This is a genomic window from Nocardia bovistercoris (assembly GCF_015674855.1).
Classification (GTDB): domain Bacteria; phylum Actinomycetota; class Actinomycetes; order Mycobacteriales; family Mycobacteriaceae; genus Nocardia; species Nocardia bovistercoris.
Genome location: NZ_JADMLG010000026.1, coordinates 1 through 57,671, shown reverse-complemented (window position 1 = coordinate 57,671; position 57,671 = coordinate 1). Strand labels below are relative to the sequence as shown.

55 protein-coding genes are annotated in these 57,671 nt (G+C 64.4%); 28 read left to right on the top strand and 27 right to left on the bottom strand.

Translation table 11 applies throughout. From position 1 onward, the window contains the following. Nucleotides 1-4: 4 nt before the first annotated feature. The gene (locus tag IT779_RS35495; RefSeq protein ID WP_196153874.1) at nt 5-901 is read right to left on the bottom strand and encodes a hypothetical protein; all 897 of its coding nucleotides are present in this window, start codon (nt 899-901) and stop codon (nt 5-7) included. Between IT779_RS35495 and IT779_RS35490 the strand changes: the two genes are divergently transcribed. The 4 genes from IT779_RS35490 (at nt 873) to IT779_RS35475 (ending at nt 5,029) form a co-directional block, all read left to right on the top strand. Beyond that, nucleotides 873-1,199, top strand: coding sequence for a DUF4189 domain-containing protein (locus IT779_RS35490; protein WP_196153895.1), 327 nt, complete (start codon nt 873-875; stop codon nt 1,197-1,199). The genes IT779_RS35495 and IT779_RS35490 overlap by 29 nt on opposite strands. Nucleotides 1,200-1,477: 278 nt before the next feature. Further along, nucleotides 1,478-1,933, top strand: coding sequence for a hypothetical protein (locus IT779_RS35485; protein WP_196153873.1), 456 nt, complete (start codon nt 1,478-1,480; stop codon nt 1,931-1,933). Between the two features lie 314 nt (nt 1,934-2,247). Beyond that, the gene (locus tag IT779_RS35480; protein ID WP_196153872.1) at nt 2,248-4,290 is read left to right on the top strand and encodes a hypothetical protein; all 2,043 of its coding nucleotides are present in this window, start codon (nt 2,248-2,250) and stop codon (nt 4,288-4,290) included. A gap of 121 nt (nt 4,291-4,411) precedes the next feature. After that, nucleotides 4,412-5,029: an ester cyclase gene (locus tag IT779_RS35475; protein ID WP_196153871.1), complete on the top strand. Its 618-nt coding sequence runs from the start codon at nt 4,412-4,414 to the stop codon at nt 5,027-5,029. A gap of 40 nt (nt 5,030-5,069) precedes the next feature. On the opposite strand, the gene IT779_RS35470 is transcribed toward IT779_RS35475, so the two are convergent. Beyond that, nucleotides 5,070-5,579: a nuclear transport factor 2 family protein gene (locus tag IT779_RS35470; RefSeq protein ID WP_196153870.1), complete on the bottom strand. Its 510-nt coding sequence runs from the start codon at nt 5,577-5,579 to the stop codon at nt 5,070-5,072. Between the two features lie 1,004 nt (nt 5,580-6,583). Here IT779_RS35470 and IT779_RS35465 point away from each other — a divergent pair. From IT779_RS35465 to IT779_RS35395, 15 genes are all read left to right on the top strand, one after another. Beyond that, on the top strand, nt 6,584-7,297 hold the full coding sequence (locus tag IT779_RS35465) for an AfsR/SARP family transcriptional regulator (protein WP_196153869.1): 714 nt from the start codon (nt 6,584-6,586) through the stop codon (nt 7,295-7,297). Between the two features lie 179 nt (nt 7,298-7,476). Continuing rightward, complete coding sequence (locus tag IT779_RS35460; protein WP_332839108.1) at nt 7,477-8,091, top strand: TetR/AcrR family transcriptional regulator; 615 nt, start codon at nt 7,477-7,479, stop codon at nt 8,089-8,091. Nucleotides 8,092-8,282: 191 nt separating this feature from the next. Then, a complete protein-coding gene (locus IT779_RS35455; RefSeq protein WP_196153868.1) occupies nt 8,283-10,547 on the top strand; it encodes an MMPL family transporter in 2,265 nt (754 codons plus the stop codon). Nucleotides 10,548-10,566: 19 nt separating this feature from the next. Continuing rightward, on the top strand, nt 10,567-11,061 hold the full coding sequence (locus IT779_RS35450; RefSeq protein WP_196153867.1) for a hypothetical protein: 495 nt from the start codon (nt 10,567-10,569) through the stop codon (nt 11,059-11,061). Between the two features lie 38 nt (nt 11,062-11,099). Further along, nucleotides 11,100-12,983, top strand: a complete 1,884-nt coding sequence (locus tag IT779_RS35445; RefSeq protein ID WP_196153866.1) for a YhgE/Pip domain-containing protein — start codon at nt 11,100-11,102, stop codon at nt 12,981-12,983. A 181-nt stretch (nt 12,984-13,164) separates the two neighbouring features. Further along, a complete protein-coding gene (locus IT779_RS35440; RefSeq protein WP_332839107.1) occupies nt 13,165-14,787 on the top strand; it encodes an aldehyde dehydrogenase family protein in 1,623 nt (540 codons plus the stop codon). 15 nt (nt 14,788-14,802) lie between these two features. Further along, complete coding sequence (locus IT779_RS35435; protein WP_196153864.1) at nt 14,803-15,939, top strand: acyl-CoA dehydrogenase family protein; 1,137 nt, start codon at nt 14,803-14,805, stop codon at nt 15,937-15,939. Between the two features lie 10 nt (nt 15,940-15,949). Next, on the top strand, nt 15,950-17,209 hold the full coding sequence (locus tag IT779_RS35430) for an aspartate aminotransferase family protein (protein ID WP_196153863.1): 1,260 nt from the start codon (nt 15,950-15,952) through the stop codon (nt 17,207-17,209). A gap of 13 nt (nt 17,210-17,222) precedes the next feature. After that, entirely contained in the window at nt 17,223-17,738 is a 516-nt protein-coding gene (locus tag IT779_RS35425; RefSeq protein WP_196153862.1) for a type II toxin-antitoxin system RatA family toxin, read from the top strand. A 28-nt stretch (nt 17,739-17,766) separates the two neighbouring features. After that, complete coding sequence (locus tag IT779_RS35420) at nt 17,767-18,243, top strand: hypothetical protein (protein ID WP_196153861.1); 477 nt, start codon at nt 17,767-17,769, stop codon at nt 18,241-18,243. Next, nucleotides 18,243-18,746, top strand: coding sequence for a flavin reductase family protein (locus IT779_RS35415; protein WP_196153860.1), 504 nt, complete (start codon nt 18,243-18,245; stop codon nt 18,744-18,746). The genes IT779_RS35420 and IT779_RS35415 overlap by 1 nt, the downstream gene beginning before the upstream one ends. A 43-nt stretch (nt 18,747-18,789) precedes the next feature. Beyond that, nucleotides 18,790-19,848, top strand: coding sequence for a DUF2156 domain-containing protein (locus tag IT779_RS35410; RefSeq protein WP_196153859.1), 1,059 nt, complete (start codon nt 18,790-18,792; stop codon nt 19,846-19,848). A 7-nt stretch (nt 19,849-19,855) separates the two neighbouring features. Next, complete coding sequence (locus IT779_RS35405) at nt 19,856-21,202, top strand: NAD(P)/FAD-dependent oxidoreductase (protein ID WP_196153858.1); 1,347 nt, start codon at nt 19,856-19,858, stop codon at nt 21,200-21,202. A 6-nt stretch (nt 21,203-21,208) separates the two neighbouring features. After that, complete coding sequence (locus IT779_RS35400) at nt 21,209-22,978, top strand: NAD(P)/FAD-dependent oxidoreductase (protein ID WP_196153857.1); 1,770 nt, start codon at nt 21,209-21,211, stop codon at nt 22,976-22,978. 13 nt (nt 22,979-22,991) lie between these two features. Continuing rightward, nucleotides 22,992-24,338 carry a cation:proton antiporter gene (locus tag IT779_RS35395; RefSeq protein WP_332839106.1) on the top strand — a complete coding sequence of 449 codons (1,347 nt, stop codon included), beginning with the start codon at nt 22,992-22,994 and terminating at the stop codon, nt 24,336-24,338. Nucleotides 24,339-24,403: 65 nt separating this feature from the next. Here the strand turns inward: IT779_RS35395 and IT779_RS35390 are convergent, their stop codons facing one another. The 7 genes from IT779_RS35390 to IT779_RS35360 are packed head-to-tail and all read right to left on the bottom strand — an operon-like array spanning nt 24,404 to nt 30,290. Continuing rightward, nucleotides 24,404-24,883, bottom strand: a complete 480-nt coding sequence (locus tag IT779_RS35390) for a hypothetical protein (protein WP_196153856.1) — start codon at nt 24,881-24,883, stop codon at nt 24,404-24,406. Then, complete coding sequence (locus IT779_RS38990; RefSeq protein ID WP_196153855.1) at nt 24,880-26,142, bottom strand: DUF58 domain-containing protein; 1,263 nt, start codon at nt 26,140-26,142, stop codon at nt 24,880-24,882. The genes IT779_RS35390 and IT779_RS38990 overlap by 4 nt, the downstream gene beginning before the upstream one ends. Next, the gene (locus tag IT779_RS35380; RefSeq protein WP_196153854.1) at nt 26,139-26,639 is read right to left on the bottom strand and encodes a hypothetical protein; all 501 of its coding nucleotides are present in this window, start codon (nt 26,637-26,639) and stop codon (nt 26,139-26,141) included. Before IT779_RS35380 ends, IT779_RS38990 begins: the two co-directional genes overlap by 4 nt. Next, nucleotides 26,636-27,559 (bottom strand): DUF4129 domain-containing protein, encoded by a 924-nt coding sequence (locus IT779_RS35375; protein WP_196153853.1) that lies wholly within the window; start codon nt 27,557-27,559, stop codon nt 26,636-26,638. Before IT779_RS35375 ends, IT779_RS35380 begins: the two co-directional genes overlap by 4 nt. Then, the gene (locus IT779_RS35370; RefSeq protein ID WP_196153852.1) at nt 27,546-28,553 is read right to left on the bottom strand and encodes an AAA family ATPase; all 1,008 of its coding nucleotides are present in this window, start codon (nt 28,551-28,553) and stop codon (nt 27,546-27,548) included. Before IT779_RS35370 ends, IT779_RS35375 begins: the two co-directional genes overlap by 14 nt. 4 nt (nt 28,554-28,557) lie before the next feature. After that, a complete protein-coding gene (locus IT779_RS35365) occupies nt 28,558-29,412 on the bottom strand; it encodes an ABC transporter permease (RefSeq protein WP_196153851.1) in 855 nt (284 codons plus the stop codon). A gap of 5 nt (nt 29,413-29,417) precedes the next feature. Then, nucleotides 29,418-30,290 (bottom strand): MlaE family ABC transporter permease, encoded by an 873-nt coding sequence (locus IT779_RS35360; RefSeq protein ID WP_196153850.1) that lies wholly within the window; start codon nt 30,288-30,290, stop codon nt 29,418-29,420. Nucleotides 30,291-30,986: 696 nt separating this feature from the next. Between IT779_RS35360 and IT779_RS35355 the strand changes: the two genes are divergently transcribed. Further along, nucleotides 30,987-31,808 (top strand): lysophospholipid acyltransferase family protein, encoded by an 822-nt coding sequence (locus IT779_RS35355; protein WP_232542395.1) that lies wholly within the window; start codon nt 30,987-30,989, stop codon nt 31,806-31,808. A gap of 11 nt (nt 31,809-31,819) precedes the next feature. On the opposite strand, the gene IT779_RS35350 is transcribed toward IT779_RS35355, so the two are convergent. Beyond that, nucleotides 31,820-32,785, bottom strand: a complete 966-nt coding sequence (locus IT779_RS35350; RefSeq protein ID WP_196153848.1) for an alpha/beta hydrolase family esterase — start codon at nt 32,783-32,785, stop codon at nt 31,820-31,822. Nucleotides 32,786-32,985: 200 nt separating this feature from the next. Here IT779_RS35350 and IT779_RS35345 point away from each other — a divergent pair, with 200 nt between their 5' ends. From IT779_RS35345 to IT779_RS35335, 3 genes are all read left to right on the top strand, one after another. After that, nucleotides 32,986-34,377, top strand: coding sequence for an ATP-binding protein (locus IT779_RS35345; protein ID WP_198429296.1), 1,392 nt, complete (start codon nt 32,986-32,988; stop codon nt 34,375-34,377). A 548-nt stretch (nt 34,378-34,925) separates the two neighbouring features. Continuing rightward, nucleotides 34,926-35,900 (top strand): UDP-glucose 4-epimerase GalE, encoded by a 975-nt coding sequence (galE, locus tag IT779_RS35340; protein ID WP_196153891.1) that lies wholly within the window; start codon nt 34,926-34,928, stop codon nt 35,898-35,900. Nucleotides 35,901-36,077: 177 nt separating this feature from the next. Further along, entirely contained in the window at nt 36,078-36,476 is a 399-nt protein-coding gene (locus IT779_RS35335; RefSeq protein ID WP_196153847.1) for a HEAT repeat domain-containing protein, read from the top strand. A gap of 50 nt (nt 36,477-36,526) precedes the next feature. Here IT779_RS35335 and IT779_RS35330 read toward each other — a convergent pair whose 3' ends face one another. Further along, nucleotides 36,527-37,027: a DUF6301 family protein gene (locus tag IT779_RS35330; protein WP_196153846.1), complete on the bottom strand. Its 501-nt coding sequence runs from the start codon at nt 37,025-37,027 to the stop codon at nt 36,527-36,529. A gap of 209 nt (nt 37,028-37,236) precedes the next feature. Between IT779_RS35330 and IT779_RS35325 the strand changes: the two genes are divergently transcribed. Next, complete coding sequence (locus IT779_RS35325; protein WP_196153845.1) at nt 37,237-37,656, top strand: nuclear transport factor 2 family protein; 420 nt, start codon at nt 37,237-37,239, stop codon at nt 37,654-37,656. 119 nt (nt 37,657-37,775) lie between these two features. Here IT779_RS35325 and IT779_RS35320 read toward each other — a convergent pair whose 3' ends face one another. From IT779_RS35320 to IT779_RS35305, 4 genes are all read right to left on the bottom strand, one after another. After that, entirely contained in the window at nt 37,776-38,309 is a 534-nt protein-coding gene (locus IT779_RS35320) for a hypothetical protein (protein ID WP_196153844.1), read from the bottom strand. Between the two features lie 314 nt (nt 38,310-38,623). Continuing rightward, entirely contained in the window at nt 38,624-39,556 is a 933-nt protein-coding gene (locus tag IT779_RS35315) for a restriction endonuclease (protein WP_196153843.1), read from the bottom strand. A gap of 325 nt (nt 39,557-39,881) precedes the next feature. Next, nucleotides 39,882-40,064, bottom strand: a complete 183-nt coding sequence (locus IT779_RS35310) for a type II toxin-antitoxin system RelE family toxin (protein WP_196153842.1) — start codon at nt 40,062-40,064, stop codon at nt 39,882-39,884. Between the two features lie 84 nt (nt 40,065-40,148). After that, complete coding sequence (locus IT779_RS35305; protein ID WP_332839111.1) at nt 40,149-40,418, bottom strand: type II toxin-antitoxin system Phd/YefM family antitoxin; 270 nt, start codon at nt 40,416-40,418, stop codon at nt 40,149-40,151. Between the two features lie 542 nt (nt 40,419-40,960). Here IT779_RS35305 and IT779_RS35300 point away from each other — a divergent pair. Next, on the top strand, nt 40,961-41,485 hold the full coding sequence (locus tag IT779_RS35300; protein WP_196153841.1) for a DUF6301 family protein: 525 nt from the start codon (nt 40,961-40,963) through the stop codon (nt 41,483-41,485). Nucleotides 41,486-41,545: 60 nt separating this feature from the next. Here IT779_RS35300 and IT779_RS35295 read toward each other — a convergent pair whose 3' ends face one another. Then, on the bottom strand, nt 41,546-41,770 hold the full coding sequence (locus tag IT779_RS35295) for a hypothetical protein (protein ID WP_196153840.1): 225 nt from the start codon (nt 41,768-41,770) through the stop codon (nt 41,546-41,548). Between the two features lie 80 nt (nt 41,771-41,850). Here IT779_RS35295 and IT779_RS35290 point away from each other — a divergent pair, with 80 nt between their 5' ends. Both IT779_RS35290 and IT779_RS35285 read left to right on the top strand, forming a co-directional pair. Next, nucleotides 41,851-42,060: a hypothetical protein gene (locus IT779_RS35290; protein ID WP_196153839.1), complete on the top strand. Its 210-nt coding sequence runs from the start codon at nt 41,851-41,853 to the stop codon at nt 42,058-42,060. Beyond that, on the top strand, nt 42,057-42,434 hold the full coding sequence (locus IT779_RS35285) for a type II toxin-antitoxin system death-on-curing family toxin (protein ID WP_196153838.1): 378 nt from the start codon (nt 42,057-42,059) through the stop codon (nt 42,432-42,434). The genes IT779_RS35290 and IT779_RS35285 overlap by 4 nt, the downstream gene beginning before the upstream one ends. Nucleotides 42,435-42,795: 361 nt before the next feature. Here IT779_RS35285 and IT779_RS35280 read toward each other — a convergent pair whose 3' ends face one another. After that, the gene (locus IT779_RS35280) at nt 42,796-43,176 is read right to left on the bottom strand and encodes an effector-associated constant component EACC1 (RefSeq protein ID WP_196153837.1); all 381 of its coding nucleotides are present in this window, start codon (nt 43,174-43,176) and stop codon (nt 42,796-42,798) included. 119 nt (nt 43,177-43,295) lie between these two features. Here IT779_RS35280 and IT779_RS35275 point away from each other — a divergent pair, with 119 nt between their 5' ends. Then, entirely contained in the window at nt 43,296-43,577 is a 282-nt protein-coding gene (locus IT779_RS35275; RefSeq protein ID WP_196153836.1) for a tyrosine-type recombinase/integrase, read from the top strand. Nucleotides 43,578-43,940: 363 nt separating this feature from the next. Here IT779_RS35275 and IT779_RS35270 read toward each other — a convergent pair whose 3' ends face one another. The 10 genes from IT779_RS35270 to IT779_RS35225 form a co-directional block, all read right to left on the bottom strand. Next, on the bottom strand, nt 43,941-44,294 hold the full coding sequence (locus IT779_RS35270) for a YbaB/EbfC family nucleoid-associated protein (RefSeq protein WP_196153835.1): 354 nt from the start codon (nt 44,292-44,294) through the stop codon (nt 43,941-43,943). 54 nt (nt 44,295-44,348) lie between these two features. Further along, complete coding sequence (locus tag IT779_RS35265; RefSeq protein WP_196153834.1) at nt 44,349-44,720, bottom strand: DUF6188 family protein; 372 nt, start codon at nt 44,718-44,720, stop codon at nt 44,349-44,351. After that, complete coding sequence (locus IT779_RS35260; protein WP_196153833.1) at nt 44,720-45,970, bottom strand: WXG100-like domain-containing protein; 1,251 nt, start codon at nt 45,968-45,970, stop codon at nt 44,720-44,722. The genes IT779_RS35265 and IT779_RS35260 overlap by 1 nt, the downstream gene beginning before the upstream one ends. Further along, nucleotides 45,970-46,257, bottom strand: a complete 288-nt coding sequence (locus tag IT779_RS35255) for a WXG100 family type VII secretion target (RefSeq protein WP_196153832.1) — start codon at nt 46,255-46,257, stop codon at nt 45,970-45,972. Before IT779_RS35255 ends, IT779_RS35260 begins: the two co-directional genes overlap by 1 nt. Next, the gene (locus IT779_RS35250; RefSeq protein WP_196153831.1) at nt 46,257-46,565 is read right to left on the bottom strand and encodes a WXG100 family type VII secretion target; all 309 of its coding nucleotides are present in this window, start codon (nt 46,563-46,565) and stop codon (nt 46,257-46,259) included. The genes IT779_RS35255 and IT779_RS35250 overlap by 1 nt, the downstream gene beginning before the upstream one ends. Before the next feature lie 846 nt (nt 46,566-47,411). Then, complete coding sequence (locus tag IT779_RS35245) at nt 47,412-48,728, bottom strand: DGQHR domain-containing protein (protein ID WP_196153830.1); 1,317 nt, start codon at nt 48,726-48,728, stop codon at nt 47,412-47,414. Between the two features lie 898 nt (nt 48,729-49,626). Continuing rightward, the gene (locus IT779_RS35240; protein WP_196153829.1) at nt 49,627-50,451 is read right to left on the bottom strand and encodes a phosphoadenosine phosphosulfate reductase family protein; all 825 of its coding nucleotides are present in this window, start codon (nt 50,449-50,451) and stop codon (nt 49,627-49,629) included. Beyond that, entirely contained in the window at nt 50,448-53,918 is a 3,471-nt protein-coding gene (locus tag IT779_RS35235) for a hypothetical protein (RefSeq protein WP_198429295.1), read from the bottom strand. The genes IT779_RS35240 and IT779_RS35235 overlap by 4 nt, the downstream gene beginning before the upstream one ends. Before the next feature lie 71 nt (nt 53,919-53,989). Next, a complete protein-coding gene (locus IT779_RS35230; RefSeq protein ID WP_196153827.1) occupies nt 53,990-55,084 on the bottom strand; it encodes a DUF4007 family protein in 1,095 nt (364 codons plus the stop codon). A 63-nt stretch (nt 55,085-55,147) separates the two neighbouring features. Further along, a complete protein-coding gene (locus IT779_RS35225) occupies nt 55,148-56,329 on the bottom strand; it encodes a cysteine desulfurase family protein (RefSeq protein WP_198429294.1) in 1,182 nt (393 codons plus the stop codon). Between the last annotated feature and the right edge of the window lie 1,342 nt (nt 56,330-57,671).

Sequence of the window (57,671 nt, the reverse complement as noted above, 5' to 3'; positions counted from 1 at the left end):
CGCCCTACCGCCCGAGTAGTTTTCGCCACCGTGGCCGGACATCCCAGAGCCCGAGCACCACCAGCGGCCGTGCGGGATCGTGCGGTTCCCACGCCACCGACGCCGCCAGTCCCGGCGTGATCGACACCCACCATTCGGCCCGATCCTCGGCCGGCACATGATCCGGTTTGTGCCACGACAAGCGAGAGTCCTTGGCCAGCAAGCGAAACAGTCGCTGCTCGGCCGGTCCGCCCGGTGGAAACCGCAGAGGATCGGCCCGGCACCTCGTCCCGAGTTCGATACCCCGCAGCGCGAACAGATCCGCCGCGCGATGCATGAATGTCGTTGCGGTATATGGCCGCACACCGTCGCAGGCACGACACGGCAGGCACATCGAATCATCCTGCCCCGCAGACAAATAGAACTCCGCGGCAGTGGGCGAACGCCACCAGTCCGGCGCGGTCCGATCCGCACGGGCGCTCAGCGCGAGCACATCGACGAGCTGTCTGCGCGCCACCACCGGATCCGAATCTCCTCCTCCGTACCGCTGGAACCGCTCGACCGCCTGCACGGTCACTGCGATCTGCTCGATCAACTCGGCCCCCGTGAGCGCATACGGATCGATCACATGCTGCCTCGATGACCCGTAGCAATCTGTCGCGACCCACCGACGATGCCCGCCCCGATCCACCTCGGAAGCCAACGGCAGCGCCAGCAGATTCTCCGCGACCAGATACCACCCCGATTCATCGCGCTGCCCGAAGATCGGCGGCAACGCCTCGGCGACCTCACCCTCCTCGGCGACCACTCGCAGCACCCACTCCCGCGCCCGCTCCCGATCCCCGACCCCGAACACCTCGGCCGCCGCATCCGCACACGAGTCGGTCACCACGATCGCGAAACCGGGCAGGTCATCCGCCATCTCCGCCGGTGCGAGTGTCGATTGGCCGAGCTACGACGAAGCGCAAGCGGCGGCGATCGAAAACTGTGCTGTTGCCGACTGCACGGTAATGATCGCGTGGGCGAACGGCTGCGGCGCACTCGTCTACAGCGACGACGGTGTGGCCGCGGCGTCCGGCCCGAACCGGTCCGAGGCCGAGCGCGCCGCCTACCGGCGGCTGGCGGAGATCACCCCGACGGCGCCACTGGCGAGTTTCGGTTCCTCCGACCTGAGCGGCGCGAAGGTGTCCCAGGTCGTGTGCACGAGCAACGCCCGCTGATTCGGCGGTGCGGTCCGGGCCGGTTCCCCAGAAGGGAGCCCGGCCCGGTTGTGCTGCCGGTCGTGCCGCGTCAGGGGGAACTGTGTTCGCAGGGGTCGGCAAGCTCTATTTGCTTGTCGATTGCGGTCGCGGGATCACAAAGTCTGCGCGCGGTGTCGTAAGGACTTGATTCGGTAGCCGAAATCGGATAGAACTTGTCCCGTCGCAATTCGCGACGCGAAACATTATGCGCGCTAGGGGAGTTCGTGCGCGCCGGGGTCGGGAGGACAGGAATAATCATGCGTAGGACTATCGGAAAAATCGGTCGTAGGGCTCTCGTCGCCGCGTTGCCGCTGGCGGTCGCGGTCACCTTCGCGGGCGCGGGAGCGGCTTCCGCCGAGGCGGGATCCGTTGCCGCGCAATCGGTTGTCTCGCAGTCGGTGATCGCGGTAGAGCCAGCCGCGATTCAAGAGGTGGCAGCGCCCGTCGTCGCCGAGGCCGAGCAGTTCGTCGCGGCCACGGCCCCCGAGGACATCGCCACCAATCCCGATGCGGCAAACCATAATCCGATGGCGAACGGCGCCGTGGCGGGCGCGGCGGTCGGAGCCGTCGTCGGCGCTGTCATGTGCGCCGCCACCATCGTCGGCATCCCGCTCATCCCGCTCTGCATCCTCGGCCCCGCCCTCCAGGGCGCCCTGGTCGGCTTGCTCGTCGGCGCGGTCGCCCCGGATGTCGTTCCGCAGGTCCTGCCCTGACCTTTCAGCGGTCGTTACTTCCGTTGTCCGGTAGTCGAGTCGGGTTCGACTACCGGACAATCTATTTCGGCACGTCGATGCGGCCCGCCACGATCTCTGTCGAAATTACGAGCCGGGCGCTCGGCCGTCCAGAGGTTTGTTCCCCCCCGCGGGCCGACCAACTGCGGTCGAAGTCTCCGGCAGGCAACCAACGTACGCCGGTGACACAGCTCGCGACGACAACGGCCCAGTCGGCGCGACGCGCTTGCCATACCGCACGCGCCCCGCGGGGATAGCCTGTACGCGACTCCTATCAGCAAAGGACCGCGATATCCGTGCGCACTCACTTCGAGCCGGAAGACATCGACGCATTCGAGGCGGCGAAAGACCTGCTGATTCGGCGCTGCACGGCTTGGGCTGCCGAGCAGGGCCGATCGGTCGATCCTTTCGCGCTGGCCGCCGCGGTGGATTTCCGGCACGAGGGTGTCGATGGACGGCTGGGATATTGGACCGCCGCCCTGGCCGAGGAATTCCTGCTGTCGCATGCGCCGCGGGCGTTGTCGGTGAGCGCACCGGATGCGGTCGAGATCCCGGATTCGCTGCGCGTGCTGGTCGGCTACCTGCATTCGACCGGGCTGGCCGATCCGGGCGGCGACCCATTGCCCGAGGTCGACGCGGCGCTCACGAATTCCGCCGCGGATTTCGCCACGGCGATGGCCGATGAAAGCAATTTCGGTCCGGCCAAGTTCTGGTTGATGACGGCGATGCGAGGCGGCATCGACCCGACCGACGGCCCCGCCATGGCCGAATTCTTCGACGACGTGAACGCCGGTCGTGTCGACTACGACGAAAATGTGCTCGAACATATCGCCGAGCGGCAGGTCCGCGCGGGCGGTGGCCCGGGACGAATGCCGCTGCAACTGCCGGTGTCACTCGCGGGAGACGCCGAACTCGCGGCGACCGCGGACCTGACGCCGATCGTCGCCCGGTTGCGTGCCCTGGTCGAATGGGTCGGTGATGGCCGAGCGCTGACGACCACCGGAAATCTCCGCCTCGCCGATGCCCGCGAACTGGTCGTTCTGCTTGATACCGGTGACGGGGTCGACCAGCGCATCGGCGACCGGGTCTTCCGCACCAAGAGCAGTGCCGAACTGCCCGGTCTCACCTATCTGACGGAACTGGCCAAGAAGATCCGGCTGGTCCGGGTCGTCAAGAACAGATTGGTGCGCGTGGCGAAGGCCGCGCCGCTGCTGCGCGACGGCCTGGCGCTGTGGACGGCCGCGTTCGACGCCCAGCCCGCGCTCGGCCTGCTGATCCCGCCTGCTTCGTGGGCGGCCGATCACACCAGGATGCTCCACAGCATCCTCGATGACGTGCTGCCCGACGTGCTCAACACCCTGTACGGGCTGCCCGAGCCGATGCCGGTGGTCCGCCTGACCGAAAGCGTGTGGTCGGCGTGCGCGGCCTTCTATTACCTCGACGACCTCGATCCGGCGATCCTGGCCCGCTGGCGGCAGGGAATCGATACGGACCTGCGGCGGGTGCTCGACCGGCTGGCGGAAACCGGCGCGGTCGAACTGACCGTCGGCCGTCCCGACCCGATGTACCGGGCCGATCTGGACGCGGACTGGGATTCCGACGCGCTGCCGCCCGATGCCAGGGACCGGCTGCGTATCGCCCTCGCGCCCGAAGTGGCTGCCGTAGAACTGATTTCGCTGACCCCGTTGGCGACTCGCGCGGTGCGCGCCCGCCTGCTCGGCGAAGGCAGGCACGCGCCGTTGGTCGGTGAGCTTGTCGAAGCCGAACCCGCCCAACTGCTCGGCGTGGTCGCCGAACACTACAGTCAGGAAACCGCCGACGCGGAAATCGCGGGCTGGCTGGCCGCGCACGGTGGCCCCGAACGCGGTCTGTCCCTGCTGCTCGACGGGGTGCGCGGCTGCCCGTTCCGCACCCGCGCATATGTGATGCTCGACTTGCTGGCCGACGCCACGCCCGACCGATCCGCATTCCTGCGAGGGCTGCGCACCGATCGCCAGATCGGCCCGATCGCCGTGCAGTTGCTGATAAACGACGGCGAGATCGCCATGGACGAACTCGACCCGGACGAAGGACTGCGCGGAATGGCCGAGCAGTTCATCACCCTGCTGGAAGCGCACGGCCCCGACACCGTCACCGGCATGCTCGCCGACCTGCCGGACGATCAGGCGCCGGAGATAGTTGACGCCTTGGAGCAGTCCGGACACCCCGACCGCGTCGGTCTGAACGAATTGATCACCGTGGCAAGGGCGCACCTCGCCGAACGTCGCCCCACCGTACTGCCCTTCAGGGCAGCGTCACGTTCCAGTCGACCTCGCCGCCCGCGTGGACGCCGCAAGTAGGAGCGTGAGTCAGGTTGCGGAGTATTCGCCAATAGGTGAGAGCCCCTTACCTTCCGCGCGAAAAAGGCGCACAATATTTTGCGTACACCGGCTTGGAGGTTTGTGCTCGGTGAGCATTCGGATGCCCGCCGACACCATGCGGACGGGCATCTTTCGTGATGGCAGCGCCCGCTATCGGGCCGCGCGTACCGAGGTCACCGACGGCCTCACGGTCCGAACGCCAAACCGTACTCGACGCCGAGCTGCGCGGATGCCGCCTGCGGCGACAGCCAACACCGGTTCGGCACAACCAGTAGGAAATGCCATGTCAGAGCAGAACAAGGCCATCGCCAAGCGCGCCATCGACGCCTGGAACAGCAGAGATCTCGAGGTATTCGACGAGGTGGCCGCGGACGACTACATCGACCACGATCCGCAGAACCCGTACGCCGACGTACACGGCCCGGAAGGCATGAAGAAGCTCGTGCGGATGTATCTCGGAGCTTTCTCGGATCAACGCTTCCTGGTCAACGAGCAGATCGCCGAAGGCGACTTCGTGACCACCCGCTGGACGGCGACGGGCACCAACGACGGCGAAATGATGGGAATGCACGCGACGGGCAAACCGGCTGTCGTACAAGGCATCACCATCAACCGCCTCCGAGACGGCAAGCTGGTCGAGGGCTGGACATGTTGGGACGCGCTCGGAATGATGCAACAACTGGGCCTTGTCCGACCCGCCCACTCCGCCACAGCCTGAGCCCCAACCGCTCCTTCTCCACACCGGACTCGGTGGCAGTTCACCGTCGCTCGCGTGGTAGAAGGGCTGTGTAGTCGTCGATGTGGTGTCCGGTGTGCCATGGGCGGGCGGCGCCCGAACGCCACCACGACCACCACAGGCGGGGGTGGCGGACCACCTTGTGGAGCAGCGGGAGCGGGTCGAAGTAGTTCGTGCGTACGATGGCTTTGCCTTCGCGGAGCACGATGCGGTCGATGTTGGGCCATTCGATCAGTTCGTTTCCCGCGTGCGCGCGCAGCCGGAACTCGATGAACAGCAGGTCGGAATCGCCGCGCCAGCGGTCGACCTGTGCGCGCAGGTCCGGCAGCCACCGCCAGATCCGCTGAAATTCCTCCTGCGCGGCGGCGATTCCGCGCATGGGCGGCGAGAGTGGCTGCGTGAGTACGACATCGGGATGCAGGATCTCGTAAATCCGTTCCGGCGAAGGGCTGTTCCAGAAGTCGACGAACCTTTCGACGAAGTCCGCGGGGTCGGAGGTGTGCGACCCTTCCTCGTATGTGAAATCTGTCACTTGTCCGCCTCCGGGTGGGGGTCGTCCTCGGGTCGACGGCGACGGCTCGAAGGTCGCGGTCGGCCGTACTGTCTTCGCGCGGCGCCCGTCCGCGCCCGTCGAGTCGTCTCGCCTGCGCTTTCGGAGTGTCGTTGCTCTCGGCAGGATAGTCGGGACGAATCCGGAGCCGACGCCGACACGCGTGCACCGGTGGGTGCGAGGTCCCGGTGTGCTGAACCCGGGGGTCGGCGCCGCACGTGCGGTGGGTTCCCGCGTCCGAGGGGCCGCGCGCCGCGATGTGAAGAGGGAGTTCCGGGGCGCGGGCTAGTTGTTCTGGAGAGGAATGTCAAGACATCGAAAAATAATCTCAAAGCGTCTATAACTTACGGTTACAGTATTTCTGGCTATGTGTCGATTATCGCTCCTGGGGGTGGAAATGGTATGTACTGATTTGACTGGCGAAACCGTGGCAAGTAACCTACCGAAATGTCTGTTTGGCATAGGGGGCTCGAGGATATGGCGTGATAGATGATATCGTGTGGAAATATGTCGACCGCCGCGAAGGTGGCCCTTTATAGGTAGCCGCCATCGCGATCGGGAAGACCGCAGTTCCGGGGGCGCGCGAGTGAATCCGACGAAGTCGTGTTCGATGTGCGGGCCACATAGAAACCTGACGGTCGGTACTGCTAACCGGTGGTGTCGCCGTCCGGTGGCGGCTGCCTGCGGCGGCGTCGGGTACCGAAAATGCGGGCGGATCGAAGCGGTGGTAATACGATATAGGGTTCGCCGATATACTCGGCGGAATATGTGCATATAGTGACAGGCTTTTCGGCCTAGTTTGTTCCGTAGAAGTGACATCGATGAATTGGGGCGGTGCGGCGCGCGAGAACATCCGAAAGCCCCACGAGGCCGGTTGACATTCTTGGCCGCCGGATGCCGCCCTCGCCGAAAGAAGTCTGGTGCGTATGTCAAGAATCGAATTCAGGATACTCGGTCCGGTTCAACTGGTAGTCGATGGAATGGAGGTGGCGATTCCGGGGCGAAAGCTCAAAGGAATCTTCGCCGTGCTGGCGCTGCGCGTGGGGGCCGAAGTGCGTCGAGACGAGTTGATCGAGGAGCTCGATCTCCTTCGCTCGACCGGGAACGCGGCGAACACGCTGCACGCGCACATGAGACGCCTGCGGCGTTGGTTGCGCGACCACGCGGGTGACGCCGCCATGCTCGAGTCGACCTCGGCCGGATACCGATTGAATGTGCCTCGGGCCGCGGTCGACGCGCACTGCTTCGTCGAGCGCGTGGAACACGCCTTGAATCTGAGTCCGTCGGCGCCCTTCGTTGTGGCCGCGATCGTCGAGGAGTCGCTCGGCTTGTGGCGCGGTGACGCGCTCGTCGATGTGGTCGACGGGCCGCTGGCGGCCGCCGCGGCGGCGGAGCTGGTCCAGGCGCGCCGCGCCGCGCGCGAGGCGCTTCTCGAAGCCTGGGTCACATTGGGTGAATACCGCCGAGTCATCAAGAACGCCAATCTCTTCATCATCGACGACCCGCTGAACGAACTCACGCGAATGCATCTCATCACCGCGTTACGGCAGGAAGGGAGACATGCCGAAGCGGTGGAGGCGTACCGGTCGGCCGAGCAATTCCTGCTGGCCGAATTGGGCGTCGGTCCGGGGGATGGGATGCGGAAGGCGATGAGTGGAATCGCGTGCCGTCCGCTCGGCTCTCCGTCCGGCTCCACCTGAGCGTTTCCGAGTTCGGCCTTTCCGAGTTCGCGGCCACGCGCCCGTGTGGCGCGCGGAGTGGGGCCGCGCTCGACGAGCGACACCGCGCCATCAAGCGACACCGCGCCATCCTGAACTCCTTTCAACTGACCGACTGAAGGTCATAGACCGACCACGAGTCGGTAAGTATGCTATCAGCTGTGGGCGAGGTCAAGGCGAGCAGGCGTGACATGTACGCGGCGCTGACGAGGACGGCGATTCTCGATGCGGCGCGAAAGTTGTTCGTCGAGAACGGCTTCGACGCGACGTCGGTGGACGACATCGCGCGCGAGTCGCAGCTCAGCAAGGGGGCGGTCTATCACCACTTCCATGACAAGCAGCAGGTCTTCGCCGAGGTCTACCGGGCGGCGGCGACCGAAGTGATCAGCGTCGTCGCCGCGGCGGCCGTCGCCCCCGATCTCGAACCTTGGGAGCGGGCCGAGGTCGCGGCGCGCACCGCGCTGAGTCGCTACGCCGCCGAGCCCGACACTCGGTCGCTGCTGCGCCAGGTCACCGGTGTCCTCGGCGAGGAGCGCACGCGCGCGGTCGATTCCGAGATCGCGTTGCCGCTGATCCGCGGCCTGCTGGAGGAATTGAAGAGGCTCGAGCTGCTGCGTCCGGTCGATGTGGAGACCACGGCGCAGATGGTGTTCCGTCTGTTGGCCGAGGCGTCGTTGGCGATCGCGCTCGCCGCCGATCCCGATGCCGCCTCGCGTGAGGTCGAGATCGTCATGCTCAGCATGCTGCGAGGTCTGCGAGCGGACGCGAGCCCCTAGGCGCCCGTCCCGTCTCGTGCCCGAAAGGGCCTGTGCCGCAGTTCGATACCCGCATCGAGCTGCGGTTTTCTTTTGCTGCCGCCGCGACGTCGCCGCAGTCTGCCTACCCTTGACAGGTGAGCGACTGCAAGTATGCTACAGACTCAGAGTCTGTCAATTGACTGCCTCGGTGAGAAGGTGGGAGGGCTGCGGTGGTTTGGACTGTGTTGGCTCGGTTCGCGCTGCGGGCGCCACGGGCGATCGCGCTGGTCACACTGTTTCTGGGACTCGGCGGCGTGGCGCTGGCGCTGCCCGCGATCAACGGACTACCCGCGGGCGGCTTCGATGTGCCGACATCGGAATCGATGCGGGCCGAGCGGGTACTCGACGAGCGGTTCGACGCGGGCGGGATGCCGGTCGTCTTCACGGTGACCGCAGACGCAGGCGTCGACAGCCCGGCAGCTCGCGCGCGCGGTGAGGCGCTGGTCGCGGCACTGCGCGCATCCCCGTACGCGAAGCAGATCATCTCGTACTGGACAACGCCGCAGCAGCAGTTGGCCGAACCGCTGGTCGGCGTCGACAAGCGAACCGGCCTTGTGCTCGCCAGGATCACCGGGGGCGACAAACTCGCCCCGGACCGCGCTCGCGCGCTGGCGACCTCCGTGCCGCTGGACGCCGACGGCGTCACCGTCGCCGCGGGCGGACCCGCCATGGCCTACAGCGATGTGGAGCGCCAATCCCGTTTGGATCTCATTCGATTCGAGGCCATCGCCACCCCGATCACCTTCTTGGCGCTGGTCTGGATCTTCGGCAGCGCGGTCGCCGCACTGCTGCCCCTTGCGGTCGCGCTCGTCGCCACCGTGGGTACCACGGCGGTGCTGTGGCAGATCTACAAGGTGACCGACGTCTCGGTCTTCGCCACCAATATCGCGACCGCGGTATGCCTCGCGCTGGCCGTCGACTACACGCTGTTCATCATCAACCGCTACCGCGAGGAACGGGCACAGGGCGCCTCGACGGAACGCGCGCTGATCACCACCATGAACACCGCGGGCCGCACGATCACCTATTCGGCGATCACGATGGCGCTGATCCTGGCGGCGATGGCGGTATTCCCGCAGTACCTGTTGCGGTCGCTCGCCTACGGCGGCGTCACGGCGGTCGTGCTATCGCTGATCGGCGCGCTCGTACTCGCGCCCGCCCTGATCGTGCTGCTCGGCGACCGCATCGACGCGCTGGATATTCGTAAGGCGTTCGGGCGGCGCTCCGATCCGGGAGCGGGTTCGGAGGAGCGGTCGTTGTGGTATCGCATCGCCGCCGTCACTTCTCGGCGCCCGATCGCGGTGGTCGGCGCGTGCTTGCTGATCCTGCTGGTGCTCGGCCTGCCGTTCCTCGGGGTGAAACTGGCCTATCCCGACGACCGCAATCTGCCGACCACGACCCTGTCCAGACAGGCCGGTGACGTACTGCGGTCGAACTTCGCGCAGAATTTCGCGGGCACCGCCCAGGTCGTGTTCCCGTCCGGGTTGCGCTCGCCGTCCGCGGTCACCAACTACGCGATGGAACTGTCGAAAGTGGACGGGGTGCTTCGGGTCACCGGGCCGAACGGAATCTACGAAGGCGGCCGGGTGATCAGCGCGGCGACCTTCGACTCGGCCATGCGCGGCGACGCCGCCTATCTGACCGTCACGACCGACCGGGATCCCTACTCCGATGCCGGAAAGGCGCAACTCGGCGCGCTCCGTGAGGTTCCGGCGCCCGCCGACACCCTGTTCGGCGGCATGACCCAGCGCAATCTCGACAACCTGCACGGTTTCACGAATCGGATTCCGCTGGTGCTCGGGATCATCGTCGTGGTCACACTGATTCTGACGTTCCTGATGACCGGCAGCCTCGTGCTTCCACTGAAAGTGCTTTTCACCAACCTGGTTTCGCTATCGGCCGCCGCGGGTGTCGTCGTCTGGATCTTCCAGGACGGGAATCTCGGTGGTCTCGGGACCGTGGTCTACGGCCATACCGGCGTCATCGTGCCGGTGCTGTTGTTGTGCATCGCTTACGCGTTGTCGATGGACTACGCCGTCTTCGTGCTTTCCCGAATTCAGGAGGAATGGGAGCGCTCGCGGCGCACCGTCGAGGACAACAACCGAGCCGTCGCGCTCGGGCTGGCCCGCACCGGACGGATCGTCACCGCCGCGGCGCTCGTCATGGTGATCGTATTCCTCGGTCTTTCGGCGGGGCAGGTGTCGTTCATGCGTGCCCTCGGGGTCGGACTGATGGTGAGCATCGTCGTGGACGCCTTCCTGGTGCGCGGTTTCCTGGTGCCGGGATTGATGGCGCTGCTTGGTCGATGGAACTGGTGGGCTCCCTCGGTTCTTCGCAACTGGTACGAGCGGCACGGGTGGCGGGAGGCGCCGAGCGAGCCGCGCCGGGGCGAGACGGTGACGGTGACGGCGGAAAAAGAAATGATCAGAGATTGACATGGTGAAAGGAAATCCCATGAAACGAGTGGTCTCGACGCTCCTGTTCCCCGCGCTGACGGTCGCGATGCTCGCTGGTTGCGCGAGTGAGCAGAAGGCGGTCGAGCAACCAGCGCAGGCGACCGACGCGGCCGCAGGCGCCGATTGCTCCAAGGGCGGAAAGTTTCCGCAGTCGCCGACCGTCGCCCATCTCGATGGCTTGTTGCGGCGCGGTTTGGACCCGAATATCGGTTCGGCCGACAAAGTGGACCTGATGCAGGGCGGTGCGGGTGATCCCGACTTCTTCAACCGCATGCTCGACGCGCTGAACAAAGCGAGCTTCACGGTCAAGATCAACAACGTCACCGATTACTGCGACGGCACCGCGAACGCCGATGCCACCTTGAGTTTCTACGGACAGCCCAACGACAGCCAGGTTCCGCTGATCGCGGAAGACGGCAAATGGAAACTCGAACGGGTGTGGTCCTGTGGGCTCGCCGCGAGTCTGCAACAGACCTCGCCGATCTGCGCTTGATCCGGCGGCCCGACGACCACCGAGAGGTTCTCGTTCCCATGCACGATTCCGACACTCGTCGGCGGTCCCTGTTCGGGCTGCGCGCGGTCCTGCTGTTCGTCATGATCCTGCCGCTGGTCGGCGGGGCGGTCGCCGCGCATTTCGTCACCGAGAGCACGGCGGCCCGAAGCAGGCCGACGGTCGCGATCGTCAAGCCCGCCAAGGCCGCACCCGACTCCGCGGGCGCCAAGCTGGCCACCGCGTTGACCGCCGATTCCGGGTATCGCTGGGAGGTGACGAGCGCGACCGAAGCCGCGAGCGGACTGGCCGATCGGACCGTGTTCGCGGCCGTCACGATTCCGGACGCGTTCGCGACCGGAGGTGCGCGGCCGGGCGCGGGCGGCGGTAAGCCGAGCGCTTCGGCCGACACCCGCGTCAGCGTCTTACCGAGTGGGGACGCCGCGGATCCCGACTACACCCGACTCGAACAGGCGGTGGCCGCCGCGTCGGTGCGCGCGGGCATCGAGGGCCTGCTCGTCTCGGTTTCGAAGGCGCGGACGAACCTCAATGTCGCCGCGCTGACCGCAGCCGGGCTCAAGGCCGCCGCGCTGAACGCCGACGGCACCGTCAACGAGGTGCTCAACAGCGTGAAACAGCTTTTCGGACAGACCGATCCGCTCGTCGCGCAGGCGGAGAACCTGGTAGCGGCCATGAACCAGTATTCGACGCTGCTCGACGAGTTGACCGGCAGGCTCTCGACTTTCGCCGACGGCATGCGCGGTGTCACCGTCACCCTCGGCGACCTGCAGAGCGGTGTTTCGACGGCGCAGAGCGGCCTGGACGCGGTCAACACCATGCTCGAGGCGACCGCGACGGCGCGGGCCGAGTTGGGTGCGGTGCTACGGCCGATCGTCGATGTGTTGCGCGCCAGCGGATTACCGGATGGTCAGCGGGTCGGCGACCAACTGAGCGGCATCTTGACCATGGTGAACGGCTCGAGCGACGGGCAGATCACCGACGGCATCGGCACGCTCGAAATCGGTGCGCAGGTGTTGGACAGTCAATTGCAGGACATGTCCCAGCTGCTCGGTCGCCCGGTCGACGCGCGGACCACCGTGGTCGAGCTGCTGGATCTGGCCGTGGCGCGGCTCGGCGAGATCCGCGGTCTCCTGCGGGACGGGGACACGACGATCAATCAGGTCATGGTGCAGTTGGACGCGGCCCAACAACTGATGCCGACCATGGAAGGCCAGATCCGCGAACAGCTGGAGCAGTTGAAGGCGGTCACCGCGCAGTTGGTGATCTCGCTGAACACCGGCGTGAACGGGCTGCCGGACACCTCGCCCGCCACCGCCGAACGGCTGAGCAACGGCCCCGTCACCGCGGCGGCGCAGGCCGATCCCGGTCCGAACGTGGATCTGCTGCGCGCGATGTCGGCGTTGCTGCTCGGCGGCCTCGCGATCGCGTTGGCGCGACCGGTGCTGGCCGAGCGCCTCGAGCGCGGGGGTTGGGCTCGTGGGCGGGCGGGCGCCGCCGCCTCGGCAACGGCCGGGCTGCTCGGTCTCGCCTTGGCGTTCGTCCCGTATCTGTTCATCGACGGTGGCGGCCCGCTGCTGTTCGTCTGTGCGCTGACCTGCGTATTCGCCGCGATCGCTTCGACAGCCGCGGCCTGGCGGTTGTTCGGGCGGATCGGTGTGGTCGCCGTGGTGGCGTTGATCGCCGCGGCGGTGGTCTTCGATGTCGATGATCTCGGTGCGAGCGCGCCCGGCATGCGGCTGGTTCCGGGTAGCTATGTGTTCACGGGGCTCGACTCGTCGCGTATGTCCGGTTCGACCGCCATGTCGGTGCTGTCCATCGCGGTGCTGTTCGCGTGTGGAATCGCCGCGACCGTCGCGCACGTCGTCTACGCGCGAGCGGAATTCGGCCGCTACTCTCTGCGGTAACTGAATGCGATGTGATGCGGCAGGCCGGGGGATAATGAAATTCCAGCGAAATCGCCGCATCGGGACTTTCAGAGGCTTTTCATTCCCGTGATCGACACTGGCTGACGACATGATCATTCGGATCATGTCGTCGGGCCGGTCGGTCGCACCGGCCACCAGCGGTCAGTTTCTTGGGGGCTACATGACAGCCGATGCGCTAGACAATGCCGTCGTATCGTCGAAATTCTATACCTACGGCAGTTACATAGCAGGTCAGAACGTCCACGGCGAAAAATGGGTCCACGTGATCGAGCCGCGATCGATGTTGGATGATTCGTTCGCCAGCCTGTCGCTGAAGCGGCGGCTGGACAGTGGTGAAATCGCGATTCCCGATCTGGATACCGACCTGGTCGTCGGTCGGGTGGCGGTAGCCGACGGCGATACCGTCGCGGTCGCGTTGGCCGCGGCCGCCGCGGCGGCGCGGGAATGGCGGACATTTCCCTTGGCCGTGCGGATCGATGATTTTCTCGAACTTCTCTCCGATAAATTCGACGAGTACGGCGCGGAGTTGACGCACCTGCTGACCCTGGAGGGCCATCCCCGCGAACTGGCCGAGTGGGAATTGTCCGGGATGCGCACCTACTGTCGCCCGGAGTCGCGCGACTACTTCCGCGAGCAGATGTGGCGTGAATTCGATGTCGAAGGGCGGCGGCACATCGTGCGCCGTCAGCCCGACGGTGTGGTGTGCCTCAACCCGCCCGCGAACGCGCCGATGGCGAGCGCCCTGCTCGGCGCGCTCAGCATCGCCGCGGGAAATGCCCTGGTGGTGCGGGCTCCCCGCTCCGCGCCGCTCGGGGTCATGTTCGCGGTCAACGAGGTGATCGCCCCCGTACTCGCCGAGATCGGCGCCCCGAGCGGCGTGCTGAACGCGCTCTGCGGCGATCCCGAGCCACTGCTCGACGCCTGGCTGAACAGTCCGCGAGTGGATGACATCATGTATTTCGGCAGCTCGCGCAACGGCATGCAATTCGAGCGTCGGTGCATCGAAGCGCGGAAGAAGCCCATTCTGGAATTGGCGGGCAACGATGTCGTCGTGGTGTGGAAGGATTCCGTTCTCGAGCATGTCGCCCAGGCGCTGATCGAGGCATTCTACGGATCCGGTCAGCTCTGCATGATTCCGAATCAGGTAATCGTTCATCCGGATATCGCCGAAGAATTGCTCGCGGAACTGGTCCGAGCGGCCGATGGTCTTCGGGTGGGTTATCCCGACGAATCGGATGTGCTGTTGTCGCCGGTGTTGCGCCACGACAAATTCTTTGCCTGTCTGGAAGACGCGGTCACCAAGGGCGCGACGGTGGTTGCGGGCGGAAACGGTTTGGCGCTGGACGGGACGCAGGATTCTGCGGGCTTCTTCCTCGAGCCGACGATCATTCGCGTGAATGGACTGGAGAATTCGCGCGAACTCGATGCGGTGCGACACGAGACGTTTTATCCGCTGCTGCCGGTGATCGTGCCCGAACCCGCCGAGGATCAGGTTCTGCTCGACGCCGTCGTCGACTTCGTGAACTCGAATCTCTACGGGCTCCGGAATTCGTTCTGGGCCCGCGACCCCGAGGTGGTCGACTATTTGCTCGCCCACATCGTGAACGGCGGCCTGCTGAAGTTCAACGACTCGCACATCGCGTTCGGCGCGGCGCTGCCCTCACACGGGGGCACCGGCCTCACCGGCGGCGCGTTCGGCGAGGCCAACTATCCCGGCCTGCGCACCACGCATCTGCAAGGCGTAGCCATCGTGGCCGAACAGGCGCGGCCCAAATACCGGTAGGAGATTTCCGACACCATGCGTTGTCTCGAATTCGCGGACGCGATCTGCGATACCCATCTGCCCGGACTCCTCGACGCGCTGTCGGCGATACCGCTGGCGGATCTGGAACGTCCCGGCAGCCCGGCGCTCGACTTGTTCCGCCGCCACGGCGGCCCCGCGCTGCTGATCCCCAAGGCTTACGGCGGCATCGGAGTCGGGCCGGTGGACGCGGTGCACGTGGTCAGGGCGATCAGCGCGCGGGCGCCCTCGCTGGCCGTTGCCACCGCCATGCACCATTTCTCGGTCGCGACGATTTTCACCCTGGCCGACAGTCTGCGTTCCAGCGGCCTCGAATGGGCGCTGCTGGAAGGCGTCGCCGATCAGAATCTGCTGATCGCGTCGGCGTTCGCCGAGGGTAATCCCGGACAGGGCATTCTGAATTCCACGGTCACCGGTCGTCGCGTCGAGGGCGGCATCGTGGTGAACGGTTCCAAGCGGCCGTGCAGTTTGTCTCGATCCATGGACCTGCTGTCGGCGGGAATCTCGGTGGTCGACGACGCGGGCAGGCGGGAGAGCGTCGTACTGCTGTTGCCCGCGGGCGCGCCGGGAGTCTCGATCCATCCGTTCTGGGGGACCGACATACTCGCGGGCGCCGAGAGCGACGAGGTGCGCCTGACCGACGTCTTCGTGGACGAGAAGTTGGTGATGCCCGCGACGGTGGGCGGCCAGGGGGAGTTGGACGAACTCCAGACCGTGGGGTTCATGTGGTTCGAGATGATCATCGCCTCCTGCTACCTCGGTATGGCCTCGGCGCTGGTCGGGCGTGCTTTCGCGAAGCCGAAGCTGAGTCAGGAGCGCGCGGCCGAGCTCGGCATCCGCGTGGAGACCGCGGCGATCCTGCTGGAGAGCGTCGGGCGGTTGCTGGCCGACGGCGATACCGACAACGCGAGTCTGGCCAAGGCGACCATCGCGCGCTACGGCGCCGAGGACGCGATCGTCGATGCCGCGAATCAGGCGGTGGCGGCACTTGGTGGCGTCAGTTTCATCTCCGCGCCCGACATCGCCTATCTGTCGGCCGCGTGTCAATGCGTGCGCTTCCATCCACCTTCGCGGGTGTCGAGTCTGGACGCCCTGGTGGCGAGCTTGTCCGGCGCCGTGTTCCGGATCAAGTGAGGAATCGATCATGACCGAGACGCAACTCACCTCCGACTACGACCGGGTCGCCGCGACCTATCGCAGGAACCTCAGCAGCGGTCGCGCGCGGCTCGCCGACATGCTTGGCGGGCACCTCGAAGTCGAATCGAAGGGGGCCTGGATCACCGTCGCGGACGGGCAGCACTTCTTGAACGTCGGCGGCTACGGCGTGTTCATCACCGGCGCCAGGCATCCGATCGTCGTCGCGGAGGTCGAGCGGCAGCTGCACAGTCATCCGATCAGCAGCCGTCTGTTTCTCGAACCCGCGCTCGGCCGGGCGGCCCAGATGCTCACCGCGACCACCCCGCCCGGCCTGAACCGGGTGCACTTCTGCAACTCCGGCGCCGAGGCGACCGAAGCGGCCATCAAATTGGCGCGCCTCAACCAGCGTCCGTTTCTGATCTCGACCGTCGGCGGCTATCACGGCAAGACCATGGGAGCGCTCTCGGTGACCGGCCGATCGGTGTTCCAGGATCCGTTCCGGCCGCTGCTGCCCGATGTCGCGCATGTGCCGTTCGGTGACACCGCGGCCTTGGCCGCGGTGCTCCGAGAGCATCCCGAACAGGCGTGCGTGATCTTGGAACCGGTTCAGGCCGAGGCGGGGGTCGTCCTGCCGCCACCCGGTTATCTCGCGGCCGTCCAATCGCTGTGCGCGGAGTACGGCGCGCTGTTCGTGCTGGACGAGGTGCAGACCGGCCTCGGCAGACTCGGTCTGTGGTGGGGCGCCGAGCGTGAGTCGATCCGCCCCGATGTTCTGCTCTCGGGCAAAGGACTCGGCGGAGCGGTGATGCCGGTCGCGGCCGTGATCGCGACCGACGAGGTGTTCAGCGGTCTGGATCGCGACCCGCTGCTGCACACCTCGACGTTCTCGGGTGCGCCGATCGCGATGGCGGCGGTCTGTGGCGCGCTGCGCGCCATCGAGGAGGACGGCCTGGTCGAGCGGGCCGCTCGTCTCGGCGAGATCTTGTTGCGCGAGATCACGCGCATCGTCGACCGATATCTGTCCGACCTCGGTGCCCGGGTGCGCGGCTCCGGCTTGCTCATCGCCGTCGACATCGCCGAGCCCGGCGTCGCGGGTGAGCTGCTCATCGAGCTCGTGAAAAACAATGTCGTGGCCAATCTTTCGATGAATTCTGATTTTGTCCTGCGCTTCACGCCACCAGCGGTATTGAGCGACAACGAGGTCGACTTCTTCTTGAACCGCTTCGAGGTGGCCGCACGGGCCACCGCCCAGTACGGCAATCGGTAGAAAGGGTTCACCCATGCGAAGTCTGCACATCGAATTACGCTCCGAAACCGTCTCGGCGGACGAGGCGTTCAGCCGGATCAGCGATTTCGAGCGCTACCCGGGACTCGTCGACGAGGTGCGCGACGTCACCGTCCGCACCAGGGAGGACGGGCACCTGGTCAGCGATTGGGAGGTCTTCTTCCGCAATGGCCCGCTGCGCTGGTCGGAAATCGACTACGTACAGCCGGATCGGCGCCGGATCGTATTCGAGCAGCTATCCGGCGACTTCCACATGTTCCGCGGCGCCTGGACCGTCACCCCCGTGAACCACGGCAGCTGTGTTCGTTTCGAGGCGACCTTCGATTTCGGAATCCCCAGTCTGACCGGGATTCTCGACCCGATCGCCACCAAAGTGCTGAAGGAGGGGATCGCGATCATCGTCTATTCGCTGCTCGGCGGCGCGACGGTGATCGGGGATCCGGCCGTCGAGGCGGCGGTCGCGCGGAAGGTCGGCGTCACCGAGGAACCGGCTCGCGTGCTGACTCGCTGAGTTCGCATCGCATTACCGAGGGATTGAAATGGACAGTCTCAACCGCTTCGAGAGCAAGACGACCCACCGACTGATCCGCTTGGAGTACGGCGTCGGGCTCGCCGTGTCGCTGGCGCTGTTCGCGTTGCATCTCGATGAAGTCCGTTGGCTACCGGCCATCTTCCTGTTCGCCTACATCGACGTCATCGGCTACCTGCCGGGGCTGATCGCCCATCACCGGTCCGAGGACGGTGAGGTCGCGCGCGTCTACTACGTCCTGTACAACGTGATGCACAGTGTCACAACGCAATCCGTCGTGGTCGGGCTCTGGCTGCTCGTGTACGGATTCGAATGGGCGCTGCTGGTCGTGCCGATCCACCTCTGCGGTGACCGGGCGTTGTTCGGGAACTTCATGAGGACCTTCTACGCGCCGTTCGAGCCGAAGAAATTGCCCGCCTTCGCCGAATTCGAGCGGACGCTGACCGATCGAACCGCGCGCGGCGCCGAGACATTGGAGCGCATCTGATGCTGGTTCAGGCGGACCGCGGCACCGCACCCGCACCCGAACGGTGCCTGCACCTGTACCGGAAGTTGGCGGCGGGTGTCGCCATCCTGTCGGCCGAGGCCGCGACGGGCCCGGTCGGCCTCACCGCGTCGACGGTGACATCGCTGTCGTTGAATCCACCGCTGGTCGTCGCCGGGCTCTCGGTGGGCTCCTACACACTCGCCGCGATCGAACGCGCCCGCACGTTCGCGGTCCATCTGCTCACCGAGGAACAGGCGGAGATGGCTGCGGACTTCGCCTCGCCGACCGGCTCCCGATTCGAGAGCCACGAGCACGACTACATCCTCGGCGTCCCCGTGCTTCGGCACACGCTGGCCTGGTCGGTCTGCTTTCTCACCGACGCGCGCCGGTACGGCGACCACGTGTTGATCGTCGGCGAGCTGGCCGCGGTCGGTGTCACCGAGGGGAAGCCGCTGATCTGGCACGACCGGACCTTCGGGCGACTGACCGGCGCCGTGGACTAGGTCGAATCATCGCTGAGCGCACGACGAAATGTGGAGCCGAAACATGAAATTGACACCGACGCAGCACCCTTCGACGCGATCGGGGGGCGGCGGACCGGCCGAGGCGACCGTCGCCGACGCGCACGCCGCGCTGCGCGAGCACGGGCAACACTCGTCCGGATTTCTCGCCCTCAACACCGGAAACGACTATTTCGCGGCCGAAGGTCTGTCGGGCGTCATCGCCTACCGTCCTTTCGGTCGTGGCTATTGGGTGCAGTTCAGCGGTCCCATCGCGTCGCCCGACGCGTGCGCTCCGCTCGAAGACGCCTTCCACGAGGCGGCCGCACGGGCGGGGCGACGGGTGCTGAAGGTGCAGTTGCTGCGCGGGGACGCCGAGCGGATCGCGGCGGACGGGTATGTCGTGAACCAGTTCGGCTCCTCCTACAGCATCGACCTGTCCCAGTTCGGGTTGATCGGCGGCAAGTTCCGCAAGACCCGCAGTATGGTCGCGCGATCGCGCAAGGCGGGCGTCACCGTGTCGGAGGTGGACCGGGAACGCTCGGCGGACCCCGGATTCGTGGCGCAACTCGACGCCATCGATGCGGCATGGTTGCGCGACAAGGGCAAACACACGAAGGAACTGCGATTCCTCATCGGCCAGCGCGGCGGCCCGATGCAGGAACACCGGAAATTGTTCGTCGCCGAGTTGGAGGGGCGGCTGATCGCCTATTTCAGTTTCTCGCCGGTCTACGGTCGGCAACACGGCTGGCTGGCGGATCTGGAACGGCGACTGCCCGACACGCCGCCGGGTGTCGCGGACCACCTGTTCTCCGACGCCGCGAAGAAGATGTACCGGGAGGGGGCAGGCTGGCTGCATCTCGGACTCACGCCCTTCGTCGGTCTCGAAGCGGAACACGAGATTGCGAACGGCCGCAGTCGGATGGTGGGGCTGGCGCTGAACTCGATCCGTGAGTACGGCGGCGCCCTCTACCCGGCCGATTCGGCGCTCTCGTTCAAGCTCAAGTGGCGCCCGCACCTGGTCACTCCCGAATACGTGGCCTTTCCCAAGCGGTTTCGCCTGCGGGACGCGTGGTGCCTGGCCCGTACCACCAACGCGCTGTGAGGGCCGGATGACCGAGGTCACCCGGACGCTCCGGGTCGGCGTTCCGGTGTGGCGGCCGGAGGTTCCCGTCGTGCACCGCGCACCGGTGTCGGGGAGTCGCCGCTGCCATACCGCTGTCATCGGTGCCGGTCTGACCGGTCTGTCGGTCGCCCTGCGGCTGGCGCAACGGCATCCCGATCGCGACGTGGTCGTCTTGGAAGCCGCTCGGGTCGCGAGCGGCGCGAGTGGACGCGGCACCGGATTGGTCGGCCCGCGCATCGGCCCGCCTCTGCGCACGGCGCGCAGACGGTACGGCGACGAACGCGCACGCGCACTGCACATCTGGTCGGAACGGGCGGTCGAGCACGTGATCGCGCTCTGCGCGCGCCACCATATCGATTGCGGGCTGACACCGGGCAGCCAGTTGCTCGTGGCCCGTGACCGTCGCGCCAGGATCGCGATGGAACGGGAATCGGCCGCCGCCGCGGCGCTCGGCGTGCGGCTCACCGTGGTCGCGGCGGACGAGATGCCCGCGGGCGCGGGGCGTAGTCTCGGCGGGCTCAGATACGCACCCGCCGCGACGGTCGACCCGGCGGCTTTCGCGACCCAGCTGGCGTTCGCCGCCGAGCGACTCGGCGCCACCGTCCACGAGAACAGCCCGGTACGCCGGATCCGGCACGGCGACGGCCCGATTCGACTCAGCACCGATGCGGGCGAGGTGCTCGCCGACCGGGTGGTCGTCGCCGTGAACGGTTCGGGCGCGAATTCCCGCACCGGGGTGCTCGGGATGCGGGTGCAGGCCGCGGCGACGGTGCCGCTGACCAATGCGCAACTCGCCGAACTCGGTTGGCTCAGAGACGAGCCGCTGGCCGAGATCGGCGATCTCGCGCCCTACTATCGGCTCACCCCCGAGGGCAGGCTCGTGGTCGGCGGTGGTCGGATCGAACGCGGCGCGCACGGTTCCGATCCGCTGGATGTGGAATATCTGCGTGCCGCGGTGCGCGCACTGCACCCCGTCGTGCGGGACGTACCGCTGGAATACGCCTGGTCGGGCCCGATCGGCATGACCCTCGACGCCATGCCCGTGATCGGCGCGCGCGGCGGCGGCGAGATGGTCGCGGTCGGCTGGCGCGGCCACGGCATCGCGGCATCGACCTACGCGGGCACGCTGCTGGCGGATCGGCTCGGCGCCGAGGACGGCTCGGCGCCGGAAGTGTTCCCCATACCGCGCGGTCGCGCACCGGCGCTGCCGTCCATCCGGCCGGTACTGCGCCTGCTCGACCTGTACCTCGCCCGACTCGGCCGCGCGCGGGATCGCGCGCTCGACTCCCCAAGCCACGACAGCGGCGTCGTCCGCATCGATCGAAGGAGATAGGAAGACATGAGCAGCAGGAAATCTCGTCGATTCGACGTGGCGGTGGTAGGCGGTGGCATCGGCGGCTCGATGCTTGCCGCTATCCTCTCCCGCCACGGGGTACGCGTGGTGATCTTCGAGGGCGGCGGTCATCCGCGCTTCGCCATCGGCGAGTCGACCATTCCGGAAACCACCCTCGGCCTGCGAATCCTGGCCGCGCGCTACGACGTTCCCGAGATCGCCGACATGGCGGCCTACGGCTCGGTGCGGCGCAAGATCAGCAGCGCGTGCGGCGTGAAGCGCAACTTCAGTTTCGCTTGGCACCGCGAGGGCGAGCCGTTCCGCGCGCAGGAATGCACCCAGTTCCCGGCGCTGAGCGCACCGCTCGGCCCCGACGTGCACTACTACCGCCAGGACGTGGACGCCTGGGCGTACCAGTTGGCGCTGTCCTACGGCGCCACCGGATACAACCACACCTTCGTCGGCGAAGTGCGCTTCGACGACGACGGCGCCGACATCGTGACGGTGGACAAGGGCGAGTTCCGCGTCGACTACGTGATCGACGCCGGCGGCATCAACAGCGTGCTCGGCAAGCAACTGAGCCTGCGGGTCGAACCCGCCGAATACAAGACCCGAACGCGCACCCTGTACGGCCATTTCGTCGGTGTCGAACCGTTCGACAAGGTCGCTCCGCCGCGCCGGGAACACAAGATGCCGCAGCCGTTGGCGGGCGGCACGCTGCACCACCTGTTCGAGGGCGGCTGGGTGTGGGTCATCCCGTTCGACAACCACCCGCAGTCCACGAATCGCCTGTGCAGCATCGGTATCGCGCTCGATATGGACCGGTATCCGGTCAACGAGGACGAGACGCCGGAGGAGGAGTTCTGGGCGCACGTCAACCGGTTTCCGACCTTCGCTCGCCAGATGAACGGCGCGCGGCCGGTGCGGCCGATCGTCCGGACCGGGCGGGTCCAATTCCAGTCGAGCAAGGTCGTCGGTGATCGCTGGTGCCTGCTCCCGCACGCCTCCGATTTCATCGATCCGCTCACCTCCAGCGGCCTGTCGGTCACCGCGGCGGCCGTGCATTCGCTGGCGCACCGCCTGATCGACGCCGTGCGCTCCGGCGACTTCGACACCAAGCGCTTCGAGTACGTCGAGACGCTGGTGAAGAAGAGTTTCGCCTACTACGACACGCTGGTTCGGAACAACTACACCTCGTTCGACAGCTTCGAGCTGTGGAACGCGTGGTTCCGCGTCTGGACCATCAACACCCTCTACGGCAGCAACGGCATGATGGAGGCGCTGTTCGCCTTCGACCGCAGCAAGGACCCTTCGGTGTTCTCCGCCCTCGAGCAGGCGCCATATCGCGGCGTGCAGGGCCAGGACAATCCGGCGGTCGCCGAGATGTTCCGCACGGCGTCTCAGGCCATCCAGGACTATCGCGACAAGGAGATCGAGACCGACGAGGCCTGTGCGCGTATCTATCGCGCGCTGCGCGAGAGCGGACTCGTGCCGTCGAGCTGGAAGCAGTTGGACCCGACGGTGCGCTCACCCGCGACGTCCCTCACGTTGATCCCCATGGCCCGGGTCCTGGCTTGGGGCAAATACCGCAGCCCAGAGCAGGTGCGCGGCCGGTACTTCGAGCACGGGTTGACCGAGGTGCTCAGCAGGTCCGGCGCCTTCTACGGCGCCGAACTGCGCCACGGTGCGAGTACCGCGTTCCACGCGACACGCGACCTGATCTCGATCCGCAACCGGGACTGGCGCAGGATCGGCGCCCGGATCGCGCGTCGATGAGCGGGGGCAGACGGTGAATCTCGCCGCCGGACCGATCGCGACCATTTCCGCGCACAGTCTGCTGATCTTCCTCGTGCAACTGCTGGTGCTGCTGCTCGCGGCGCGCGCGCTCGGTGCGCTCGCGATGCGGTGCGGCATGCCGAGGATCGTGGGTGAACTCCTCGCGGGTGTGGTCCTCGGACCGTCGCTGCTGCGGAATCTCGCCCCGTCGTTGTCGGACTGGTTGTTTCCGACCGAGCCCGAGCAACAGCACCTGATAGACGCCGTCGGTCAGGTCGGGGTGCTGCTGCTCGTCGGGCTGGCCGGAATGCAGTTGGATCTCGGGCGGTTCCGGCACAAACTGCCCGCGGCGGCGAAGGTCAGCCTCGCCGGTCTGCTCGTGCCCTTGGCGCTCGGTATCGGCATCGGCGTCCTCGCACCGTCGCCGTTGCGTCCCGATGGCACCGACGAGTGGGTGTTCGCGCTGTTCATCGGCACCGCGCTGTGTGTTTCGGCGATACCGGTCATCGCGAAGACGCTGATGGAGTTGAACCTCACGCACCGCAACGTGGGGCAGCTCATCCTCACCGCGGGCATGGTCGACGACGCGGTCGGCTGGTTGCTGCTGTCGGTCGTGGCGGCCGCCGCCACGCACGGCCTCGGCATCGCGACGGTGCTGACCTCCTTGGGCTGGCTGCTCGCGGTCACCACCTTCGCGCTGACCCTCGGCAGGCCGCTGGTCCGGCAGATCATGCGGCGCGCGGAAGCCACGGGTGACTCGACGAATGTGATCGCGGTGGCGGCGGTGCTGTTGCTCGGCGGTGCGGCCGCCACGCACTCGATGGGGCTCGAAGCCATTTTCGGCACCTTCCTGTGCGGTGTGCTGATCGGCTCCAGCGGCATCCGGCTGCATGCGCTCGCTCCCTTGAACACGGTGGTGATGGGCGTTCTCGCGCCGATCTTCTTCGCGACCGCGGGTTTGCGCATGGATCTGTCCACGCTGGTGACGGGTCCGCTGCTGCTGGCCGCGCTCGTCGCGGTGTTCGTCGCGGTCGTCGGCAAGTTCGTCGGCGCGTGGATCGGCGGGGCGTCGAGCGGACTGTCGCGGCGCGAGTCGGTGGCGCTCGGCGCCGGTATGAACGCTCGCGGCGTCATCGAGGTCGTCATCGCCATGGTCGGATTGCGGCTCGGGGTGCTCGGCACCGAGGCGTATACGATCCTGATCCTGGTCGCGGTGGTGACCTCGATGATGGCGCCGCCGTTGCTGCGGTGGGCGATGGCGGGTTCGGCCCTCACCGCCGAGGAGGCCGAACGGGAGCAGCGGTCGATGGCGCTGACCGCGACCGAACCGGCGGTTCCGGCGCGGCCCGAGCCGGGCTGAGCGCCACCTTCACATCGACAGCGCGACCGTGGCGGAACTCGTCCCCCGCTACGGTCGCGCTGTCGTCACTGTGACGTGTCCGCGCCGCGCCGAGCTTCGAGACGGGGCATCGACCGTGCTCGCACCAGACGTAGTGGCACAACCGCCGCGATCACCGCCACTACCGGTACCGCGGCATGTACCCACGGTAGCGACGCATCCATTTCGGCCACCGTCGCGGCCGCCGCCCCGAATCCAACCGCCCCGATCAGACCGGTCGACAGTTCGCGATTCTGGCCCTCCGTCCACCGCGTCCGCGAACCGACGAGGTAGACGGTCGCGCCGAGTCCGGCCAACAGCGCCGCCGATGTATCGCAGCGCAGGACAGCGAGAGCTGCTGCAGTCGTGAGCACCGCCGCACACGCCGTCCACGCGCTGCGCACGCCGAGCAGTCCGAGTACGGCGATAACCACCGCCGAGCCGAATCCGAAGGGTGTCGCGTGGACAGCGCATGCCCCGCACATGGCGGTCACGCCGGTCGCGGTAGCGAGAACGGTCGGTCTCATCGTGGCGACCCGCCGTCGACGACTTCGATGCCTGCGGCGCCCAGATCCCGGTGCAGGCCGATCCGTTCGAACGTCCACAGGCGGGCGACCAGCGGGTCCGGGTGATCGTCGAGAAGTGCGTCGGACATCACATCGGCCACGATCACCTGGTGACCGCGTTTGCGTAACTCGAACAGCGCGAGGGTGAATCCGCTGTCCGACAAGCCGGAGAACGCGACGACCGTCGTGTCGGCGGATATCGCGACGCGCGGCGGAAGGGTTCCGGTGAACCTCGTCAGTGTTTCGCTCTCCGGGTTCAGCAGCGCCGAGACCGTCGCGGAGAACTGTCCGCGACCGCCGCGCACGGGACACCAGCCGCTGATATCGCCGATTCGTACCAGCCCGACGCGATCTCCGGCGCGCAAGGCCGACCCGATCAGTTCCGTGGCGCCGCGCACCGCGCGATCCAGCGGCTCGAACGGATGGTGCGCCCCTTCGAGCGTCGCGTCGAAGACGACCACCACATCGTTGGCCAGTTCGCGGTGCCGTTCGGTGACCCGCAGCGCACCGTGGCGCGCGGTGGCACGCCAGTTCACCGATCGCAGCGGGTCGCCGGGAACGAATTCGCGCACATCCGCGAAATCCATGCCGGAGCCGGTGGACCGCGCGCGATGCGCACCGATCCGGGTCCGTGTCGAGACGCCCCGCGCCGTGCGATCCCCTTCCGCCCGCGGGTAGACCATGATCTCCACGAGGTCGTGCCGGGTGCGCAGGACGCCGAGCCCGCCGGTACTCGTCGTCGTCTCGACGGGGATCGCGTACCGACCCCACCGGTGCGGGCGGACCTCGACGGTGGCCGATGTCGCGGTCCGCGAACGTGTTTCGAGCGACAGCCCGCGCACCGGACTCGGCCGCGCCGTGACCGATACGCCTTCCGGTCGCGGCGTGACGAGGAAATCGAGGGCGAGGTCGATGGTGTCGCCCTCGAAGCAGGTGATGGCCTCGTCACCGGTAGAGACCGTCATGGTCACCGTCATCGACGGCGTCCGCCAGCCGATCGCCAACAGCCCGATCAGCGGCGCCGCGAAGACCACGAGTTCCGAACGGCCGAGCGCCACCGCCAAAGCCAGCACGAAACCGGACGTGGTCGCCGCGCAGATCGCCGAAGTGGTCGGATGGCAACGCGCGGTGTCCGCGGTCGAACGCCGGTCCGCGGACGGGGGCGCCGGATCCCCACCGCGGACCTCGTGTGGGGGATCGTGACGAGTAGCCGGGGTCACAGCCGCTCCAGCCGGTCTAGGATGCGGATGAACAGCTCTCGACCCGGACCTTCGTCGTCGCGCGCGGTCACGGTGGCCGCAGCCGGGTCAACCCAGCGCCACAGCTCGAGCCCGAGTATTTCGTGGCCGAGATCTGCTGCGGCGCTGTCGGTTCGAGCGCGATCACCGAGTGCGGACCGGAATTCCCGCGCGAGCATCGGTCTGACTCGACTATCCCATTCGGCCCTCGAACCGTCGACGTGCCGCAGCAGCGCCTCGGCGCGGATCCGTCGTCGCGCCTCGGCTCGAGCCCAATCGTCCTCGGTCGCGGGTGCGGACGCCCGCGATGGCGTCGCACTGGTCGCGAGTACCAGGACCGGCACGGCCACGATCGCGCCCGCCGCCACCGCGAGCACCTGCGGGGCCAGGTCGAGCGCGCCGTGCTCGGTGGCGACGCCGAGCGCGGCGATCAGCGCGGCGGGCGCCGATGCGACGAGCAGCGCCCGGTCGAACCTCATCGGACCGGCTCCAAGCCGTCGAGTACCGCGTCGAGGAGGTTGCCCGCGGCCGCGCGATGCGCTTCGGTCATCGGGTGGGTGCTGAACCTGGCCTCGGCGAACAGCGCGACCAGTCGAGCAGCGGTGTCACCGCCGACGATGCCGATCCCGACCGCGCGCGCGAGAACCTCCGACGGGGTATCCGACGCACGCGGCGACAGCGCGGGTAGGGCGCTGAACTCCTGTTCCATGGCGCGATAGCACGCGAGCACGGCCGCGCGCGGATCTTGTCGTCGGTCGATAATCTCGGTCTGTGCGCGATGGGCCGCGTGAGCGAGGCGTTCTTCCGTCCTCGCGGTGTCCTCCGGCGCCGTGCCCGCCCGCCTGCCGGAGCGGATGACGACGCTGCCCGCGCCGACCAGCGCCGCCAACATCGTGACCGCCGCCACCGCGCCCAGCGCGCGCAACGCGCTGTTGTCCAGTGGCTGCCGGCTTTCCTGTTGCGGCGGTGGTGAATTCGAGCCGCTCGGTGACTGTGTCGAGTCGGCGCCCTGATCTACCCGCTGTTCCACGGGAGCGCCGGGCAGTAGCAGACTCATCGTCGCCACCGCTGCCGTCGCGACGAGAACGACGGTGGCGAGCACGATGATTCGCCGGAAAGGTAACCGGCTCCGCGGCGTCCGGCGTCGCTGCTCGGCGACCGCGACCCGCTCTCGGTTGCCCGCGAAGGATGACACAGACAGACCGATGATGACGACGGCGATGGCCGCCAACACCGCGAGCGGCAGAATAGACTGCGCCGTAGCGGAATTCGGAATATCGTCGCTCGTCTCGGAGATCGGTCCGCGCAAGCCGAGCACGAGTACGAGCACGGTCGAAAGCAGCGCGGCCGCCCGAATGCTCCGGCGCCACAATGCCCGACCCTTCTCAACTCGCGACAAACCCCGCATCCCTCCTGTGCGAACCGCTGGGATCGGCGCGCGGCGCGGGAACCTGGCTGAGCACCTCCTCGACGATGCTCTCGCCGCGAATCCGGCGAACCCAACTGTCGGGGCGCAGGGTGATGCGGTGCGCGAGTGTCACGCTAGCAAGCGATTTCACGTCCTCGGGCACGACGAAATCGCGACCGTGGATCAGCGCGTTCGCCCGCGAGAGCTCGAGCAGGTCCAGCTCCGCGCGCGGACTCGCGCCGACTTCGGCTCTCGGGTGACTACGCGTCGCGCGGATCAGGGCGACTATGTAGTCGAGTACCGCGTCATCGACGCTCACCGTGTCCACGGCGCCGCGCAGCCGCGACAGCAGCGCGCCGTCGAGGACCGGACGAGCGGAGACATCCGCGCCCCGCAATCGTCTGCGCAGCAACGTCTTCTCCTCGGCGGCGTCGAGATAGCCGAGGCGCAGGCGGATCGCGAACCTGTCCAGCTGCGCTTCCGGCAGCGCGTAGGTTCCTTCGTTCTCGAGTGGATTCTCGGTGGCGAGCACCAGGAATGGCGTCGGCAGCGGCCGTGTCACGCCATCGACGCTGATCTGCCCCTCGGCCATCGCCTCGAGCAGTGCCGACTGCGTTTTCGGCGGGGTTCGGTTGATCTCGTCGGCGATCAGCAGATTCGTCACGATCGGTCCCGGCCGGTACTCGAAGACGCCCCCGTTGGCGTTGTACACCGTCGAGCCGATCAGGTCGGCGGGCAGCAGATCCGGCGTGAACTGGACCCGCTTGGATTCCAGCCCGAGAACGGTCGCGAACGATCGCGCGATGAGGGTCTTGCCGAGCCCAGGCAGGTCATCGATCAGCACGTGCCCGCCCGCCACGATGGCGGCGAGCATCGTGCGCAGCGCTTGCCGGTTACCGACCACTACGCGGTGCATCTCGGTGAGTACCCGCTGCGCGAGCTCACCGCCCAGTGCGGTTTCCTCGGAATCGGTCGCGAGTGTCATTGCGCTACCCCGAAATCCTCGCCGCACCGGCTGTGACGCCCCAGAACGTCAGCGTGAGAGCGAGATTCGCGAGCACGGTGACGATGATGGACATCCTGATCGCCCGGCCGGCCGCGACCCCGACCCCTTCCGGCCCGCCCGAGGCGAAATACCCGTAGTAGCACTGGATCGACACCGCGAGCACCACGAGGACGACCAGTTTGGCGATCGAATAGAGCACGTCCGTCGGCACCAGGAAAAGGTCGAAATAGTGGCCGTAGGTGCCCGGCGCGACATCACCGATCACCGCGACCGTCAATTCGGTGGAAATGTAGGAAACCGCCAACGCCGCGACATACAGCGGCACGGCGGCGATGCTCACGGCGATGATGCGCGTGGTCACCAGATACGGCAGCGGGCGAATGGCGATGGCCTCGAGCGCGTCGATCTCCTCGGAGATGCGCATCGCGCCCAACTGCGCGGTGAATCGGCACCCGGCCTGCACGATGAACGCTTGTGACGCCAATAGCGGGGCGATCTCCCGAGTGCCGCCGAGCGCGGCGATGGCGCCCGAGATCTGTCCGAGCCCGAGCAGGTCGAGATTGTTGAACGCTTCGATACCCACCGTCATGCCGCCGAACGCACACAGTACGGCCATGACGCCGACGGTCCCGCCACCCGCGACCAGAGTCCCGTTTCCCCAGGTCACGTTGGCGGTCAGTCGGGAAACCTCTTTCCTGTAGTACCGCAGCGCTTGTGGGACGGCCAGGATGGACGCGATCACGAAGTGGACGAGATGCCCCATGCGAGCGATGCCGCGCGCGGGAGCCGACACCGCCGCGGCGGGCTGTGACACCGCAGGCGTATAGGTCGATGCCATGGTCTTCACACCTCGGTCGGAAGAAGGATGTTGTAGATCTGCGAAATGACGACATTCGCGCCGAACAGCACGAGCGCGGCTTGGACGACGGTGGCGTTCACCGCGTCGGCCACCCCCGCGGGCCCGCCGCGAGCATGCAGTCCGTGATAGCCGGCGATGATCGCGGTGAAATATCCGAACAACGCGGATTTGAACAGCGCGATCAGCAGATCGTTGGTGTCCGCGAATCCGACGAACGCCTGAATGAACGACCCCGAGGCGCCGTGCTGGGCGAAGACGAAGAACCCGTAGGTGGCGACGAAACCGACGAATACCACGAACCCGCAGAGCATCGTACTGACCAGCACCGCGGCGACCATCCGAGGCGAAACCAGCCGCTGGACCGGATCGATCGCCATCGCCCGCAGCGCATCGATCTCTTCTCGGATGGTCCTGGCTCCCAGATCCGCGCAGATCGCCGACCCCACCGCCCCCGCGACCATGATCGAAGTAACCAGCGGCGCTCCCTGCTTCACCACTCCGATGCTGACCGCCGACCCGACGAACGAATCCGCCCCCACCTGCCGAATGACCATACTGACCTGCAACGACACCACGACTCCCATGGGAACCGCGACGATCATCGTCGGAATCGCCGACACACTCGCCATGAACGAGCACTGCCTGACGAACTCCCGCCAGTTGAACCGCCCTCGCACCAGCGCGACGGCCACCCCGACCGTCAAGGAATATCCCATCGCCAGCTGCTGACCGAAGGTATCCATGGCACGCCGTGGATGCTCGTCCCACAGTTTCCCGGCAACGCCCCGAGACCTATCGGTACGGACGACGACGCCCGAGGCCCGCGACGTGGAGGTCTTCTGCCCGGACTCCCGCATCGCCACTCCTCGACATACCTGACTACATTGACATACTGAAAGTCTTATACCGACTATAAGTATGTAAGCGGACCGATGGTTTGTCCACTGTTCGAGCGGCGGTCGGTCTGCGGGGGCCGATGTGACCACTGGTCGTCGCGATGCCCTTCGGGCTCGGCTGGAAGGGCGTCGGAACGATTAGCGCCGATCGAAATTCGTGGGAAGCCGAAGGTTCCATATCCAGACGGGTTGCCGTGGCGGTGACGACTGCCAGGGTGGTGTCTGCTCGGTTGCCTCCAGCTCTCGGCATCGGTTGGGAAACAACGAGATTCGGGTGCCGATTCGATTCGCAAGGCTTCGTTTCGGGGCCTCCGAACATTCTCCTCGGTCTGGATCGGGGAGACGGCGGGATAACGCATCGGGTCGTTCCGGCGCCCGAACTGCGGGTTCGCGCGACGCGAGGGGCGTGGTCCGGTGAGCCGGAAGGCCGCCGGGGAGCGCACCCTCGCGCGTGCGCGCGGAGGGTAGCGGTTCGGCTGCGGCCTGCCGAGTGGCTACTCCGTCACACGCCGATAACATGTTGTGCTGCTATGGGTTTCAGTATTCTCATCGATGGGTAGGCAACGTCGCCGCTCGCTTGTTCGTGTAGGGCGTACAGGAGAGAGAATGACTACTACCGACAGTGCATCGGCCGCGTCGCTCAGTGACGGAGCGCCGATGAGGATTACCTTCGGCCCCGACGATCTTCGCCGGGTCGATCGGCTCGTTGCCCCGATGCGGGCCTGGTTCAGTCCTCGGTTCTACGGGTTGGACAACATTCCGGCGGAGGGGCCGGTGCTGCTCGTGGCCAACCACTCGATGATCGCCTTCGATTGCGGCCTGTTGATGACCGAGATCATGCATCGGCACGGTCGTGTCGTGCGCGGGCTCGGGGATCACGCGCTGATGGATCGGCCCGCGATCCGCCGGGCGGTGCAGCGGATCGGCGGGGTGCGTGGCACCCGCGAGAATATGCGAATTCTGTTGTCTCGCGGGGAGATCGTGCTGGTACTGCCCGGCGGCAGTGCCGAGGCCATACGGCGCAAGCACGAGCGGTATGCGCTGAAGTGGAAGGGGCGCACCGGATTCGCCGAGGTGGCCATCGAGACCGGCGCCCGGATCGTGCCGGTCGCGATGGTCGGCGCCAACGACGCCTACGACGTGGTCGTGGACGGCGAGCATCCGCTGATGTGGCCGATGCGGTGGTACGCGGCGCGCCGCGACCGCTCCGCCATCACGATGCCGATCTTCCGCGGTCTCGGTCCGACGCTGATTCCGAAACCGCAGCGGTTCTACTACTCCTTCGGCGAGCCGATCGACGCCACTCGATGGCGCGGTGCGGGGGAGGGCGCGCTCGAACTGCAGTCGGCGGTGCGGGTGGCGGTGGAGAAGGAGTTCGCCTTCCTGTTCGCCGAGCGCGACCAGGATCCCGGGCGCACCATGAGCGGTCGTGGGCGCCAGGCACTGAGCAGCTACGTGCGCGGTCTCCGACGCGGCTGACGATCCCCGCCTCAGGCGGGAAGAGGGTGGGCCTGGAAGAAGTCCCACATGATCCGCGTGGCATCGATGGAGGTGGTATTGGGTCCGACGAGCGCGGCCGGGTAGGGCGATGACGTGCTGCCCGGCCAGACGTGACCGCCGCCGATGATCGTGTAGAGCACGACATCCGCGCCGCCGGGGCATGCGTAGGTGTGGACTACGACGTCGACCGCGACCTGCTGTTCGGTCGGGTCGGCGCCACAGCCGTTCTGCCGTGCCCAGGTGGCGGCGTTATCCGGGATCGCGGGTAGATCCACCGTCTGGGCGGGTACGCCCGGTGTGTCCCGCAGCAGTGCGCCGATGCCGCCGGTATAGGCGAGCAGCGGGTCATCGGTGCCGTGGAAGGCGACGAGAGGTACCGGCCGAGCCGGGCTGCAGCCGGGCAGTATCTGCAGCCCGGCGACCGGCGCCACGGCGGCGACCCGGTCGGCGAGTCTGCAGGTCAGGGCAACGGCGGTGATGCCGCCCATGGACATGCCGGTGACGAAGACCCGCCGCTCGTCGATACACGCGGTCGAGCCGACCTGGGTGATCAGGGCGGACAAGAATTCGAACGTGCCGTCGTTCGAATCCAGCGGCCACACCGGGAACGGGCTCGCACCGACCTGCGGGGTGATCGTCACGAAGCCGTGGCTCTCGCCGTAGGCGGCGAGCCCGGTCATGAGGTGGGCAACGGCGGGCGGTTCGTTGTATCCGTGCAGGTCCAGGACCATTGGCATCGGGAGATCCGTTGGGCCGGTGGGGATGTCCTGGATATAGCCGCCGGCGAGACCGGCGGCCGAGAACGGGTGCAGTGACCGGCCGGGTGTGTGCGCGGAGGCGCCGCAGCCGGGTGAGGCGCTCGGATCGCCGTGTGTACCGGTATCTTCCGCGTCGGCAGTGGCAGCGGTCAGCGCGAGCGTCGCCACGGTGATCCCGACTACTATGGCGGAAATCATATTTTTTCTCATGAGTAATGATTGCGGCCTGCGGGCGGTGAACGTGGTGCCGCGACGCTTTCGTTCGCAAAATGAATGGGAGCGTTTATCTTTCGTACGCTGTAGGCCGGGCGACGAAGCCGGTGCCCGATCCTGTCCGGGCCGCTCGATCGGCTCCGGCGACTTCACCTGGGTGCGGGCCGAGATCACACCCGCGGTCCGTGTCTGCGGTGCAGAAGTTCCAGGGTGGCGCTGCGTGCAGATGCGGAAAAAAAGTCTTGCAAACGCGGAAAATAAATCCTGTAGATACGGAAGAAAAATGCCATAATGCCTGCATGGAGGGTTCACTCACCGGCATCGCTCACCGACGACTGACGGCGGTTGTTCGAACGCGAATGACCGAGGAGCCGGTGGTCGTCCTGAACGGGCCACGCACGGTCGGCAAGAGCACACTGCTGGCGCATATCGCGGAATCGACCAGCCGTGCCGTGATCGATTGCGACGACCCGGCCACTCGCGCGGCCGTGCGTAACGACCCGGGCAGGTTCGTGAGCGGCGACGGCCCGATCCTGATAGATGAGTACCAGCATGTGCCGGAGTTGCTCGACGCCATCAAGGCTGAGCTGAACCGAGACCTGAGTCCGGGCCGGTACGTCCTCGCGGGATCCACCCGCTATTCGACCCTGCCGCAAGCCGGACAAGCATTGACCGGTCGGGTGGATATCGTCGAGGTGTTGCCGCTGTCGCAAGGCGAAATAGGCCGGACAAGTGAAGAGTTCGTGCACAATCTCCTCAGCGGCGTCGCACTGCCGGACAGCGAGCCCGCTTCCGACACATCGCGAGACGACTACGCACACCGTGTCACAGCGGGCGGGATGCCGGTCGCGCTACGCCGACCGGCCGGAAGGTCACGGTCGCGATGGTACGCCAACTACCTCCAACTGGTCCTCGAACGGGATGTCCTGGAGATCAGTCGAATCCGGCAGCGGGAAATGCTGCCCCGCTTACTCGATCAGCTGGCCGCACGCACCGGACAGGTTCTCAACATCACCGCTGCTGCCCAATCCATCGGATTGGAGAAGTCGACCGCGGAGAACTATCTCCGGCTTCTGGAAGCTGTTTTTCTCGTTTACCGGCTGCCCGCGTGGGGAACCACCCTCGGTTCGCGCGTCGCCCGCCAACCCAAAATCCATATCGTGGACTCCGGCGTCGCCGCCTGGCTCATGGGCCTGACCCCGGAGAAGATCGCGGGCAGTGACCCGGCCGCACTGTCGGAGTACGGCCATTTGATCGAAACCTTCGCTGTGGGGGAGATTCTCAAGCAGATCAGTTGGTGGGATGCGCCGGTGACAGTCGGGCACTTCCGCACCGGATCCGGCGACGAAGTCGACCTGGTCGTCGAGAGCGACGACGGGCGAGTGATCGCCTTCGAGTTCAAGGCGGGAAGCCGGGTACATCGCGAAGACCTGCGAGGTATCCGCATTCTGCGCGACCGCCTCGGTGATCGGCTCACCGCCGCGATCGTCCTCTACACCGGCCCTCACATGTTCCGACACGAGGAAGGCGCGTTCGTGGTCCCACTCGATGCTTTGTGGACACCGCGACTTTCGTAGTCTTCCGACCGTGGCCGTTCGGCATCGGAGACGCCGCAGGTCAAGGGAGCGCTCTCGTAGCGTGAGTGATCACAATCGTCACCAGATAGACGATGAGGGGCGGACCCAAGAGGACGATTCCGCCGAGTAGTAGGTATATCCACCATGGCGCGGCGAGGGTGACGAGCAGAGCTGAACCGATCTTTCGAACGACTCCACGGAATGCGAGCATGACCAGCGGAATGCCGATTTCCGCGATGAGCCGATAGCCGGGTCGTGGATGGAATCCGTAGCTGGACAGGCCGACCCGAGCCACAGCCGCTACGCCGCCACCAGCAGCAGCAGCCGAGTTGTGGCAGGCCATCACCGGGCCGCCCACGAACTTGCACGTGCGATGACCGAGGCGTGTGTAGCCTCACCGGACCCGGACCCATTGGCTACTGTGAAGAGTCGCGCCCGGCAACGCTTCACCAGCTGGACCGGCACCGCCGAGCTTGGCCCAAGGACTATTTCCAGGCTCACCGCCAAGACATCCACGATCACCTACTCGCGATGAAAGTGCAGGTCAGATGAAACTCCTTGTCACCGGCGGCGCCGGTTTCGTCGGTGCCACTGTCACGAGGATGCTGCTCGATGCCTGCCATGAGGTCGTCGTTGTCGATGATCTGTCCCGTAACGACGACCGGCAGATCCCCGACGGCGCGGCATTCGTCCGGCTTCGAGTGCAGGATATCGCTGAAATCCTGGTTCCCGACGCCGGATTCGATGCCGTGCTGCACTTCGCCGGGTTGATCGCAGCTGGTGAGTCGATGCATCATCCGGAGTGGCACTGGGACAACAACACCCGCGCATCCCTCGCGCTCTTGGACGCGATGCGAACCGCCGGGGTCGGCAAACTGGTGTTCTCGTCCACGGCGGCCGTCTACGGCGAGCCCGCTGAACTTCCGCTGGTCGAAACCTCACCCACGAACCCGGTCAACACCTATGGCGACACCAAACTCGCCGTCGACCGGGCGATCACGACCTACACCCGTGCTTTCGAATTTGGAGCGATCTCGCTGCGCTACTTCAACGTCGCAGGCGCCCATGACTGCGGTGACGGAACGATGATCGGAGAACGACACGACCCCGAAACCCATCTGATCCCGCTGGCATTGGATGCCGCACTGGGCCGCGTAGACAAATTCGCGCTGTTCGGCGACGACTACCCGACCGCCGACGGCAGCTGTGTGCGGGACTACATCCACATCACCGATCTGGCCCGCGCACACCTGCTGGCCCTCGAAGCCATTCATCCCGGTGAGCACAAAGTCTACAATCTCGGCAATGGTATCGGCTTCTCCAATCTGCAAGTGATCGAAGCCATTCGCGAAGTCACCGGCGCGGAATTCGAGGTCGGGATCGCGCCCCGACGACCGGGAGACCCCGCCACCCTGTACGCATCCTCCGAACGGGCACACCGTGAACTGGGATGGACACCCGAGTATCCAGACATCCTCGACATCGTGCGCGACGCATGGCAATTCCATCAGCAACCCCGATGACGTCGAACGTTGGGCGCGTGGCTTGGTAGTGCGCGCGATCGCCGTCGTCACAAGATGGACGATAAGTGGCGGGCGTCTGAGGGTGACGCGCGCTGGACGGCCGAGGGGTTCGTGTGCGAAAGCAAGCCCGACCCATCCGACCTGACGAGATACCATGAGCCGCTGCGGAGAAAGAATTTGGAGCGCAATCGAATTCGTGAAGGTCTGAACTCCCGGGAATGGGAGGTTCGATGCACGGCCGCTCGCGCGCTCGGCACGCTGCTTCCCGACCGCGAAGCGCTGTCGGATCTGACGGCACTGCTACACGACGAGGACACCGCCGTACAACAGGAATCCGCCGAATCGCTGAGTCGACACGGTGGCCGAGCCGGGCTCGCGATCGTGCTCACCGAACTCGGGCGTCGTGCCGAAGATTCGGATGCGGACTACATCGCCTACCGGCTTCGTGACCTGCAAATCTTCGAACAGGTGCCGATACCGTGCACCGCACGTGAGATGAAGGCCGAGCTCACCGTCGAGGCTCGCGCCGGACTCGATCAACTCGAAGATCTGTTCGACGTGGACTTCACCGCATGAATGGCTGATCAGATCGATGTTGAAATCCCCAAGTGCGGTGGCGATGCCGCTCAGATGTCCTCGATCAAGCCGAGTCTTATTCGCTCCGCGAATTCGTCGATGTCGGCCTGATACTCGGGACGGACGAGGCTGAGGGTGACCGCCACGAAGCCCGCGTCGAGTCCCACGACTATCCTCGGGTAGTCCCATCTGATCATCGCCTCGATACCTGGTTCATAGCGCGCGGGCAGGCCGAGAGTGTCGACGAAAGCGTCCGCCAGGTCGTCGAAAGCTTGGAGGATGGGGGGCATTCGTTCTTCTGTGGGTGCCCGGAAATCGGCGATATCGGTAACCGGCGCCGCGAATCGGATGATGTGCCGGTTCTCCAGATAGACGTAACATTCCGGTCTGTTCACCGCGAAGTCGGTGCGCAACCACATGACGCCTTCCTTCCGGACGAGTTCCCACCCGGCGGCGTCGCAGAACGGGGTCGGATCATCGAGGGGCCACTTCCAGTCGAATTCCGCTGCGATCCAGGCAATGCGGGTCGCGCCCTCGATATCGGTGTGCATGAGTGGAGGCTACTTCCTGTCGGATCAAATGAATGGTCGCGATGCATCTGACCGGTGCACCGCGTCGAGACACACTGCGCACTGGTCGATCACACCGCGCGGCCAGTCGGCGGTGACTGACGTCGTCTCTACCGCCCCGACAGGCAGCAGGTCCCGGCCCAAAGGCAACTACTGTATGTAGTATTCGAGTGGGGACAGGGAGGAATCCGATGACGGACGTTGACGTGGTCGCTCGATTCTGCACAGCAACGCAGGCCGGCGATGTCAACGCCGTAATGGACACTTTGGCATCGGACGCGGAACTGATCTCGCCACTGGCAGGGCGTTCGGCATTCCGCGGTCACGACGATCTGCGCGCGCTGTTCTCTGCGTTGTTGCCCGCACTATCCGGGTCGACCTGGCGTCACCGGGTCCGCGAGGCGAACACAGCTGTTGTCGTGGCAGACGCTCGCGTCTTGGGCGTGCGTGTCGGAGACGCCATGTTGATCGAGTGCGGGCGAGATGGTCGCATTCAGCGTCTGACACCCCACGTTCGCCCCTGGCTGGGGCTGACCTCATTGGCGGTCGCGCTGGGACCCAAGTTGCTTCGACACCCCGCGCTGATCTGCCGCGCTTTCCGCCCTCACTGAAAACATCCAGGCCAGCCGACCCACAACGACTCGCCATCACGCAATTCGGCCCGTGGGATCAATTGAATCTGGACGAACCGCTACGTTCCGAGGTGGTCTCATCATCGGGGACCGGTCACCTACGCTGTTCCGCCCGCCTGCTTTTCGAAGACGCTTGTGGCGTATGGCGGCCAGTCCCGCGCGAGATTGTCCGAAAGTTGCGCACGTAGATCGTCGCGCTCGCGTAGGCCGGTCTGCCAGGTTCCATTGGCTGTGTGGATAGTCAAGCCGTTACGCGATGCGTCGCACAGCAGAGCGTATCCTAGTTGGCTCAGGGTTAGAAATAGCTGCAGGATGGGTGTTTCGGAGAGCTCATTACAGACCTGTTCGTAATCGATACCTATGTCAGCCCAGGTTCGCTGTTGGGTGTCCAACCATTGCGTAATGTCCGACAGAAACACCGCCCGCCAGTTGTTCTGCCTGGCGATCGCGATCGTCAGATCGAAAACGTCGGCTGCAGCTCGACTCAGTACGTGGCGTGGTACGGCTGTCGGGGCGACCGCGACGGCGGCCTCGGCGAAATCGGCCTCACCCGCAGGCCATGCCAAACCGTAGATCAACCAGTAGGGGGGATTCACGAGCGACGACGGTGCACCGTGCGACGGTTGTGTCATGCCGGACAACCTACGTGGCGGTTGCGACATCCGGAAGGCCGTTTGCACGGCGGTACATGGGTCCTACAGGACGCTCGACGTTTTCTTGTGCTGCCCATCTTCGGAGTTTCCCCAGGTCGCGTCCCCTACAATCCATTCGACTTGTTGATACTGACTGCGCATCATCCACATGATGGATGAGGGCCGTGCTCGCCACAATTCACATTTCAGTCAGCTGTCCCATTAGAGACCGGCCCCTGCCACTCTGCGACGACGATCTGACGCGCAAGTTCGGCCTCGGTAATGTCCCTCCTTGTGCAGCGTGGCCGACCTACCTATGTGACTAGCCACTCGCTAGTGTGGAGCATACAACTGCCTGTGTCGTTGACATGGCGTTTCTTGTTCCGCAGAACCTCGTCGAGCCGGACGCGTCCTTCGAGGATCAGGAAGATCTCTTGCCCGTCGACAGCGATGAACGTCGACCCTTCGCTGTATTTGCCCAAGGCGGTGCTTGTGTAGCTGCTCGCGCTGAAGAAGGCTCCCAGCGCGTTCTTGCCGCGCCGACGCACCTTCGAATCGAGAATGTCCAGTTGATCGCGCCCGATCGGCTCCTTCGTCCACTTGGCCTCGACAATGTAGTCGTCCGTGTCGAAGCTGAATGAGCCGTCGATCTGCTCTCCGTTCAGTACGTAGCTGAGCCGTGGCTCCAGGTCGAACAGCTCGAAAAGGTCGTTGAGGAAGCGCTCGAATCTACGACCGCGCTCTTGCGGATTGTTGTTCATCTGGTGGAGTGCGATAAACCGCGCCTTGAGATCGTCCAGATCGTCATTGAACTTGCGCGCCGCTGAAGAGGCGTCGGCATCTGCGGCTCGCGCGTCATTCCGTCGGGCCTCGCGTTCGCGGTCTTGGCTGAATCCTGCTGTGTGTTGGCGTAACTCAGCCACGCAGGCTTTGGCCTGTTGAAGGCGCTCGGCTCGGTCGCTGAGATCCTTGATCTTCTCGACGTCCGGGAACGACTCCATCGCGGCCACCGCGAGGATCAGCCGGACAGTGATTTCGAAGTAGCGGTTCTGCTGGGCGATCAGGCGATCAACGATCAGATCGGTTGCTTCGCGTTTCGAGATCGCCGAAAACGCCACTCCCGCGAGCAGTTCGGGGTGGTCGGCCAGCGCTGCGCGGACGTATGCCTCGAATGGCTTCCGGTACCAGACGATCGAGGGCAGCGCCTCACGCAGTGCAAGGAGCGCAGCAGGCGAAATCACCTTCATACGACTCATTCTGGCAGATGCATGACAGACCTCGGCTATCACAGGCCACGCACGATACGTCACCCGAGTCTTCTCTGCCAGCTCTGTGAGCCTTGACCGGTGCCCGATGACGTGGCCACCCGGTAGTCGAGTTTTTGTGTCGTCGAACTGTCGACGCTGGTCGGATTGTTCGGCGCGGTCCAGGAGTGATCGTCGTTGTCTGTCCCATATTCGGTGTGCCTCTGTAGGGCTTGCGGGGGAATGGGACTGACCAGGGGTCCCGAGCCGGAAAATCGGTCTCGATCAGGAAATGCGCTGACCTGGTTGGCCTGAACATGAGGGCTGCCTACGAGCGGTAGGCGTCGCGCCTGTGGCGAACCGAGTGAATTTCGACCGCGTGCTTGTCGTCGTTGATGCGATAGACGATTCGATAAGTGCCGCGTCTAGCTGAATAGAATCCATCGAATGGCTCAACCAAGGGCTTGCCTACTCGGTGCGGGGTGGAGATCGGTCCGGCAACGGTCTCCATGGCGACATCAGCGGGCAAGGTTCTCGTGGATGTTGCGGCGAGCCTGGGCGGACACGACCACGGAGTAGGGCTCGGGTGCTGTGGTCACGCCACACCGCGACGGCGCTTCTCCAGCTCAGCGCGGACCTCATCGACGTCGAAGGTGTCGCCGGAGGCGAAGTCTTCCTTGGACTGGCGGAGTTCGGACATGGTGTCGCTGTCGCTCAGGATTTCCAGTGTTTCCTGCATCGATTCGTACTCGGCGACGGAAATCAGCATCACGTCGGCACGGCCGTTGCGAGTGATGGTGAAGCGATCGTGCTCGCGCGCTACTCGGTCGGCGAGCTCGGCGATGCGCGCATTGGCCTCTGTGATGGGGATGATCTCTATGGGGCCAGAGTATCAGTCGGTCATAATTACAACCATTCATCTGACCTGTTGGACTGCGGCATCGATAATCTGGTTCGGACAGCGGACGGGATTCGAATGGCACGCGGCGTGCGCCGACGAATGGAACAGAGGGAATCGTCGACCACGACATCACGGAGCCGTGCGTCGAGGTTTGCGGCACCTCGCGTTGGCAAGGCGATCCCACGACACCTGCGCGAGGACGACTTCGTCCGCGAGGACGCACATGGGCAACCGGAGAAACACCTGGTCACTATGCGCGGGTCCGAGCGGCGAGAAGCCGCGTTCGCCGCCCCTTGCACGTACAGTTCGCCACCGTCGCCTGCCACACACGCTATTTACCGTTACGCAGGACGTGCCGTCGGTCGACGTCTTGTCACAGGCCGAGAGCCTCCGGTGCCTGACCTACGTGTGACGCCAACATCATTCGGCGATGTGAGAAGGTGCGAAGTCCACCCGTCCGTCCCCGCCATGCTGAGCAGAAAGACACCACCGTGGTGCACGTAGATATGGATCGCGCCGTGCAGGTTGTGCGCGCAGCGAATGAGTTCGAATGGTCTTGGACAGCCGAGGACCTGCCGGCCTTCGCCGCTTCGGTGGGGTGGACCTTGGTCGATGTCGGCAAGGAATATCCAGGCCTCGTCACCGATTTCGAAGTGAACCGGCCAGATACCACGGCGTTCGTCTCTGTGCCGCCCGCGCCGTTCCCTCGAGGGCAGTTGAATCATCTCGACTTCGACGTCACCGATGTCGTGCTGGACGATCCCGATGTGAAACCTGCTTTGAACGCGGTCTTCGACGAGTTCGTGCAACGAGTGTTCGAGACGGTGCGGCAACGACCGACGGGGTGGTGGGTGGAGCCGACCCGCGGTCTGCGGTGGGACCTCTCCAGTCTCGTCCTCGAAGTGACGGTCAGTGACCGCTCGGTATGGGTCGGTCTGATCAATCCCGCTTACCAGCAGTGGAACGAGGAGATCGCGCGGATCGTCGAGCAGCAGCAGGAAGACGAGGAAGACGAGGAAGACGAGGACTGATCAACGGATTCGGAGACCGGAATCGTGGATGGCTTCGGCTTCGTGAGAGGCGGTAATGGATCAGGACGTGGCTGCCTCGCGGATGCGGCCTGTGATCGGTACGGCCATCTCTTCGAGGACGAACACGATGCCGTCGCGGACCGGCTCGATGCCCATTTCGCCGAAGCGCGGGCGAAGGAATGTGGTCAGGATGTAGTCACGCCTCTCCGCGCGGTGAACCGAGCCCGGAGAAAAGGTGCTCTGAGCTGCGCCGATGCTGTGCCCTCGGCAGGGCACGCGAAACATGGACAACTGAAAATTGGCTGGTCATAGTGGGTCACTACTCGCTCGGAGCCCAGTGCCCTGATTGATGCTACCATTTTGGTATGACGACCATGAGCGTCCGGATTCCCGACCACATCGCCGAGGGGCTGAAGGCGGCGGCAGATGACCTGCACATCAGCGTGAACGCCGCTGTCGTGCAGGCCATCGAACAGTGGCAGGCCACTCAAGGACACCGTCGTCGCGTCGACACCGCGCTTACCGACATTCTCGGAGAGGACGCGGTGCTGCTCGAGCGGTTGGCCGATGCGTGACCGAATACCTCACTGTCGGTGACCTATTGAAGGTCAACGCCGCAGTCCTCGGCGCTGAGTGGCCGGCCATCCGCGATGCCGGTCTGGTGGCGGCCGCTGCGGCGCGGCCCGCGGCGACGGTCTTCGGCGAAGATGCCTACCCGGACTTGGCCGGCAAGGTAGCGGCGATGATGCACTCGCTCGTACGTTCGCATCCGTTCCTGGACGGCAACAAGCGCACCGGCTGGGTCGCGGCGCGGCTATTGGCCCGTTTGAACGACCACACCATCGCGTTGACCGAGAACGAGGCCTTCGATCTGGTCGTCGAACTCGCCGCTGTCGACACCGAGGTGCCGGCATTGGCGAAGCGGCTGAAGGTTGAACCGATCACCTGATCGACTTGTCGACCTACCATCGAGGTCGAGCAGCCCGTCGGCCGGGCCGGGTATCGTTCGGCCAGGGCGAGATCGACTGGCGGGCCTGCCTCCCGGCTATGCGAAGGAGCGGGAGCTGCAATTCTGTTAGCCGATCAGCTGGCAACGACCTTGTTCGACTCAGTGCTGTTCCACCGCTGGCACAAGGTCCGAAGGTTCTCGAGAGTGGGCAGCCCTTGATGCTGGAAGGGCCTATGGCCGATTTATCGGTATTGGGGGCATCGTTTGACGGAGTGGTCCACCTGGGGATTCGGCGTTGGTTCGGTGGTAGCGATGACCCGTGCGTGGGGGAGCTGCGTAGGACTGCGTAGGGGATCTGTGATCAATTCCCTCGGTGAGGCTCGTCTGGCTCTGGTTCGCTCAGCATTCGAGCGACCATGTCGAGTAGCTGCGGCGTATCGCGTACGCGACGTGCGTCCAGTTCAACCTTGTGGCCATTCGCATCAGAGATTGTCAGTTTGACGTCAGAGCGTTGGTTGGCCAGCCAGCCGGAGAGTGAACGGGCAAGAACCACGCCGATCCCGCCGGAACCCAACGCTATGGACAGCACCTGCACAGTGGCCTCGGCGATCGCGCCGGACTGGCGAAACTTCGCGTCAAGCGTCAGCAGGTCACCCAACTCGGGATCGTCGCGCAACCAGTTCATCAGTGGTAGCGCGTAATCCGGGGCCAGCTTCATGTACAAGACGGGATCGGGTTCCACCGACTCATAGTGTCAGATATCGCACAGCGCCTGGCACATCGAGAGTTGTCCTGGCCGGTCGGCGTGATGACACGGAGGTGTTCACCTCCCTGCGCTGGGTCGTGCTCCGGGTTCGCGATATGCACCGTAGCCGGCTCGACGGGGCCGCGAGAACTGCGGGGCTGGAAGGGGTCACGCCGCACGAACTCCGGCATGCCGCGGCGTCCCCGGCGGTGTCTCGGGGTGCGTCGGTGCTCGCGATGCAGCGGATGCTCGGGCACGCCAAGCCGAGTGCGACGCTGAATTTCTACAGTGATCTGTTCGATGACGACGTGGCCGCGCGGCTCGATGCGGCGCGTACGAGTTTTCCGCTGCGTACGAACTGCGTACGAAATCGGGGGCCGTGGGCTCGGGTGAGTTAACGGCCTGACCTGCGATAATGTTGTGCCCTCGGCAGGATTCGAACAACAAGGGAAAATGGAAAATGCCTGGTCATCGTGGGGATATACCAGATCTGATGACTGCCATTCGTACGCTCGGCTCGGCCCAGTTCCCATGTTCGGTGTGCCTCGGGCAGGACACGCGGCACATGGCAACTGGAGACCGCTTGGTTATCGTGGGTAGGTATCCAATCTGAGGATTGCGGTCAGCCTGTGGACGGCCTGCAGGTTTAGGCGGCGGTCGATGGTCGAAGTTTGTTATCCGCTGTAGACGAGACGGTCGGTGCTTTGTCTCTGCGGGCGGGCTGTCACGTGGCGCACGGTAGTGGATGTGGATCAGAGAGATCAGGTTGATGGGCCCAGGATGTTGCGGATGAATGTCATCGCGGTGATTGTGGCGGGTTCCTCGGTGTAGGGGCGAGTAATTGCTTCGACCTGTTGTTGTGCCTCTGATTGCGCGCGTTGGATTGCCTCCAGGAGCGCTTTCCTGAGCTGGATTTCTCCGAGGCGCAGTGCCTGCGGCGTTATGCGTAGATCGGTGACTTTTCCGTGGGCGTCGACTGTAGCGCTCAGTTCGCCGTGGCGGGAGCTTGCACGGGCCGCGATCTGTGCGAGCGCTAGCTGTATCTGATGATTTTTGCACCGCCAGTCCTGCGCGACACGGCGTTGTTCTTCGTTCCATCGGTCCAAGTAGTCCATCGAGACTCCTGAAGTGTTCGCCGCCTGGTGGGCTGCGTGTGTGGGAGTAGCCGCTCAGTCGGCTGTCCAGGTGGCCAGCTCGCCGTGTGGCATGCAGACAACCCGGTATCCGTTCGGGCCTACGAGTGTCCATGCCTCGTATTCGTCATCCGGCGGAACGACGAGTTGGTTCCCAGAGTCGAGATCGATGGTCAGAGTTCCTGAAGTGTTGACGGCGGCGGAGGTGATCGCGCCACGAAGGACGGGTTCGAGTTCTGCCTGCGAACCGCCGCCGTTCGCGAGTGCGACGGGCCATCGGTCGCCTCGGCTGGATCGGATTTCCATGTCTCCTTCGATCTGGAGTTCGAATCCGTCGACGGTCGTGAGTTCGACCATGTACTCACTGGCTGTGACCGAGACATGCTGTCCAGTGATCGGTAGTTCCATTACCATCCTTGTGGCTTGGGGAAGGTTCCATCAGGGTTCACCGAGATATGTGTTGTGCTCTTGGGACCTGGTTTGCCTGCGAGATCGACCGGTTGGCCGTGCGAATTGTAGAACCGGACATATCCATTCGGATATTGCGAGTTCGGCTGCATGACCCGGATCGTGTCACTGTTCCCGGTCGATCCCGGCTTCTGCCAAACCACTCCTTTCCCGTTGTCGGCGGTACGAGGCACCCAATCGCTCGGAACTTCAGGCGGGCGCGAATAGCTGCCGCTACTGCCACCGCCGCCTGTGCCCGTGCTGGTATTGAACTGGGTGGGGTTGGCTTCGAGGAGCGGCTGCAACTCGGTGGCTACGCCGATGGCGGCGACCCCCGCCGCGACGGTGACCCCGGCCGCCACGGCTGCGGCGGCGTCGAATGCGACGAGTACGGTGACAACCGCAGCGCCGGCGGAACTGCCGGCAGCGGCCGTTGTCGCTACCGCTCCTGTTCCCGCAGTGAAGAAGCCGACTACGACACCCGCGATGAGACCCGCGCCGATCGCCCCGGCGAGGATGGCAAGAATCTTCTGGTGTGCGTCCTCGATCTGCTGTGCCCAGTCCTCACAGGCATTACCGAGTTTCTCGTACTGCGTGGCGACCTCGCCGACTCCCATCCATACCGCGTCCATCTGATCGATTGCCTGCGGTAGCTCTTCGGACGCGTTCTCTTCGACATTCGTCCACGCCTGACCGGTGCTGTCGCTGGCGCCGCGTAGTCCTTTAGCGGCAGCCCGCCACGCGGTACCGAGGCTCCTCAGTTTGTCGGGGTCGCCATTGGGCCACGTATGCCCTTGGAGCCAGCTGCTGATCATGCTCCAGCCGAATGGCGGATCGGACTCACCACCGAATGCGCCTTTGAACGTCGGCGCGGTCGTGGCCGCGAGAACCGCGGGGGCCGGGTCGGGTGTCTCGGGTGGGTTCTTGTTCAGTTTCTCTGTGTTCGCGTGGTTTACGGCGGTGAAGGCGAGCAGGTCGTGCAGTTTGCCGAACGCGTTGACAATATCTGTTCCGGCGGCGACGGCCTTGAAAGCAGCCAGATCATAGCTGTCTGCCCACGTACGCCCCGCGCTGTCACTGCCCGCGCACCCCCAGTCCTTGTCGAGCGCCGCAGCGAGTGTCTTGACGACATTTTCCGCACTGTGATATGCGCCCTCGTACAGCGTCGCGGCGTCGTACAGAATGCGCGAATCCATCGAAATAGGCGCCATCAGGGCCACATTCGCTTGTTGTGCTCGACATTGGCCAGATAGCGATCACGCGCGGCCCGGGCGGCGGTCTCGAGTTCGGCGAGTGCCGCCTTCATGTCCTGCATCTCGCGTTGCCAGATGTCATGCTTGGCGCGATGCGATTGCGCCGCGTTGCCTTCCCACTCGATATGCAGCGCGGCAACTTCACTCTCGACATCGGCGATACGTTGCTCGATCTGCTGTCCGATGAGACGAGCCTTGGCTACAAGTGCCAGGATCTGGTCGGTGTTCGCTGTATAGGCCGCCATTACGGATCGCCGAGTCCGAACCGCACATAGGTGAGATCGTCCGCATTGTTACCGTCGGTCGTGGTGTACCTGTTCGCGGCCTCATGTACTAGCATCGCGTCCTCACGCAGTGCCACAGCAACTTTGCGAGCGGATTCGACCCACTCCGTCCACAGCGCGGCATGCGTGTCGGCAGCCTCACCCACCCAATCAGCGGACATCAGCGCGTCGGCTTCCAACCGCAAAGTCTCGATATCCTCCCAGAACTCATCCGCCCTCGAAGACATACGATCGGCCGTAGCGTGCATCTGATCGGGGTTGGAGTGCACCCTGGCGAACTTACCGCCGCCGCGGTTGATGCGGTCTCGAGCCCAGCGAAGTCGGCCATCCACGGATTGGCCCAGGTTTGAATCGTTCTGGGGGCTTGGAGGTGACGTTTCCGTGTATCGTCAAGCCCTTCAGACCAGGGCTCGAACCGGCAACGCGTGACCTGGGTTTTCTTGTGAGGTCCGGTTGCCTGAACTCTGCTTACATTGCTCTTGCCTGCGTAAATGCCGCGCAGGTTGGTGCCCTCGGCAGGATTCGAACAACAAGGGCAACTAGAAAACGCCTGGTCATCGTGGGTATGTATCAGATCTGACGCTTGCCGTTCGTCCGCGTGGAGTGGTTCCCGTTCCCATGTTCGGCGCGCCCTCGGCAGGGCACTCCGAACATGGGAACGGGGATGACCTGCGGTGATCGGGTGGGCGGCTAGTGATTTGGTCCGATTACGTGCTGTAGATGGGCAGTGTGGGTATTTCGGTGGGCCGCCGTTGAACGCGATGATGGCCCCGCCACGACGTCAGCTGCTTTTGTTTGCGTTTCATCGGCGGGATTCGAACAACGAGGGCAACTAGAAAATGCCTGTTGATCGTGGGTGCGTATCGAGTCTGAGGTTGCGGTTCGTTCGCATTGTTCGCGGCCCTGTTCCGTGTGCGATGTGCCCGCACGCAGGGCACATCGCACACATCCTGTATGAGAAAGCGACCCGGCGCTCCTTCCTATTTTTATCGGCAAGGCTTACGGGCTGCGGCCAATAGATTGCTGTCGCAGTTGCAGTCTTGGTTGCCGCTAGTCGATGCTCAGCCATTATCCGCGTATTTCAATTGTGTGGACGTGATTGGCTTTACTGTTGACTAACTCGAATCAGAGGCAATTGAAAGTCGTTCGGTCAGTTCCTCGAATGTCGCAGGGTAGCGCTCGTTCTTGAGATTTCGGTAGGCGCGGATCGCTCGTTCTATCTGCGATTTATTACTGGGAGCCAGATGTGCGAGGAGTAGCTGATTGAGAGCCTCATTGTTATCCTTGGCCGAGATCATCTTGCCAGTACGAGAACCAGCAGGGCCGTCCGGTGTGGTCTGCCACACGACAGAGAAAGGAGCGGACGTCATTTTCCAGTCCAACTCGCTGAGGCGTCGAAGGAGTTCAGGCCACTCAAGAAGCCGCTGCTCCATGATATGGCGAGCTGCCTTCACCACCTGAACTTGTACCGCCGGGCGCATGAATGGATGCCCCTCGCCGTCTCTGCCTTTCGGTGCGCGAAGGTCTTTCGGTGTCGCGTGTGACTCATATCGTGCTCGTATATTTCCGCATGCAACCAATAGTTCGTCGATTCGCTGGGCGAGGATTTCGTAGCTCTCATCGAGAATATCGTCCGTCGCCCGTTGAGATCCTCTGTTCATGCTTTCGTCAAGGTCGAATCCCAGATCCGTTACCAGGTCGTACAGCACCCCGATCGTCGTCCAAGCGGTTTCTGTGACCCCAATGGATCGTGTCGCCAACTTAAGCTCGCCATCGTTTCCTACTTTGCTGAAGACTTGTACGACTCCGTTACTTCTCAAGAACTTGTGGTCGTCAAGCAGGCGACGAGTCAGGATAGCGAAGCCGTCGTCCTCATCAAGGGCGATGTTTTCTTGAGCGGTGGTCTTGACGGCGTTGCGATTGATGTTGGTAAAGAGTCGACGCGTCCTTCGGCGTCCTTCTTCGTTGTCGAAGTGCGGGACAACGATTACGCTAATATCCTCTCGCCCGAGCTCTGGGTCCCGTTTGACGGCATCTTTAATAGCTTTCAATCGATGTTGGCCGTCAAGTGCGAAGAATTGATGGGTGCCGTCGAAAGTGAGTACGCCGAAGTTTTTATCCATACCAGCCAAAACCTCGCTGCTCTCTGAATTCTTCTCCATCTCCAGTGGAAGATACTCGGGAGCACCACCCCAGGCTGCAACGATGATGGCACCGAGAAACCTGTTCTCATTGGTCAACAGGTAATCTGTGATCTCTGCGGTGCGAACACCAACACCTCGCTGAATCATCGTTCCGAGGTCTTGATTGCCGCCCAGCTCATGCGCGAAATTTATTTCGCGTGCTACTGCTGCATAGCTCATGAGACATGAGTAGTAGGTCCAGTTTCCGACTTTTGCTTCGAATGCTGGCACAAATGTTTTGGAGGGCATGGATGCTTCTTCCTGGCGTTTGGTTAGGAGGTCCAAGCAGCTCGGGGAGCGCCGAGTCGTCCCCGAAGCTTTGGTCGATCGGAGTCGTTAAGGGGCGGATTCCAGAGCCGAATGAGCCGTTTTTCGAGCCCTCGGATCCGACTTCGATCGAGCACTGTGGTGCACCAGAACTCCATTGGGCGCAACGGTAGATATCGGCTCAGTCGTTGTTCGCGGGTCTTCGGATCGGTGTCGGCCCACAGACTTTCGGGGCTGGCTTGAAGGTATCTACTGTATTCCCTGTAGCGGTTGCGGATGGTGTTTCCGTCGTCGGTTCGGGAGGCGCCAGCTTGTCCGACATACAGGAGCTGGGGAAAGCTTCCATGAGCGGGGCGGCTATCGACCGAAAACTGGAACTCCGGTCGCCAGACGAACATGTACAGCCCAGGCAGGTCGGGGAGGCTCGCCTCTAGCGCTTCTGTCGCTTGGTACACCTCCCATGGTGAGGCGAAGTCCCGCAGGTCCTGATCCAACTGTCGGCAGCTCTCCACATCTAGCATGCGAAGCAGGCCGACCTCGATCGGAAGGGCGGGGCTGTCTTCCTCGCGGTGCCTGTGCACCAGTCGGGTCAGCGGGTCCCTCCTTACGGGCACGCTGGAAAAGGACATATCGGCAAACCCCCAAGGCTCTGGTGCGCAAGTGTATCCAGTGTGCCAGAGGGGACTGACAAGCCCTCGGCGCTTCGCGTGAAAGTCCGGTTCGTGCAGCGCGATCGGCTTGAATTCCACAGCGAGCGTTCGGGTTATTGGTCGAGTCAGAGAACGATGTCCATCCAGTGACGAAAGCCTCTTGCTGCGTGGCGAATACGGGGTGAGGCCACTGGGAGGGGGGTTTTCCTTGCGAGGTCCGCTTGAGTCCGTCAGACGTGGCAGACGACGCACCCGGCCTCGTCGTCGTCCTCGTCCAGGGCGTCGGAGAGCACCTCAAGCAGTGGGCGGTTCGGCTTGATCCTGCGTGCGGCACGTTCCATAGCAAGTTGATGTCGCTGTTCGATCTCTTCTCGGCGGGCGAGTAGGTCATTCAGCGATTCGCCTTGGGACCATGTGTAGTCGCGGCCTTGCATCGCGGTGGCTTGGTATCGGACCTTGTCCTCGTACTCGATCGCTTTTTGGAAGAGGTCGGGGTGTCGGTCGGCAAGTCCGACCCATTCATGTTTGCGTTGGAAGAAGCAGAAGTAGCATCCTGATCGCGTGCGCCACTCGTAGTAGGCGGGTAGCCCGATGCCAGCCTCATCGAGTATGCGGTTGACCCCTTCACGGTCGATGCCGTCTTCGCGGAACGGGAATACGGCGGTGATGTTGGGCTTGGTGCTGATGTAGCCGAGGCGGTTCTCGTCGGCGCGGATGGCCACGTAGGACACAGCCGGATCGTCGCCGATCCATTCTTCCAACGGCTTGATCTTCAGATTCTTGGTGCACCAGCGCATATTTGGGCTAGGCAGGGTTCCTTGGTATACCTCGAGCCAGTGATCGAAATCACGAGAGGCGTTGAGCCGGGCGATGGGCTTCCCCAGCACTCCTTCGAGTCTGCTGAGATACTCGTAGGTTTCAGGTAGTTCCGCGCCGGTGTCGCAGAAGAAGTACTCCATCTCCGGCAGTCGGTCGCGTAGGTGGACGGCAAGTGCGGCGGAGTCCTTTCCGCCGGAGATGCCGAGGACGTGGCGGGTCGTGCGTTCGTCGCTCATGAGGCTCCCGTCATATCGAGTTGCGTGTCGTTGTCGGCAGCCAGCAGTTGTTCGGTCAATGCGGCGAGCAAGATCCGTCCTCCATCAGGGCCGAGCTCAGCCAGGGCCCGTGCCAGGACCTCCCGGGCCAGGGTGGCTGCGTCAGCTCGCGCTGCCGCCGATGTTCGAACGAGTGTACGAGACTCGGCGCCCTCGGGAGTAGTGACTGTGACCAGTTGCGCTGTGTACCCTTCGTCGGCGTGTTCATCGGCGTCGTTCTCGTACAGGTGGCTGACGCGGTCGAGTGCCAGCGCGAGTTGTTTGGTACGGCGACCGAATGCCTGGGCGTCGGCATCGGACCATTCGCTGAGGGGTACTCCGTTGATACGCACGATGAGTGGGTCGAGCCAGTCGTCGTCTGCGAGTGTCTCGTTGACCGCGATAGTGACCAATCCGCGCAGCTGGGGCTCGAGGGAGGCATTGCCGAATCCGCGGGCGCGGTCACGTAGTTCCTGTCGCAGTGCCTTGAGTTCTGCGGGCAATCTGAATGCTTCGGCGATCGCCTGGATAGCGTTGTCGCGCAGAACGCTACTGGCTGAGGTGATCTCAGAGAGGGCCTCGGCGAGTTTATGGACGTAGGTGCGGGCCGAGTCCTCGTCGCGACTTGTGCGTGCACCTACCTCGGGCAGGTCCAGAGCTCTGGGCAATGTCGAGAACACGAGGTCCACAGGATCGCCGGATGTTGTGAGCGCTGTACGTACTGCCTGAGCATCGGCGCTGATAAGTCGTGTGCGCCGCGCGTACGGCGTGAGGCCCCGAACGTTGTTCAGCAGGGCATGGGTGATGGTGAGCACCATAGGGTTGCGGACGGTCCGAGCGGGCTTGGCTGCGCCAGTGCCGAGAGTGTCGGCGAGCAAGTCGAGCACGAGCTTTCGCTGTCCTTTGCTGGTGGGCGCGGCCTTGACGGTGAAGCGTCCGGATCCTTTGAGCAGTCGCTCCATGGCGTCGGCTGTCAGGCGAGTCCGGTAGTTACCTTCTTCGAACAGCGCCACATCTTCCGACCGCAGCAGCAAGGCGGCCACGATGAGGACGGGCACCACACCAGCTTTGACCCCGTATGGAGCGGCCATCAAGGACTGCGCGATCGTCTCCAGAGACGTTTGTTTGCTGGCGTTGGAGAACGCGTCGCTCAGTGCCTGCCAGGCGGGGTGGACCGGGTTGATGTCGTCCGGTTCCGAATAGTTGTATGGAACGAGACCGCTGCTGGGGTGGTCGGTGCCGTCGGAGACGAGCGCATGGAGTCCCATGTACTCGAGTACGCCGCTGTACATCGCCCGCTCGGGTCCGAATCCTTCGATCCCGAGGTATTGCTCGTGGGGGTGTTCGATCATGGCGGTGAGCAGTTCGCGGCGAGCCTTGGCAGCCTGACTGGTCAAGGTGTGTCGGCCCAGCATCTCGTTGCGTATATGTGGGGTAAGCGGATAGATGTGTTCGCAGGCGGCGGAGACGATTCCGGACAGACTGCGGGCCTGGAACGGCACGTTGCCATCGGGCTGACGGAGCAGCCACTGTGTGTCGGTCTCGGTCGGGGAGAATGCTTGGGCCAGGATTGTCGCGACCTCGGCGGTGGCCTGGCTGATCCGCTCGCCGACTTCTCTGCGGGCGACCGCGTCGAGGGTGTCGTCCTCGCGCAGTGTCTCTAGGCAGAACAGGTGGCGGCCGGCATCGAGGACTGCCCGCGCCTGCTTGGTGACTCCAGCCACTACCGGCAGCACCGTCCGTGCCGTTGGCAGGTCGTCGTGACCTCCGAGGTGGAACAGCATCAGACCGTCGGCCGCGCCGCCAGGCTCCGGGCCAACCACGGAACCTGTAGTGGGCTCACTGATAGTGGTGACGAAGTGCCGGAGCATGCCGGTGCGCTGGCTGTGTCGGCCAGCCACGATTGCCTCTGGCAGATGCCGCTTGAGTACGCCGACCACCGCGTGGTCGTCGCATCGGTCCCATATCTCGTCGATACGTGCCTGCAGGTCTACATCGGTTCCCTGCCACACCCGGTATTCATCGCTGAACTCGCGGTAGACCAGGAACCCGCGCTCCTGCAAGTCTTTCAGGGTGCTGTGCAGGGCTTCAGCGGCACCATCGTTGTCGATGGATGTCGGGTCGGTCAGCGCGAACAGCACCATGTGGGCGCTGGCGCGAAGGGCGCCGGAGGAGTCGATCAGGTTGAGCAGCCCGACGGTCTTGAGAATGCGCAGTTCTGTATCCGACAGGCCGTGCGCCTCGCTGATCCTGCTGTCGATCTCGATCCACCGGCTTGCGTTGGCAGATACCAGGATCGTGGTGCGGCCCGAGGCGAGGAAGTAGTCGTACAGCTGCGGCAGCTGAATTGTCGATGCGTGGGTGGCCTTGGGTCGAGAGCAGGTCGCGAGGAAGCGAGCGACACTGTTGGGTTCGTCACCGCTGAGAAAGCCACTGACGCTACGGTCATGCTGCCCGACTTGAGAGGCGAGCAGGGGAGCCGCTGCGGCAGTGAGCGGATGCAGCGGATACAGATCGGCGAACAGAGTGTCGTCAGGGGTGATGACCCCGTCGAGACCGTGCTCGGACCACGCTGTGGCCGATGCGGTGTGGTGTGCATCGAGCAGTTTTCGGCCCGCTGCTGTGACAGCACTGTGGTCGAGGCTGCGGCGCAGAAGCTGAAGGGCATCTCCGATGTGAGTGGTGAAGGTGATGTCCTCGAATCGGCCCTGGACTTTGGCCCATTCGCGTTTCTGCAATGTCGCCGATCGCGAGGCGTAGTCGAGAAACGACAGGTGCTGGAGGGTGATCAGATAGAGCGGCAAGCCCTTTCTTCCCGCCCCCTTCTCGGCGAGCTCCTGCAACAGGAATAGATCGTCGATGCTGCGATCGGACTCAGAGGTGGCGAGATACTCGAGTGTCTTACCGAACTCATCGATGATCAGCAAAACAGGGCTATGACGGCACAGCGCCGCGGTTGCGGTCAGCAATTCGGCCGACCCGCTGCCTGCCTTCGTCAAGGCATTGACGGCGGTAGCGACATCCTTGGGCGGCTTTCCATTGGGCCATCGCAGGTTTACAGCGTGCGTCAGAGCCTGCCGCAGGGTTGCTGCCAACGGTTCGCGGCGGGCGGTCGCCACTGCGATCAAGAACCCGTCAGGTGACACCTGATCGCGGGCGACTGTCAGCCTGGTCGTCAGATCGGGATTGTATTCCGCGACGGTACTGTCGGCGTGGCGTCTGTAGGGGGAATCGTCGGACAGTAGAGCGGACATCAATAGGGCGAGGGTCGATTTGCCTGTGCCGTATGGGCCGGTCAGTGACCATGCCCTGGTTCGAGCAGGGTCTTCTAGTGCGCCGACGAGCCGGTCGAGCGCATCCTGTATCCGAGCACCGATATACAGCGGTGGCAACTGGTCGTCGCCGTAGACGTCTCGCTCGAGATTTGTCGACCGCAATTTGGAGCTCACCACCGTCACTCCGGTGGGTGTGCTCGGCAGACGGGAAGATCGACTAGCAGGGGACGTTGCAGTGGTGGCGGTCACTGGACCTCCTCGAGGATCGGCAGGTCAGCGGTGTCGGTCGGCTGGCGGAGTGTGTCGGCCGACGTCAACTGTGGGTACCTACGATTCCACTCTTCCTCGGATGGACATCCACGTTCCAGGACTCGGCCGTAGTAGCCGTCGAGCACGTCCCACGCAAGCTTGCGGGGCTGCTCGTGGAACACCAGGGCACGCTGACCGATCGCCTCGTTGAGGGAAAGCCCAGGGTTATGTTCACACACAGTTTCCAGACTCTGAACAAGCTCAGGTTCACGGATGCGAAATGCCCTGCCGGGGCCGCCCGGCTCGTTTGCGAGCCGCGCTACAGCGATCGAGCCAGCGTTGGAGTCGATCATCTCTGCCGCGTAGTCGAGGCAAGCGTAGGCGACCACGGCGGGTGGCAACGATGTGCGGGTCGTACTGGTGAAACGCCATGTCCTGGGGGCTTTGTGTCCCGGATCCACCGATTCCAGCAAGCCCAACTCCCGGAACGGACAATCCACAAAATCTTCGAAGCTACCGGGGGCTTCCACCTGCTTTTTCGATGCTGCCGACGCCCTGCGTGGTGCGTACATCTTGGTCATGCAGTCGACGTCTTTCTCCACCGACGCACGTGCCACCCCGTCCCAGCCCGCGAGACGGACATGGCGTTCTATCAGTTCGGTCAACTCGGGCTCGGTGAACCGTGCCGAGGGGAGCAGATGGAACGCGATCCACCAGGCCGGTGTCGCGCATCTCGGCGAAAGCAGCCACCAGTGCAGCAGCCACAGACTCGCCGGATCCTCCAGATAGGGGTCGGCTCCGTTCTCGTCGAGTAGCCACCGCGCTCGCCATGTCGGCGCGGCAGCGAAAGCGCGCGAATTGCCGCCTTTGGGATACTCTTTCGTCAATTTGAAGGCCGATGACCAGTATCGGATGGCATTGACCATGTTCTTGCCGACACCGAGGGTGACGGTTGCATCGTCGCGTAGGAACACCTCGTTGTTCTCCGACACCTGGAGATACGCCTTGTGGAGCCAGCCGAAGCGGGGCGCGAAGGTTTCATGCCGTGCGAACGCGGACCGAGCAGCCTGCGCCAGCGGTGTTGTAGCCATTGAGTGAGGGCCTCTATCGGTCAATGTCGTTGTCGGACAGGGAAACGTTTGGTTGGAACTGAGTCATGCGAGCATGCGCTGACTGGTGCCGTGCAGCGCAGTGCGCACAAATTCCACGGCTTTGGGGACTGCCTGGATGGCATGGTCGATATCGGCGTCGGTGGTGGCGTATCCGAGGGAGAACCGGATGGTCGACTCTGCTTCGGACCGACTCAATCCCATCGCCAGAAGTACGTGACTCGGACCGAGCGCGCCCGAGTGGCAAGCGCTTCCATCCGAAGCGGCCACCGTGGGCATCGCGGCCAATACTGCGTCTGCGGGAGCTTCGGCAAAAGTAATGCTCGTTACGCCCGGAAGACGATGTTCTGTAGAGCCGTTCACCCTGCTCCCATGTATCACATTGAGCAGGGACTGTTCGAGACGGTCGCGCAGCCTCTGTGAATGCTGAGTTTCCGTACGGATTCGGGACTTGGCTTCGAGTGCGGCGGCACCCATACCGACGATGCCTGCGACATTGGCTGTGCCAGCGCGCCAACCTCTTTCGTGCCCCCCGCCGTACAGCAGCGGTCGGGTGGCAAGTCGCAGTGATCGTCTGACGAACAGCGCGCCGACCCCTTGCGGCCCGCCGAACTTGTGTGCCGACAGCGACAAAAGGTCCACATCTAGTTCGGTGAGGTCTACTGGCAATTTGCCCACCAGTTGAGTGGCGTCGGTGTGTACGACAGCACCGGCAGCATGAGCGAGTTCGATGACTACCGGCAGATCGGACAGGACGCCAGTTTCGTTGTTGGCGGCCATCACCGAGACCACATCGACGCTCCCCCCTGCGAGGGTATCGGACAAGGCGGTCAGATCGATAGCTCCGTACCGGCCAATCGGAACAATGGTTGTGTTCTCGGTGGCGCGAGCGTTGGCAGTCTCCAGTATCGCGGGATGTTCGCTGGCGCCGACCACTATCCGGTGTCCACGGTATGTGGCGTGAAGGGCGAGGTTGTTCGCCTCGGTGGCGCCAGCAGTGAAGACCAGCTCCCCAGGTGAGCAGCCCAGCAGATCGGCGACTCGACGACGTGCCGTTTCAACGTGATTGGCGGCCGTCAGCCCGTAAACATGTTGGCTGGAAGCGTTTCCAACGGTCTGAAGCACCGGCACCATCGCCGCTAGCACCTCGGGGCGTAACGGTGCGGTAGCGTTGTAGTCCAGGTATGTCACATCCTTAGGGGCATTGACAGTCAGATCCGTTTCCACGATGCTCCTTCGCCGTTGGCCCCAAACCATACCCTGCCACTCCTGGATGCATCCACCCACCGCGCCGCACGCCTACCCAGGAGAGGTGGGTGAAGCTTCAGCGCCCAGCAGACATGCAGATCAATGCAAAAGGGCATGATGCCAAGGGTGGACTTTCGCCAATGTGGCTGCGAGGAAGCTGCACCGCGAACTCGATTTGGCTGTGGCGCTGTGCTATGTCGGGCTTCGACGGAAGAGGTCTTGAGCAGGGTCGTCGGATTGAGATTGTGTCGCGCTCGAATCAACCTTCGCCGCATAGAGGTGATATCGCCGTTCTCTAAAGACCTCTGTCTCGTTTCCGTGAAGCGCGAGACATTAGGGTCTCGATATCGATACACGTGAACTTTGCAACCCATCCACCATCGTTCTCGTCGATGAGGTCTAGGTCATAGGCTCGTCCGCAGAGGCGGCACTGTGCGCGATACCGGGTTTTCGGGTCGGCCGCAGTGACGTATTGAGTGGGGTGACAAGGCATTGGCGTGGTCGGGCCGGTATGGGTGTTATTGTGAGTCCAGCGGTAGACCACCTGACCAGGCATAAGTACACCGAGTTCGAACTCGTCATCCGGGCCGATAGTAAACGGTTCACCTCGAGATCTGGCCCACGAGACTGTAATCACGGCTCCTTCTTAAGGAGTAGTCGGTGAAGTCCGTACCTGTTCGTCCCGCCGTGGATTGGTGCAGCGATATGCGTATAGGTCACGTTCGGAATGTGCGGTGAGTTAGAAGTTTTCGGCATGCGAACTCGACTCTGGAGTGGGGTGCAGTTCCAGTTTCATCTATCCTCCTTAGTTGGTTTTGTTCAGGATAGATCAATATCGACGAGTTGCGTTAGTGCATTATTCGAGTCGCGTATTCTCGTGGGCGATTGACTCGCGTGCATTTCAAGCTAATTTGCGCTCAGCGCCCGGCTCTGTCTTCTTGTCCGAACTTGCATTCGTCAGGGAACGCGAAACCGGGCTGGCACGGACTTACGTGACTGGCACGCGCCCGTGTCGGGTTGCCAACAGGAGAGTTCGAGAACGCCGCAGCCGAGCGCTGAGAGACAGTCGAGACCCCGTTCTGGCTGCTGTCGGTCCTGCAAATCGGCCAGGGCCGCACCCTGGTCGGCTCGATCGCCCGTAGCTACGTCACCTAGAAGACCTTCGGCCTGCTCAAAGGCGGGTGGGCGGTCAGAGGAGGAAGCCGAGTGCGAGGGCGAGGGCGGCGGTGATGCCGAGGGCGACAAGGACGGCGGAGAGGACGGAGGCGGACAGGACGGCGACGCCGCCGGTGAGGGTGGCGACGATGAGGCCCGACAGCCA

Bases quoted from the DNA above. Each gene is read 5' to 3' on its own strand.
- IT779_RS35495 (WP_196153874.1), bottom strand. From the start codon at position 901: ATGGCGGATGACCTGCCCGGTTTCGCGATCGTGGTGACCGACTCGTGT.
- IT779_RS35485 (WP_196153873.1), top strand. From the start codon at position 1,478: ATGCGTAGGACTATCGGAAAAATCGGTCGTAGGGCTCTCGTCGCCGCG.
- IT779_RS35475 (WP_196153871.1), top strand. From the start codon at position 4,412: ATGCCCGCCGACACCATGCGGACGGGCATCTTTCGTGATGGCAGCGCC.
- IT779_RS35450 (WP_196153867.1), top strand. From the start codon at position 10,567: ATGAAACGAGTGGTCTCGACGCTCCTGTTCCCCGCGCTGACGGTCGCG.
- IT779_RS35445 (WP_196153866.1), top strand. From the start codon at position 11,100: ATGCACGATTCCGACACTCGTCGGCGGTCCCTGTTCGGGCTGCGCGCG.
- IT779_RS35440 (WP_332839107.1), top strand. From the start codon at position 13,165: ATGACAGCCGATGCGCTAGACAATGCCGTCGTATCGTCGAAATTCTAT.
- IT779_RS35435 (WP_196153864.1), top strand. From the start codon at position 14,803: ATGCGTTGTCTCGAATTCGCGGACGCGATCTGCGATACCCATCTGCCC.
- IT779_RS35430 (WP_196153863.1), top strand. From the start codon at position 15,950: ATGACCGAGACGCAACTCACCTCCGACTACGACCGGGTCGCCGCGACC.
- IT779_RS35425 (WP_196153862.1), top strand. From the start codon at position 17,223: ATGCGAAGTCTGCACATCGAATTACGCTCCGAAACCGTCTCGGCGGAC.
- IT779_RS35420 (WP_196153861.1), top strand. From the start codon at position 17,767: ATGGACAGTCTCAACCGCTTCGAGAGCAAGACGACCCACCGACTGATC.
- IT779_RS35415 (WP_196153860.1), top strand. From the start codon at position 18,243: ATGCTGGTTCAGGCGGACCGCGGCACCGCACCCGCACCCGAACGGTGC.
- IT779_RS35410 (WP_196153859.1), top strand. From the start codon at position 18,790: ATGAAATTGACACCGACGCAGCACCCTTCGACGCGATCGGGGGGCGGC.
- IT779_RS35405 (WP_196153858.1), top strand. From the start codon at position 19,856: ATGACCGAGGTCACCCGGACGCTCCGGGTCGGCGTTCCGGTGTGGCGG.
- IT779_RS35400 (WP_196153857.1), top strand. From the start codon at position 21,209: ATGAGCAGCAGGAAATCTCGTCGATTCGACGTGGCGGTGGTAGGCGGT.
- IT779_RS35390 (WP_196153856.1), bottom strand. From the start codon at position 24,883: ATGAGACCGACCGTTCTCGCTACCGCGACCGGCGTGACCGCCATGTGC.
- IT779_RS35380 (WP_196153854.1), bottom strand. From the start codon at position 26,639: ATGAGGTTCGACCGGGCGCTGCTCGTCGCATCGGCGCCCGCCGCGCTG.
- IT779_RS35370 (WP_196153852.1), bottom strand. From the start codon at position 28,553: ATGACACTCGCGACCGATTCCGAGGAAACCGCACTGGGCGGTGAGCTC.
- IT779_RS35365 (WP_196153851.1), bottom strand. From the start codon at position 29,412: ATGGCATCGACCTATACGCCTGCGGTGTCACAGCCCGCCGCGGCGGTG.
- IT779_RS35360 (WP_196153850.1), bottom strand. From the start codon at position 30,290: ATGCGGGAGTCCGGGCAGAAGACCTCCACGTCGCGGGCCTCGGGCGTC.
- IT779_RS35355 (WP_232542395.1), top strand. From the start codon at position 30,987: ATGAGGATTACCTTCGGCCCCGACGATCTTCGCCGGGTCGATCGGCTC.
- IT779_RS35350 (WP_196153848.1), bottom strand. From the start codon at position 32,785: ATGATTTCCGCCATAGTAGTCGGGATCACCGTGGCGACGCTCGCGCTG.
- galE (WP_196153891.1), top strand. From the start codon at position 34,926: ATGAAACTCCTTGTCACCGGCGGCGCCGGTTTCGTCGGTGCCACTGTC.
- IT779_RS35330 (WP_196153846.1), bottom strand. From the start codon at position 37,027: ATGCACACCGATATCGAGGGCGCGACCCGCATTGCCTGGATCGCAGCG.
- IT779_RS35325 (WP_196153845.1), top strand. From the start codon at position 37,237: ATGACGGACGTTGACGTGGTCGCTCGATTCTGCACAGCAACGCAGGCC.
- IT779_RS35320 (WP_196153844.1), bottom strand. From the start codon at position 38,309: ATGACACAACCGTCGCACGGTGCACCGTCGTCGCTCGTGAATCCCCCC.
- IT779_RS35315 (WP_196153843.1), bottom strand. From the start codon at position 39,556: ATGAAGGTGATTTCGCCTGCTGCGCTCCTTGCACTGCGTGAGGCGCTG.
- IT779_RS35310 (WP_196153842.1), bottom strand. From the start codon at position 40,064: ATGGAGACCGTTGCCGGACCGATCTCCACCCCGCACCGAGTAGGCAAG.
- IT779_RS35300 (WP_196153841.1), top strand. From the start codon at position 40,961: ATGGATCGCGCCGTGCAGGTTGTGCGCGCAGCGAATGAGTTCGAATGG.
- IT779_RS35295 (WP_196153840.1), bottom strand. From the start codon at position 41,770: ATGTTTCGCGTGCCCTGCCGAGGGCACAGCATCGGCGCAGCTCAGAGC.
- IT779_RS35290 (WP_196153839.1), top strand. From the start codon at position 41,851: ATGACGACCATGAGCGTCCGGATTCCCGACCACATCGCCGAGGGGCTG.
- IT779_RS35275 (WP_196153836.1), top strand. From the start codon at position 43,296: ATGCACCGTAGCCGGCTCGACGGGGCCGCGAGAACTGCGGGGCTGGAA.
- IT779_RS35270 (WP_196153835.1), bottom strand. From the start codon at position 44,294: ATGGACTACTTGGACCGATGGAACGAAGAACAACGCCGTGTCGCGCAG.
- IT779_RS35265 (WP_196153834.1), bottom strand. From the start codon at position 44,720: ATGGAACTACCGATCACTGGACAGCATGTCTCGGTCACAGCCAGTGAG.
- IT779_RS35260 (WP_196153833.1), bottom strand. From the start codon at position 45,970: ATGGCGCCTATTTCGATGGATTCGCGCATTCTGTACGACGCCGCGACG.
- IT779_RS35255 (WP_196153832.1), bottom strand. From the start codon at position 46,257: ATGGCGGCCTATACAGCGAACACCGACCAGATCCTGGCACTTGTAGCC.
- IT779_RS35245 (WP_196153830.1), bottom strand. From the start codon at position 48,728: ATGCCCTCCAAAACATTTGTGCCAGCATTCGAAGCAAAAGTCGGAAAC.
- IT779_RS35240 (WP_196153829.1), bottom strand. From the start codon at position 50,451: ATGAGCGACGAACGCACGACCCGCCACGTCCTCGGCATCTCCGGCGGA.
- IT779_RS35230 (WP_196153827.1), bottom strand. From the start codon at position 55,084: ATGGCTACAACACCGCTGGCGCAGGCTGCTCGGTCCGCGTTCGCACGG.